The sequence below is a fragment of the Halospina sp. K52047b genome (assembly GCF_008709855.1).
GTDB classification, from domain to species: domain Bacteria; phylum Pseudomonadota; class Gammaproteobacteria; order Pseudomonadales; family Oleiphilaceae; genus Halospina; species Halospina utahensis_B.
This window is the reverse complement of record NZ_VYJH01000014.1, coordinates 1-55519: the sequence shown is the minus strand read 5'-3', so window position 1 is coordinate 55519 and position 55519 is coordinate 1. Positions and strand designations below refer to the sequence as shown.

The window sequence follows — 55519 nt, the reverse complement described above, 5'->3', positions numbered from 1 at the left end:
GTCCATGGCATCCAGGTCATAGGCCCATCCGCCAAGGCAGGTCTCCGCAGTGTTCTGCTGGTTGGAGACGCGCTTTACGGACTCGGCAATCTCCCCGTAAGTGTGGGCCAGCGCAAAACCCGTGTCGGTTCGGTAGAAAACGGCGCGGGGCGCGAGTCTCTCATCGGCCTCCACGAGCGTGGGCACGGTCTGTACCGGGAGTTCGGCGAGCAGGCTGGAGTCGATCTCATCGGAACCGTTGTTGTCCTTAGGGGTAGCAAACAATCCCTTTTCCTGACTGCCTTTGCCCTGGGCCCAGAACCGGGATTCGGTGTAAACCGTCGGGCTGGTCGGGCTCTGGTTGTCCTCGCGTATTGGGGTCTCCGGGATGGGGCTGTCACCAGGAAGGGTAATCTGATCTCCGATACCTGAGCCGCCACTGCTGCCGTCTGAGCAGCCCGTGAGCAGGAGAGACAGAAGACAGAGCGAGAGCGTTGCGGGTAATACGCGTTTGGATGGCATTGTTCTGCCCCCTGGTTTTGTGACGCCGTTCACATTGAGTATACGCCTGAAATTTCAGATATGACCACCGAGCCAGGCCCAGGCAATGCCGAGGTACTCGTGGATCGCGCGTTCGCTCATCTCCAGGGCACCTGCCGAGGGTAACCAGAAAGCGGGATCGGACTTGAGGGCGGTGCCTGCCGCGCGCCGGGCGGTGGGTGCGGGGATGGGGTTCAGGCCCACCTTACGGTTGAGCATCATGGCCCGGGGCATGTGCGAGGCTGAAGTGACCAGCAGGAACGGGGCCTCTCCGACCGCCTCGCGCATGAATTCAGCCTCCTGGCGGGTGTTCAGAGGGTTGGGGTGGATGCGCAGGCGGTCCGGGTCCGCGCCCATCGCGATGGCTGCCCGACTCATGACCGTAGCGCTGGGAGCGTCCCCGAAGACACTGCCACCGGACAGGATCAGGGTGCTTTCCGGCAGGGCATTCTGCAGGCGCAGCCCTTCCGCCAGACGGAGGCTGGCGACACCACTGAGGCGGGTCGTGGGGGGTGCATCCGCATCCTCCGAGGCGCTGGAGCCCAGCACCAGAATCCAGCGGACATTGCTGAAAGCCTGCGGCTGGGTGATGGGCTCGTAGCGGGATTCCAGCGGCAGGATCAGCCAGCGGGCCAGGGGTTCGACGGAGAACACCAGGAACAGTATGCCGGCCATGCAGGCCGCGGTGACGGCCAGCCGGGTCCGTTTGAGGAGTCGCAGGCCCCACGCCACCAGCAGGATGAGACCGACCAGGGGCAGGGGGCTGAGCAGGGCGGCGATGATTTTGGTCAGCAGCATGCAGGAAGGGTACCCGATACGGTCGTGGGCGGGAAATATTTGACAGTGGGTGCGGGCAGATCAGAATTGGGGGCATGTCGCAACGCCCGGAACGCCTGACCAGCCTCGATGTACTGCGTGGATTCGCCATACTGGGCATCCTCGTGATCAACGTCCGGGCCTTTGCTGAAGTATCGACCGCCCAGCTCAACCCCGGGGTCATGGGCAGCTTTGAGGGGGCGGAGTTCTGGGTCTGGTTCGTTTCCCACCTGCTGTTCGAGTACAGCTTCATGCCGCTGCTGGCCGCGCTGTTTGGCGCGGGGGTGGTGATCCAGGGGGAGCGGCTCGCCGCTGAAGGGTTTCAGGTGGACCGGGTTCTGCGGCGGCGCATGGGGGCGCTGGCACTCATTGGGCTGGGGCACCTGGTCCTCATCTGGTACGGCGACATTCTGCTGCTTTACGCCGTGGTGGGGCTGGTTGCGGCGCGTTTCCGGAACCTGCCGCCGGCCCGGCTTCTGGGCTGGGCGTTGGTGTTCTATCTGGTGCCTTTCGGCTTTGCCCTGCTGATGACCGGCATCCTCAACTGGATGCCTGCCGAAGAGTATGAGGCCTTCAGGCAGCAGTTCTGGAGTGCGGATTCCGCACTGGTCGAGCAGGAGATCGAGGCCTACCGGGGCGGCTGGCCAGCCCAGTTCGAGCATCGGCTCATGGTACTGTTCGAGAGCTGGCCGAGCATGCTGCTGACCGAATCGGGCTGGCGTGTGCTGGCGCTCATGCTGGTGGGGATGGCGCTTTACCGGGGTGGTTTCTTTTCCGGTCACTGGCCGGAGTCGCCCTACCGGCGGCTGGGGCTGCTTGGGTTCGGCATCGGCATTCCACTGTGCCAGTGGGGGGTACTCTACAACATGACCCATGAGTGGGGCATGGCGGAATCGCTCTATGCCGGCCGTCAGTTCAATATCTGGGGCGGTCCCCTGGTGGCGCTGGGTTGGGCCTCCGCAGTGATGCTGGCGCTCCAGCGGGGCCTGTTCAGGGGGCTTCTGGAACGCCTGAGGGCACTCGGCAGGCTGGCGCTCAGTGCCTATCTGCTCTGCTCGGTCCTGGGCACAGCGTTTTTCTACACGGGCGGACGCTTTGAGGCCACGCCGCGTCTGGTCCAGTTGCAGTTCATCCTTGCGGTCTGGCTGATGCTGCTGGTGATCGCGCCATTGTGGCTGCGGCGCTGGCGTGCCGGGCCCGCTGAATGGCTGTGGCGGCGTTTTGCCTACCGCGAGGATCGGGGGTAACCGGCGTTACCCGTGGAAGCTCCAGATCTGTGGAATCAGGGTGATGACAGTGGTGGCTACCAGCAGACTCAGCGGAATGCCCATGCGCATGTAGTCCGTAAAGCGGTAGCGGCCCGGCCCGTAGACCATTAGGTTGGTCTGGTAACCCAGCGGCGTGATGAAGCTGGCGCTGGCGGCGAACATCACCGCGATGGCGAAGGGCAGGAAGTTGACCCCGAGCTGCTCGGAGATCGCCAGGGCGATGGGGAACATGAGCACAGCGGCGGCATTGTTGGTGATGACCTCGGTGAACAGGGCGGTCAGCAGGTAGATGATGGCCAGGGCCATCCAGGGGGACATCTCACTGTTGCCCAGAAGGCTGCCCGCCACCCACTGGGCCGCACCGGTCTGGTCCATGGCGTTGCCCAGGGCGAAGGATGAGGCGATGATCACCAGTACCGGCAGGTCCAGGCTGCGCCGCGCTCGCGAGGCACTGGTGCAGCCGAACAGGATCATGGCGCCGCCGGCCAGGAAAGCGGCCTCCATGATGCTGAGCAGGCCACTGGCACTGAGGGCCACCATGCCCGCAAGGATCCCCAGGGCGGCGGGGGCACGGCTGAAGTCTGGTGGCGTGGAGTCATTGAGAGCGCTCACCAGCAGGAAGTCGCGCCGGAAGCGGTACTGCTCCACGAATTCATGGCTGGCTTCGAGCAGCAGGGTGTCGCCCATGCGCAGGCGGATGTCGCCCAGCTTCCCGGAGACCCGCTTGCCCTCGCGCGAGACCGAGAGGATGGCGGCATTGAAGCGCGAGCGGAAACGGCTTTCGCGCACAGTCTGGCCCAGCCCGGCAAATTCCTGGCCGAGGACGACTTCCACCAGGCAGCGCTGATGGTTCGCCAGCTCCAGTTTCTGGACATTGGCGTTGGCCGGTATCAGCCCCTGTATGCGGCGCAGTTCGCTGGCGCACTCCGGGGCTCCCACGAAATAGAGCCGGTCCCCGCCCTGCAGATCCCGGTCCGGCTCCACCGGTGAGATCAGGTGGCCGTCGCGTTCGATCTCTGTGAGATAGCCGTAGTTCAGCGCGCGCAGGCCAGCCTCGGCAACGGTTCTCCCCGTCAGTGGGCCCTTTCTGTCCACTTCGACTTCCACGCCGTATTCGCGCACGGCGTCCAGGTCCTCGGTGACGCCGCCGCGGTCCGGCAGCATGTGGTTGGCGAAGAGGACCAGAAAGGTACCGCCGATCAGCAGCAGGGGCAGCCCTACCCAGGCGAGTTCAAACAGGCCCAGCTGGATGTCGAGGCGGGACTGGAGAAGGCCGTCCACCACCAGGTTGGTGCTGGTGCCGATCAGCGTGCAGGTGCCGCCCAGAATGGCGGCGTAACTCAACGGCAGCAGCAGCCGGGAGGCGGGAATGCCCAGCCGTTGGGCCCAGTCCTGAACGGCCGGGATGAACATGGCCACTACGGCGGTGTTGTTCATGAAGGCGCTCATCAGGCCGGTTGGCGCCACCAGCCGTGCCTGGGCCCGCCATGTGCCCTTCGGGTGGCCGAGCAGGTGGCGGGCCAGCCACTGGATGGCACCAGTCTCCTTGAGCCCGGCGGCGACCACGTAGAGGGTGGCAATGGTGATCACGCCCGGGTTGGAGAAACCGGCCAGCGCCTCTGAGGGGGACAGGATGCCCAGGATCAGCATGACGGCCATCGCCGTCATCAGCACCAGGTCCGCGGAGAGCCGGGTGAAGATCAGGGTCCCCAGAACCGTGACCAGCGTGGCCAGGGTGAACGCCGCTTCCCAGTCCATGGCCGTCAGGCGTCACCCCCGGGCTTGAGCAGGTCGCGCTCCTTCAGGTAGCAGAGCAGATTCTCCACGCAGGCGTCGACGCTCAGGTTGGAGGTGTCCAGCGTGATCTCCGGATGCGCCGGCGCTTCATAGGGGGAGTCGATCCCGGTGAAGTCATGGATCTCGCCACCGCGCGCCTTGCGGTACAGGCCCTTGGGGTCGCGTTCCTCGCAGGTGGCCAGCGGGGTATCCATGAAGACCTCGATGAACTCACCCGCCGGGAACATGTTGCGCACCAGCCGCCGGTCGCTGGCGAAGGGCGAGATGAAGGCGCTGAGCACGATAAGCCCGGCATCCGCAAACAGTTTGCTGACCTCACCGATGCGGCGGATGTTCTCCACCCGGTCCTCATTGGAGAAACCCAGATCCCGGTTCAGGCCATGGCGGACGTTGTCACCGTCCAGCAGGAAGGTGTGGTAGCCCTCATGGTAGAGCGCTACGTCCAGCGCGTTGGCGATGGTGGACTTGCCGGAACCGGAAAGGCCGGTGAACCACAGCAGGCAGGGGTGCTGGTGCTTGATGCTGGCGCGCTCGGTGCGCGAGATCTTGTGGTCGTGCCAGACAATGTGGTCGCTCACGTTGGATCCTTCCTCAAAAGCTGCCGGAAATCGAAAAGTGTTTATTGTCATCCAGCCTCCATGACCGGTGCAATGCCGCATCAGGGTCGAATCGGCCCGCCATCTGGTAGACTGGCTTCCAAAACAGGCAAACAGGAGCATACAACCATGCGTGATGTTGTCATCGCCGCTGCCCGGCGTACCGCCGTGGGCACTTTCGGGGGCGGCCTCGCCGGCCAGAGCGCGGCCCAGCTCGGCGCCACCGTTATCCGCCAGCTGCTGAGTGAGACCGGTATTTCATCGGAGCAGGTGGATGAGGTGATCCTCGGCCAGGTGCTGACCGCCGGTGTCGGCCAGAACCCGGCGCGCCAGGCGGCGATTGGGGGTGGCCTCACCGAGGCCGTGCCGGCCATGACCATCAACAAGGTCTGTGGTTCCGGCCTTAAGTCCCTGCACCTGGCGACCCAGGCGATCCGCTGCGGCGACTCCGACCTGATCATTGCCGGCGGCCAGGAGAGCATGAGCCAGGCACCGCACGTGCTGCCCAACAGCCGTAATGGCCAGAAGATGGGCCACTGGCAGCTGATCGACTCCATGATCCAGGACGGGCTCTGGGATGCCTTCAACGACTACCACATGGGCGTGACCGCCGAGAACATTGCCCGCGAGTACAGTATTACCCGCCAGGCGCAGGACGAGTTCGCCGCCGCCTCCCAGCAGAAGGCGGAGGCTGCCATCAACGCCGGGCGCTTCAGTGATGAGATCGTCCCCGTGAGCATTCCCCAGCGCAAGGGCGATCCCAAGGTGGTGGACACCGACGAGAACCCGCGCCCGGGCGTGACCGCCGAGGGGCTGTCCGGACTCAAGCCGGCCTTCCAGAAGGACGGCGGCGTTACCCCGGGCAATGCCTCGGCGTTGAACGATGGGGCTGCCGCCGTGGTGGTCTGTTCCGCTGAAAAGGCCCAGGAGCTGGGCCTGGAGCCGCTGGCCACCATCCGGGGCTATGCCAATGCCGGCGTGGCGCCGGAAATCATGGGTACCGGGCCCATTCCGGCGACCCGCCGCGCACTGGAGCGTGCGGGCTGGGGCATTGACCAGCTGGAGCTGGTGGAGGCCAATGAGGCGTTCGCCGCCCAAGCCATTGCCGTGAACCGGGATCTTGGCTGGGATACGGACAGGGTGAACGTCAACGGCGGTGCCATTGCGCTGGGCCACCCGATCGGAGCCTCCGGCTGCCGGATCCTGGTGACCCTGCTGCACGAGATGGGCCGGCGTGAGGCCCAGCGTGGCCTGGCGACACTGTGCATCGGTGGCGGCATGGGCGTGGCACTGGCCGTTGAGCGCTGAATGCTCAATATTGCGCTCTATGAGCCGGAGATACCGCCCAATACGGGCAACATCATGCGGCTGGCGGCCAGTACCGGCTGCCGTCTCCACCTGATCCAGCCGCTGGGCTTCCAGCTGGATGATCGGCGCATGAAGCGGGCTGGGCTCGATTACCGGGAGTACGCCAGTGTGTCCGTGCACGAGGACTACAGGGCTTTCCTTGAGGCAGAGCCCATCCGGTCGGGCCGGCTTTTCGGGATCTCCACGAAAGGCACCAATGGTCACCATCAGGCAGCCTACCAGCCTGGGGATACCCTGATGTTCGGTCCAGAGACGCGCGGTCTGCCGGAGGACGTTCTGGCCGGGCTGCCTAAGGGGCAGGTGCTGCGCCTGCCGATGGTGCCGGAACGGCGCAGCCTGAACCTCTCCAACGCGGCGGCCGTAGTGGTCTATGAAGCCTGGCGTCAGCTCGGCTTTGAGGGGGGTGTCTGATGGATGTCTACGAGGTGGGCGGCGCGGTGCGCGACTGGCTTCTTGGCCAGGCGGTGAAGGACCGGGACTGGGTAGTGGTCGGCGCCACGCCCGAGCAGATGCTGGCGGCTGGTTACAAGCAGGTGGGGGCGGACTTTCCCGTCTTCCTCCATCCCGAGACCCGGGAGGAATACGCGCTGGCCCGCACCGAGCGCAAGAGCGGCCACGGCTACCATGGCTTCGAGGTGCACAGTGCCCCGGATGTCACGCTTGAGGAAGACCTGAAGCGCCGGGATCTGACGGTCAACGCCATGGCCCGTGATGCTGAGGGGCATCTGGTGGATCCCTTCGGGGGTGAACAGGATCTTGCTGACCGGGTGCTGCGCCATGTCTCTCCGGCCTTTGCCGAGGACCCGCTGCGCATCCTGCGTACTGCCCGGTTCGCCGCGCGTCTCGCCCCCATGGGGTTCGAGGTGGCGGAGGAGACCATGACCCTGATGCGCTCCATGGTGGTCGAAGGTGAGGTCGACCACCTGGTCCCGGAACGGGTCTGGCAGGAAACACGGCGGGCTCTTCACGAAGCGCGCCCCCGGGTCTTCTTTGAGGTCCTGGAAGCCTGCGGTGCCCTGGCTGTGGTGATGCCGGAGATTGCGTCGCCGCTCGAGGTGCGCGAAGGGGGCCTGTCAGCTCTGGCGCGGGCGGTGGCTATCAGTGATGCCACCGAAGTACGTTTCGGCGCCCTTAGCTCGAAGCTCGAGGCGGATACCGCCGATGCCTTCAGTGAACGGCTGCGGGTTCCCAACAGCTGTCGGGATATTGCCGTGAGTTCGGCGGCACTGCCGCGCTGGCCGAGACCGCTGAGTGCGGACTGGGTGGAGAAACTCATCGAAAAGGCGGATGCCTGGCGGCGCCCGGAGCGCTTCGAGCAGCTGCTGATGGTGATGGAAGCCTGTGGGCTGGATGCTCAGGCGGCGGCCCGGGTGCGTGAAGCCCGCTCCCGGGCCGCGGGCGTGGAACCCCGCGCCCTGATGAAAGAGGGTTACCAGGGGAAGGCGCTGGGCGAGGCTATTGCGGCCCGCCGGCGACAGGCGATTGAACAGGTGGTCGAGGGAGAAGCGGACGATGCATGAGCACGGTGGCGTGGCTCTGGTGACCGGGGCGGCAAGACGGCTGGGCGCGGGCACCGCAAGGGCCCTGCATGCGAGGGGATACCGGGTGGTGGTGCATTACCGCAGCCGGAACCGTGATGCGGAAACGCTGGTGGCCGAGCTGAATGCTGCGCGTGCCGGCTCGGCCGTGGCATTGCAGGCGGATCTGCGGGACCCGGAGGCGGTCCAGACGCTGGCCCGTGAGACACGGGAATACTGGTCCCGGCTGGATGTGCTGGTGAATAATGCGTCCGAGTTTTTCCCCACGCCCGTGGGAGAGCTGAGCATGGAGCAGTGGGGCCGCCTGGTCGACACCAACCTGCGCGCCCCTGTGCTGCTGGTTGAGGCGCTCGCTGGGGAGCTGAAGCTGCAGCGTGGCTGCATCATCAACCTGATTGACGTCCATGCCGAGCGCCCGCTGGCGGATCATCCGGTTTACTGCGCCACGAAAGCCGCCCTGGCGTCGCTGACGCGCTCCTGGGCCAGGGATATGGCGCCGCAGGTGCGGGCCAACGGGGTGGCACCGGGGGCAATCCTGTGGCCGGAAGGCGAGGGCGGTGGCGCCATGCCGGAGGAGGAGCAGCAGGCGATCCTGCATCAGGTGCCGCTGCACCGCACCGGCGAGGTGGATGATATTGCCGGTGCCGTGGCCTGGCTGGCCTGCGATGCGCCCTATGTGACCGGGCAGGTGCTGAATGTGGATGGCGGGCGCAGCGTGACCGGCTAGATAACAGCGGTGTCTAGCCGGGGCGGACCTGATCCAGGTTCATGGACACCCGGTGCTGTTTCTGCAGGAAATCGATCAGCACCATCGCCCGGGTTTCCCCGTCGTATTCCTGGAAGACGGCGTTCAGGCCCCGGAAGGGCCCTTCCAGAATCTCGAGCTTGTCCCCTTTGTGGATGCCCCCGGCCTCGGCTGCGGATTCCAGACCCTCCCGGATCCCCTGGATGACCTCATCGGCAATGGGTGCCGGCCGGTTACCGAAGCTCACAACCCGCACCACGCCGCGGGTGGAGCGGAGCTTGTGCCAGACCGGATCGGTCAGCTCCAGGTTGATGAACAGGTACCCCCGGAACAGGGGCTCCCGCCGCATCCGGCGCTTACCCTGCTGGATGGTTTCCACGTCAATCTCTGGGAAGAAACACTCGATCCCCTGGTTCTCCAGGTTCGCCAGCGCGCGAGCCGCCTGGGCCGGTTTATGCTGTAAGGCGTACCATGCCATGCGCAGAAATCCTTTCCTTTACCACTGTGGGGCCATTCTAGTGCGCAATACCCGGCGAGGTTAAGCAGGACGTTGATAAAAGTCCTTTTACAGGTGCTGGGATGGGCTTATGGTGGTTCGTATCCACCGCAAGGGTGCGGTATACGGATAAAAGGAGGTGACCATCATGAGTGTTCTTCTGTTGCTGCTCGCAGGGCTGGTTCTGCTCTATCTCGGGGCGAACTGGTGGCTCGGTACCGCTGGGCTTGTTATTGCTACGGGCATCGGGTTCTGGCTGGACAGCTGGCACTGGCTGAGCGTGTTCATCGGAACTGTGCTGCTTCTGGGCACACTGGTGGTCATCATCCCATCACCACTGCGGCGCAGCCTCATCAGCAGCCCGCTTCTGGGCATGATCCGGGGTATGCTGCCCACGCTATCCGATACAGAACAGCAGGCTCTCAATGCCGGCAGCGTGGACTGGGACGGCCAGCTGTTCTCCGGCCGGCCGGACTGGAACCACCTTCTGGATCTGCCTCACCCCAAGCTCACCGAAGAAGAACGGGCCTTCATCGACGGCCCGGTGGATGAGCTCTGCGCCATGCTGGACGACTGGTCCATCACCAATGAGCGTTACGACCTGCCGGAGGAGGCCTGGAAGTTCATCCGGGAAAAGGGCTTCTTCGGCCTGGTGATCGACAAGGAGCACGGTGGGCTCGGGTTCTCGAATACCGCGCACTCCGAGGTGGTCATGAAGATCGCCTCCCGGGGCGTCTCGGCCGCGGTTACCGTCATGGTCCCCAACTCCCTGGGCCCGGGTGAGCTGATCACCTATTACGGCACGGACGAGCAGAAGCAGTACTACCTGCCGCGCCTGGCAAAGGGCGACGAGGTGCCCTGCTTTGCCCTGACATCACCAGTGGCCGGTTCGGATGCCGGTGCCATTCCGGACCGGGGCGTGATCTGCCGGGGCTACTGGAACGGCCAGGAAGTGCTCGGCATGAAGGTCACCTGGAACAAGCGTTACATTACCCTGGCGCCGGTGGCCACGCTGATCGGTCTGGCGATCAAGGTCTATGATCCGGACCACCTGCTGGGCGAGGAACACGACCTGGGCGTGACCACGGTGATGGTGCCGGCGGACACGGAGGGCGTGAACCACGGAGCCCGCCATCTGCCCATGAATACCGTCTTCATGAACGGGCCGACCTGGGGCGAGGATGTGTTCATCCCGCTGGATCAGGTCATCGGCGGGCGCGGGATGATCGGCCAGGGCTGGCGCATGCTGCTGGAGTGCCTGTCCATCGGGCGTTCCATCTCACTGCCGGCACTGGGCACCAGCGGCGGCAAGATGGCCTGCCTGACCACCGGCTCCTACGCCTCCGTGCGCGAGCAGTTTGGCCGCTCCATCAGCGACTTCGAGGGGGTTCAGGAAGCGCTGGAGCCCATGGCCGGTTACACCTGGATGATGGACAGCGCCAGGGTTTTCACCTCCGGCATGCTGGATCGCGGCGTGAAGCCCTCTGTGCCGTCCGCGCTGCTCAAGTACCGCAACACGGACCTGATGCGCAAGGTCGTGACCAACGCCATGGATGTCGTGGCCGGGCGTGGCGTCATCAAGGGGCCGCGTAACTTCCTGGCCCGGATCTATCAGGCGATTCCCATTGCCATAACCGTAGAGGGTGCCAACATCCTGACCCGCAGCCTGATGGTCTTCGGCCAGGGCGCCATCCGTTGCCACCCCTATATCGTCCAGGAGATCGAGGCAGCCGGCATGGAGGATGCCGGCAAGGCGGTGCAGACGTTCGACGGCGTCTTCTTCGCCCACATCGCCCATACCAGCCGGAACGTGCTGCGTTCCCTGGTTCTGGGACTGACCGGTGGCCTGGTGCAGCCGACGCCCGGCCAAGGGGGATTGCGGCGTTACTATCAACAGCTGTCGCGGTTCGCATCCGCTTTCTCGGTGCTGACCGACGTGGGCCTGTTGACCCTCGGTGGCAGCCTCAAGGGGCGCCAGCGGTTTACCGGGCGTATGACGGACGCTCTGGTCGGGCTCTATTACGCTTCCGCCTCCATCAAGCAGTGGCATGAGGAAGGCTATAACGAGGAGATGCGTGATGTGGTCGAGTGGAGTCTGCAGCGCTCGCTCTACGATATCCAGACAGCACTCTATGCAGCCGTGACCAACTTCCCGGTCAAGCCCCTGCGCTGGCCGCTGAAGGTGCTGGTGTTCCCGCTGGGCGTGCGCCTGCGCCAGCCGGATGACGAGCTGGGGCAGCGCGTGGCGCTGAGCATTGTGAAGGAGGGCGGCGCCAAGGAGCGGATTCCGCGCGGGGTCTATCACACCGAGAACCCGGAAGACCCGGTCGGTCGCATCCTGCATGCCCTGCGCCTGGCCCGTGAAACCGAGCCGGCCCGCAAGCGCATCAACGATGCCATCCGCAAGTCGGACCCGGACGAACTCCAGGACATTGAGATGCTGCTTGGTCACCAGCGAGAGGAACTGCTTGACTGGGCCCAGGAGCGGGATCTGCTGGACGACTCCGAACGCCAGAAGGTGTCCGAGGCCATGGCCGCAATGTACGACACGATCCGTGTGGATGCGTTCTCCAAGGAGAGCATTGAGGCACTGGCACAGGACTCCATTGGGCGCCTGGAGCTGGTGGAGCGGCCTAAAGCGGAGGATGAACCGACCAACTGATGGTGTTCGGGGCGCCTGCGGGGAGCGTTCCCGCAGGGGCAGCCCCGCGGTGGTCCTGCAATGCGACCATCGTCTAATACTCTCCCGAGTGCGGGATCGTTAGTTTTCCGGCAACAACTGTATCGCTCACCCGGAAAACCCCGAGGACCGCACCATGACATCGATCTTTGATCAATCCCTGCCACAGACCGGAGCCAATCACAGCCCGCTTTCACCCGTCGATTTCATTGCACGCAGTGCGGATGTGTACCCTGACAGCACTGCGGTTATCCACGGCCCCATCCAGCGTGACTGGCAGGAGACCTACAGCCGCTGCCGACGCCTGGCCTCTGCTCTTCAGGGGCGTGGTATTGGTCGTGGTGAGACGGTGGCCGCGATGCTGCCGAATATTCCGGAGATGCTGGAAGCCCACTTCGGGGTGCCCATGATTGGGGCGGTTCTGAACACGCTCAACATCCGCCTCGATGCTGATGCGATTGCCTATATGCTGGAGCATGGTGAGGCGAAGGTGCTCCTGGTGGACAGGGAGTTCACGCCAGTGATCCGGGAGGCGGTTGCTAAGCTTGAAAAACCGCCCCTTCTGGTGGACGTGAATGACCCGGAACTCGGCGGAGGCGACCCGGTTACCGAGCTGAACTATGAGGTGTTGCTTGCCGAGGGCGATCCGGACTTTGAATGGTCACTGCCGGAGGATGAGTGGGATGCGATATCCCTGAACTACACCTCCGGGACCACGGGTAACCCCAAGGGGGTGGTCTACCATCACCGTGGTGCTTTCCAGAATGCGTTGGGTAACCAGGCTGTATGGTCCATGGGCGAGCGCCCGGTCTATCTGTGGACACTGCCGATGTTCCACTGCAACGGCTGGTGTTTTCCATGGACGGTAACCGCATTGGGCGGTACCCATGTGTGCCTGCGCCGTGTGGAGGCTGAAAAGATACTGCAGTTGATCAGCGACCACGGGGTAACGCACATGTGCGGGGCGCCGATCATTCTGAACACGCTCCTCAACCTCCCGGAAGAAGCGCGCGAGAGTCTGAGTCACCGGGTTCAGGCCATGACCGCCGGCGCCGCACCCCCGGCCAGTGTGATTGGTGCTGTCGAGGCAATGGGCATCGACATCACGCATGTTTATGGCCTCACGGAAGTGTACGGCCCGGTCACAGTCTGTGCCTGGAAGCCGGAGTGGGATGATCTGCCGCTGGAAAAGCGCGCCGCACTGAAAGCCCGGCAGGGGGTTCGTTACCCAACGCTTCAGGGGCTGATGGTTGCTGACACCGAGACCATGGAGCCGGTCGCCCGGGACGGTGAGACGGTGGGGGAGATCTGCCTGCGCGGTAACACCGTGATGAAGGGCTATCTGAAAAACCCGAGTGCAACGGAAGAGGCCTTCCGCGGGGGGTGGTATCACACCGGCGACCTTGCCGTATGGCACGAGGACGGCTATATCGAGATCAAGGACCGTCTCAAGGACATCATCATATCGGGAGGCGAGAACATCTCCACCATCGAAGTCGAGGGTGTCATCTACAGCCACCCGGATGTCCTGGAAGCAGCGGTTGTGGCTCGCCCGGACGAGAAGTGGGGCGAAATACCCTGCGCCTTTGTCACTCTCAAGCCGGAGGCCGGTGAAGTGAGCGAGGAGGCCATCATCAGCTACTGCCGCGAGCACCTGGCCCGATTCAAGGCCCCGAAGAAAGTGATCTTTGAGGAGCTTCCCAAGACCTCCACCGGAAAGGTGCAGAAGTTTGTGCTGCGCCAGCAGGCGAAAGAGGCCTGAAGCGGGTATTCGTGAGGATTCCTCTTCAGTCCTAGATAACGTCGGGGTGTGGTTTCTCCATGGCGATGTAGAGCCCGGAGCCGATAATGATCGCAGCGCCGACAAAGGTCAGCGCGTCGGGCCATTCCTGGAAAAGCCACCACCCGAAGAACACTGCCCCCAGTATCTCCAGATACTGGACCGGCGCCAGGATACTGGCGCTGGCATGGGTGAATGCCAGGGCAATAAGCACATGGGCAAACGCGGCCAGCGCACCCAGCAGAATAAGCAGGCCCCATTCATGGGCTGTTGGCCACTGCACCCCGGTCAGGGCCGGGGTCAGCGTCTGCCCGATTCCCATCAGCATGAGCATTAGCACCGACGCGGTTAGGCTGATCATCAGCTGCAGCCGGACCGACTTCTGAAGACCGTTGGCGGCCTCTGCCCAGTGGCTGGGATCGGCACTCTCCCGCAGTGCGCGCGTTGATGTCAGGTAGGCCGCGTAGGCGGTGGCCGCGAGCAGTGGCAGAACCGTGGCCCAGCCGTAGGCCTCGATGTTGGGACGGATTACGACCAGTGCGCCGAGCAACCCGACAGTGACCGCAATCCAGCGCCGAGGAGAAACCCTCTCTTTCAGGAACCACTTTGAGAACAGGACCAGAATCAGTGGCTCGACAAAGAAAATGGCGATATTGTTCGCCAGCGGCAGATAGCTCAACCCCCAGAACAGGAACAGAACAGCGGAAGCAACCAGGCCGCCAAGCCACCAGTCCCTGAGCTTGAGTCCCTGAAGCCGGACATTCCTGTGGCGCCACCACAGCCACAGAGGCAGGAGCAGCAGGCACTGGATCATGAAACGCGTCGTGGTGACCTGACCGATTGAGAGCGTCTGCCCAAGGACTTTGGCGATGGCATCAGAGGCGGGAATGGTCAGGACCGCGACGCTCATCCAGAACAGACCGCGCCATTGGGAAGTATCTGTCGGGTTCATGGATGCGTTCCTACAATTCGCAAGCTCCCTGCTTCATGGAACTAAAAGCGGCGATAGAGGTTCAGATTGGGTCTGAATAAATGGTGGGCCTGGCTGGACTCGAACCAGCGACCAAAGAATTATGAGTTCTCTGCTCTGACCAACTGAGCTACAGGCCCGGAAAGGGGAGGTGAGGGCGCCATTCTAGCCGGAGCAGCTGGCGCCCGCCACCCGGGTCAGCCTTCGTCGATGAAGCTGCGCAGGTGATCGGAGCGGGAGGGGTGACGCAGCTTGCGCAGCGCCTTGGCTTCGATCTGGCGGATGCGCTCGCGGGTCACATCGAACTGCTTACCGACTTCCTCGAGGGTGTGGTCGGTGTTCATCTCGATGCCGAAGCGCATGCGCAGCACCTTGGCCTCGCGCGCGGTCAGCCCGGAGAGCACACCCTTGGTCGCTTCGCTCAGGCCTTCAGCCGTGGCCGAGTCCACCGGCGACAGTGCCAGGATGTCCTCGATGAAGTCGCCCAGGTGTGAGTCCTCATCGTCGCCGATGGGGGTCTCCATGGAGATCGGTTCCTTGGCGATCTTGAGCACCTTGCGGATCTTGTCCTCGGGCATGTCCATGCGCTCACCAAGCTCTTCCGGGGTCGGTTCGCGGCCCATCTCCTGCAGCATCTGGCGGGAAACGCGGTTGAGCTTGTTGATGGTCTCGATCATGTGGACCGGGATACGGATGGTCCGCGCCTGGTCCGCGATGGAGCGGGTGATCGCCTGCCGGATCCACCAGGTGGCGTAAGTCGAGAACTTGTAGCCGCGGCGGTATTCGAACTTGTCCACCGCCTTCATCAGGCCGATGTTACCTTCCTGGATCAGGTCCAGGAACTGCAGGCCGCGGTTGGTGTACTTCTTCGCAATCGAGATCACCAGGCGCAGGTTGGCCTCCACCATTTCCTTCTTGGCACGGCGGGCCTTGGCCTCGCCGATGGAAACGCGGCGGTTGATCTCCTTGATGTCGCTGACATCCAGGCCCACGCCTTCCTCGACGTTGGCGATCTTCTTCTGCAGGCGCACGATGTCGTTGGCGCGCTCACCAATGGCCTTGGCGTACTTGCGATCGCTGCTGCCCAGCTCCTCGGCCCAGTTGAGGTTGGTCTCGTTACCCGGGAACTGCTTGATGAACTCACGGCGCGGCATGCCGCATTCCTGCACGCAGATGGCCATAACGCTGCGTTCGTGCTGGCGCACCATGTCGTTGGTGGAGCGTACGACGTTGACCATCTCGTCAAAATGGCGATTGCTCAGCTTGAAGGGCGCGAAGACCCTGCCGAGCTCTTCCAGTGCCTTCTGGGCTTCCTCGCTGGAGCGGCCATGTTTGGTCACGGCGTCCATAGCGGTGTTCAGGCGGTCCCGCAGCATATCGAAACGCTGGCGGGTTTCCTCCGGATCCGGGCCGCCGTCGGAGCTTTCCTCGGCCTCGTCCTCTTCGTCTTCCTCTGCCTCTCCTTCGGCGCTTGCCGTGGCTTCCGAGGCGGGCTCCGGAGTCTCGGCCGCAGGGAACTGGGGTTCCTCGCCTTCGGGGTCGAGGTAGCCGGAGACCAGGTCGCTGATGCGGCCTTCGTTCTCGACAATATTGTCGTAGTTGTTGATGACGGCGGCGACGGTGCCCGGGAAGTGGGCAACGGCGGCCATCACATCGCGGATGCCTTCCTCGATGCGCTTGGCGATGACGATCTCGCCCTCACGGGTGAGCAGTTCCACGGAGCCCATCTCGCGCATGTACATGCGGACCGGGTCGGTGGTGCGCCCGGCGTCACTCTCCACGGCTGCCAGTGCGGCGGCGGCTTCGGCGGCGGCGGCTTCGTCCGCGGAGGAATCACCATCGGTGATCAGCAGGTCATCGGCGTCCGGGGCTTCTTCGGTCACCTGGATGCCCATGTCATTGATCATCTGGATGATGTCTTCCACCTGATCCGGATCAGCGATATCCTCCGGCAGGTGGTCATTGACTTCGGCGTAGGTCAGGTATCCCTGCTCCTTGCCACGAGCAATGAGATCCTTGAGTCGCGATTTCTGGGAGTTGGCTGACATAGTCACCCTTTGGGCTCGGTATTGTCTGGGGCAAGATGAATCGAGCATTATAGCCACGAGTCATCCATTCTGCCAGTCAGTGGATTCCGCTATCGGCTGTCACTTCGGCCACCAGCTGCCCGGCTAATCTGGGGACGACACCTCTGGATTTCAATGTTCGGTGTCAGTGTGTATCCCGCAGGCGGTTCTCGCGCAGGCGCTGGAGCTCCTGGCGTTCGTCTTCGGTGAGCTCACTGGGCTTGCGTCCGGCCAGTATCTCGCTGGCCTGTCGGGCCTGTTGGCGTGAGCGTGCCCGCCCGAGCATATGCCGGGCATCCGCAAGCAGTGGTTCGTGTTCCGGGAAATGCTCAATACGGTTGAACAGGCCCGCGAAGCGCTCCCGGGCCGGGGCGGAGAAAGCCATTTCCGCCAGCAGGGTACTGCGCGTCTCGATCCCGCTCTCGAGGATCCATTGCGCGAATGACTGGGCGCAAGGGTAGTGACTGGCTGCCTGCGGTACGGCCGTCACCTCGGTGGCCAGCGGTGGCTCGTAATAGAGCGCCAGAGCCAGGAGGGTATCACGGTCCAGCGCCATGGCCGGCTGGCTGGCGTGTTGCGGCTGGCCATGGTGGGGTTGGTCGGAACTGTTGCCACGCCTGTCGCCGCGACCACCGGGTGGGCGGCGGGTGAGGCGCTGGAGTTCTTCCCAGAGCGCATCCCGGATGGCGGACCGGGGCATGCGCCGGAGCATGGGCTCCACGCGGCTGCGCAGCTCGCCCCGGTGTTCGGCCTGGCTCAGGTCCAGGCCTTCACCCTGGCGCTCGAACAGCATGCGCGACAGGGGCGTGGCGGCTTCCATGCGCCGCGTAAACGCCTCTCCCCCTTCAGTACGCACCAGTGAATCCGGGTCCTCGCCTTCCGGCAGCATCAGGAACTGGATGTGCATGCCGTCCTCAAGCATGCCCAGAAGGTTTTCCATGGCCCTGTCCGCAGCGCGATGGCCGGCGGTGTCGCCGTCAAAACAGAAGATCAGATGGTGTGAGGCGCGGAGCAGGGTCTGGAGGCTCTCTTCGTTGGTGGCGGTGCCGGAGGCGGCCACGGCATTGTTGATGCCCATCTGCGCCAGGGCGATGACGTCCATGTAGCCTTCCACAACCAGCAGTGAATCCAGCTGGCGCGAGGCCTGGCGGGCCTCGTAGAGCCCGTAGATCTCACGGCTCTTGTGGTAGACCTCGGATTCCGGCGAATTGATGTACTTGGCCTTGTCATCGCCCAGAGTGCGCCCGCCGAAGGCAACCGTGCGGCCCCTCGTGTTGCGGATGGGGAACATCAGCCGGTTGCGGAATAGATCCCGGACCTGGCCGTTACGCTCGTTCAGGGCCTTGACCGTGAGCAGGGCGCTGCGGGTTTCACCATTCACGCGTTTGGCGAGGGCGTCGCCTTCCGGTGGCGCGAACCCCAGGGCGAAGCGCTCAATCATGTCTTCGCTGACACCGCGATTGGCCAGGTAGTCCCGGGCCAGGCTGCTCCATGGATGCTCCCGGAGTGCATTGCGGTAGAAACGGGTGGCTTCCTCAAGGGCACCGGTCAGGCTCTGGCTGCGCTTCATGGTTTCACGGGTCGCCTGGTCATAGGGCACTTCAAGACCCAGGTGGGCGGCCAGTGCCTCGACGGCTTCAGTGAAGCTCTGGTTCTCGTATTCCTGCAGGAACGCGATGGCGTCGCCATGGGCACCACAGCCGAAACAGTGGTAGAAACCCTTGTCCGGGCGGACGTTGAACGAGGGAGTGCGTTCGTCGTGGAACGGGCAACAGGCTTTGTAGTTGCCGCCGGATTTCTTCAGCGGGATGCGCTGGCCAATGATTTCAGCCAGATCGACCCGGTCGCGCAGGGTCTCAATGAAGGTCTGGGGGATCATGCCGGCCATGGTTCCGGGCCCCAAAGCAGGAACGCCCGCGCGAGGCGGGCGTCCGGGTGATCAGTAATAGCGTTCGAAACGCTTCTGTTCACGCTGCAGTTTCTTGAGATGACGCTTCACCGCTGCGGCTCGCTTGCGCTTGCGCACCTCGGTGGGCTTCTCATAGTGCTCACGACGACGCACTTCCGAAAGAACCCCCGCTTTTTCACAGGAGCGCTTGAAGCGGCGAAGCGCCACGTCAAACGGTTCGTTATCTCTCACTTTCACAGCGGGCATGCGAAATCACCTACCTTAAAATCCGTTGTCAGATTGATGCTCTAAAGGCACTGCCTTTTCAGGATCCGCAAGTCTACGCATTCGATCCGCTACTGTAAAGAGAGGGTGTGGCTTTCCGCTCTGGTACACTATGCCCCGTTCTTCAGGAAGCGGTGATCATGCGCGTACTCGGTATAGAAACCTCCTGCGACGAAACCGGCATTGCCCTCTACGACGGCGACGATGGCCTGATTGCCCACGCCCTGCACAGCCAGGTGGCGGCGCATGCCGCCTACGGTGGCGTGGTGCCGGAATTGGCGTCCCGCGATCACATCCGTCGGTTGCTGTCGCTGTGTGAGCGCGTCCTTGATGAGGCCGGCTGTGGCCGGGAGGGCATTGATGCCATTGCCTACACGGCGGGCCCGGGGCTGATCGGTGCGCTGCTGGTGGGCAGCACTTTTGCGCATGGCCTGGCTCGCGGGCTGGATGTGCCGGTGCTTGGCGTCCATCACATGGAGGGGCACCTGCTGGCCCCCATGCTGGAGGAGCGGGCGCCGGCGTTCCCCTTTATAGCCCTGCTGGTCTCCGGTGGGCATACCCAGCTTGTGAAGGTCGAGGCGCTCGGGCGTTACGAGCTTCTGGGCGAGTCAGTGGACGATGCAGCCGGCGAGGCGTTCGACAAGGCGGCGCGCATGCTGGGGCTGGGCTACCCGGGTGGGCCGGCAGTGGCAAAGATGGCGCTTTCGGGGACGCCGGGGCGCTTCCGCTTTCCGCGGCCGATGACCAGCAAGCCCGGCCTGGATTTCAGTTTCAGTGGCCTCAAGACCTACACCCGCAACACGCTGCGTGACGAAGCGGGCCCGGACGGTGCGGATGAGACCCTGCGTGCGGATGTAGCCCTGGCTTTCGAGCAGGCCGTGGTGGATACGCTGGCGATCAAATGTCGCCGGGCTATGGAGCAGACTGGAGTGCGGCGTCTGGTGGTGGCGGGTGGTGTCGGAGCCAACCGGGCGCTGCGGGAGCGGCTGACAGCGCTTGAGAAAAGCCATCAGGCGGAACTGTTCTTCCCGCGCCTGGACTTCTGCACGGACAACGGTGCGATGATCGCCTACGCCGGCCATGAGCGGCTGGTTGCGGGGCAGCGGGATGGCACTGAGATGCTGGCCGTTCCGCGTTGGCCTCTGACCGAACTGCCCGGGCTGGAGGAGGTCCGCCTCGAGGGGCTGCGCCAGACGGCATGATCCTCAGAGGTGGTGTTCGCTGCCCTGTGCCAGGCGGACCAGGTTGTCCCGGTGACGGACGAACAGCACCAGGGCAATGATGAGGAAGAGCCCGGTATGGGGAGGGTTGAGCAGGAACGCGATAATCGGACCGCTGCCGGCGGCGATGATGGACGCCAGTGAGGCGATGCGCCACTGCCGGAAGACAAGCAGCCAGATGAGCGCCATGGCGAGAATGGTGCCGGCGGCCAGCGCCAGCCCTGTCCCCAGGGTGGTGGCAACGCCCTTGCCGCCCCGGAAGCGCGAAAACGCCGGCAGCATGTGCCCGGCTATAGCGGCCAGGGCAACCGCCGCTTGGGTAGCGGGGCTGACGTCCAGGTACTGGGCCAGGGTAACCGGCGCCCAGCCCTTGAGGGCGTCGCCCAGCAGCGTGAGCCCGGCCGGCCCGGGGCCGGCAATCCGGTACACATTGGTGGCGCCGGGGTTTCGGGAGCCATAGAGGTGGGGCGGCGGTGCATTGAGCAGCTGGCAGACCAGGGGCGCGAACAGGATCGAGCCACTGAGGTAGCCCAGTGCACAGAGCAAGAGTGCGAACAGCAGTTCCATCGAAGGCCCTGAACCGTAATCGGGTCTTCAGGATAATGGATCAACCCGGGAGTTGGAATGGATAGCGTTTTCATTGAGCGGCTGGCCGTTGACGCTGTGATCGGCGTCCTGGACTGGGAGCGGGCGGTGACCCAGCGTCTGCTTGTGGATCTGGACCTCCGCTGGGATAATCGCGCTCCGGCCGCCGGGGACGACCTGACACTGGCACTGGACTATGCAGCGGTGTCTGAAGCCGTGGCGCAGTGCCTCAGGGAAGGGCGGTTCCGCCTGCTTGAAACGGCGGCGGAGCGGCTCGCGGCCATGCTTGCGGATGATTTCGGCGTCGGCTATCGGCGTATTGTGCTGCGCAAGCCCGGCGCCGTTCCCGGGGCTGAGGCCGTGGGCGTGGTGGTGGAACGGGGAGAAGGTGAATGAATCGGGTCTACATCAGTATCGGCTCCAACCAGAACACCGTGGTGAACGTCCGCGCCGCGCTGGATGCCCTTTCAGCCCGCTTCGGCGAGCTGGCCATCTCCTCTGTCTATGAGAGCGAGGCAGTGGGCTTTGAGGGTGAGAACTTCCTGAACCTCGTGGTTGCCCTGAACACCGACGAACCCGTGGGGCCGCTGGCGGAATGGCTCAAGCAGGTCGAGGATGACAATGGCCGGGAGCGCAACCGGCCCCGCTTCAGCTCCCGGACCCTGGATCTGGATGTGCTTACCTATGGCGCTCTGGTGGGTACCATTGATGGCGTGGAGCTTCCCCGCTCCGAAATCCTGAGTAACGCCTTTGTGCTGCAGCCCCTGGCCGAGATTGCGCCGGATGAACGGCATCCGGTCAGCGGGGAGCGCTACGCGGACCTGTGGCAGTCCTACGAGCGAGACCAGCGCCTCTGGCCCATCGAGTTCCACTGGCAGGGCCGGCGGATCTCACCGCGAACCTGAACCGCTGCCCTGTGCGGCCCGGAAACGGGCAATCTGGCCGGCAGTAGCGCTGTCGAACGTCATGTCGGTCTCTGGCTCACCGTTCAGGGCGGGCAGGATCTGCCCACCGATTTCCTTCCCCAGTTCAACCCCCCACTGATCAAACGGATTGATACGCCAGATGGCTGCCTGGACAAAGGTCCGGTGTTCGTACAGTGCAATCAGTGCGCCCAGCGTGGCCGGTTCCAGCCGCTCCATGGTGAGCAGGTTACTGGGGCGGTTGCCGGGGATGGCCCGGTGGGGTGCCAGGCGCTGGGCCTCGTCTTCCGCCATACCTTCCGCGATCATCACTGCGCGCACTTCCTGTTCCGTGCGCCCGAGCATGAGGGCCCGGGCCTGGGCCAGGCAGTTGGCCGCCAGCATGGCGTGATGGCCATCCACGGGGTTGTGGCTGGTCAGTGGCAGGATGAAATCCACCGGCACCAGCCGCGTGCCCTGGTGCAGCAGCTGGTGGTAGGCATGCTGGCCGTTGACCCCGGGGCCGCCCCAGATGACGGGGCCGGTGTGGTGGCTGACCGGGCTGCCGTCCAGGCATACGCTCTTGCCGTTGCTCTCCATGTCCAGCTGCTGGAGGTGCTCCGGAAGGTGGCGCAGGTAGTGGTCGTAGGGGATAACGGCCTGGGATTCCGCGCCGAAGCCGTGCATATACCACAGCCCCATCAGTCCCATGAGCATGGGCATGTTCTGTTCCGGTGGCGCCTGCTGGAAGTGTTGATCCATGGCATGGGCGCCGGCCAGCAGCTCCCGGAATCGCGGCATGCCCACGGCCAGGGCAACCGGCAGGCCAATGGCCGACCACAGGGAATAGCGCCCGCCGACCCAGTCCCACATGGGGAAGATGCTGTCCCCGGCGATGCCGAAATCCCGGGCACGGTCCGCATTGGCGGTAACGGCGGCGAAATGGTGCTGGACGGTGGTTTCGGTGCCACCGCCGTCCAGAAACCATTGGCGTGCCACGCGGGCGTTGGCCAGGGTTTCCTGGGTGGTGAAAGACTTGGACTGGACCAGGAACAGGGTGGTCGCGGGGTTGAGTCCGGCCAGGGCCTCCCGGATGTCGCTGCCGTCCACATTGGCGACGTAGTGGCAGCGTGGATGTTCGGACTGGAAGGGCGTCAGGGCTTCTGTTGCCGTCAGCGGCCCCAGATAGGAGCCGCCGATGCCGATGCTGACCACGTCCGTGATGGTGTCGCCGTTCATGCCTCGCCACTCGCCGCCGCGGACGGCGTTGGTGAAGACCTCCATGCGCTCCAGGGTCGCCTGGATGGCGGGCATGATGTTCTCTCCGTCCACCTGGACCGGCTGGTCCTGTGGTTGACGCAGTGCGGTGTGAAGGGCGGGCCGCTTTTCCGTGGTGTTGAGTTGTTCGCCACGGAACAGCGCGTTCACCCGTTCCGGCAGACCACGCCCCCGGGCCAGGTCTGCCAGCAGACCGAGGGTCTGGTCGGTTACGCGGTTGCGGGAGTAATCCAGGGTGAGGCCGGCGGCCTCGAGCGTCATGCGTGGGTAGCGCTGAGCGTCCTGTTGGAAGAGATCCTTCAGGGGCAGGCCTTCCAGCTGTGCCCGGTGATTCATCAGCGCGGACCACTCGGGCGTTTCCGTGAGTGGTGGCAGGGATTGTTGCTCGGTCACTGGCTCGTCTCCCTGAGCGATTCAGTTGTTATCGAGGGTCAGGCTGAGGTTGTCGATCAGCCGTGTCTGCCCCAGCCAGGCGGCAGCGAGAATGGTGATCCGGGTGTCCTCGTGGTTTGCCGGCTCCAGAGTGTCGGTGTTGACGATGTTGAAGTAGTCCGGATGAAAGCCTTCGCTGTCGAGCGTCCGGATGGCCTCATCCGAGAGGGTGCTGTAATCGCGGCGACCCTCCTGGATGGCGTTCCGCGCCCAGCACAGCATCTGGTACAGGCGCACTGCCCGCTCACGATCACGTTCACTGAGGTAGTTGTTGCGTGAACTCATGGCCAGCCCGTCTGGTTCACGGTAGGTGGGCGCGCCCATAATCTCGATGGGCAGGCACAGGTCGCGCGTGAGCTTGCGGATGACGGCCAGCTGCTGGAAGTCCTTCTCACCGAAAACCGCCAGATCCGGCTGGACCATGTTGAACAGCAGTGTGACCACGGTCGCGACGCCGGTGAAGTGCCCGGGGCGACTGGCCCCGCAGTGCAGCTCCGTGATCACCGGCACGGTGATGTGGGTGTGGTACTCGATGCCGTTGGGGTAGACCTCGCGCACGCTGGGGGCGAACACCAGGTCGTTGCCCCGGGACTCAAGCTTTTCCTGGTCCTCCGCGAGCGTGCGCGGGTAGCTGTCGAGATCCTCGTTGGGCCCGAACTGCAGCGGGTTCACGAAGATGCTGGTGACCACAATGTCCGCCTGCTGGCGGGCTTCCTCGACCAGGGCCAGATGGCCGGGGTGCAGGTTGCCCATGGTGGGCACCAGCGCGATGCGTGCCCCGGCGTCCCGGTGGGCTCTGAGTTCGGATCTGAGATCGGAGACGGTATGGACGGTTTTCATCCGCTGAAACTGTGTTTGCTGTCGGGGAATTCGCCGTTCTTGACGGCCTGATCGTAGGCGCGTACGGCGCCCTCCACGGAGCCGCCCTCCTGCAGGAAGTCTTTCACGAACCGGGGCTTATGGCCACGGCTGATGCCGAGAATGTCCTGCAGGACCAGTACCTGGCCATCGGTATCGGGGCCGGCACCAATGCCGATCACCGGCACGCCCACCTCGCGGGTGATGCGGGTTCCCAGTGAGGACGTGACGCACTCAAGCAGAATCACGTCCGCCCCGGCCTCAACCAGGCGGCGGGCATGGGCGACCATGCGTTCAGCCGCTTCAGCCCCTTTGCCCTGGACGCGGTAACCGCCCAGCTTGTTGATGAACTGGGGCGTCAGGCCGAGGTGGGCACAGACGGGCACGCCGCGCTCGGTCAGCTGCTGCACGCTTTCGGCCATCCAGTCCGTGCCCTCGATCTTCACCATCTGGGCCCCGGCCTGCATAAGGCGGGCGGCGTTGTGCAGGCATTGCCCGGTGGTGGCGTAGCTCATGAAGGGCAGGTCCGTCATAACCAGCGATTCGGGCTGGGCTCTGGCAACGCATTCGGTGTGGTAGACCATGTCCTCCATGCTCACGGGCACAGTACTCTCGCGGCCCTGGAGCACCATGCCCAGCGAATCGCCCACCAGCTGCACGTCAATGCCGCAGTCGCTGAGCAGGCCCGCAAAGGTGGCGTCATAGGCGGTCAGGCAGCTGAACTTCTGCCCTTTCTCGCGGTAGTCCCGCAGCGACTGGATGGTGGTGCTCATGAGCGGCTCCCGATTCCGTTTGGATCCTGCCAAGGGTAAAGCGGGCTCTGTGTTCAGGCAAGCGTGACGGGCGTCAGGCCGTTATCCGGGCATTCGCGGAGCAGGTCGTCGATGCGTCGCCCATCGGGCAGGCTCAGGTCCGGGTCCAGGTCCAGCAGTGGGCGCAGCACGAAATCCCGGTTGGGAATTTCCGGGTGGGGGACGGTGAGCTCGGGCTGCGTGATGATCTCGCGGCCATAGAGCAGCAGGTCGAGGTCCAGCACCCTGGGGCCCCATACGCGGGTGCGGGTCCGGCCCTGCGCGTCCTCGATGCGCAGCAGCTGCTTCAGCAGTGTGGTGGCGTCCAGGTCGGTGTCGAGCCTGGCCGCCATGTTGAGGAAGTCCGGCTGGTCTGATGGGCCAACGGGGCTGCTGCGGTAGATGGGCGACGCATCCGCCAGGGTGGTCTCCGGCAGCTGGTGAAGTGCTTCCAGAGCCAGGTGCAGCTGCTGCAGGGGACTGTCCAGGTTGCTGCCAAGGCCGATCCAGGCGGTCACGCTCATGAGTTGTTCCGTGCGGGCTTGCGGCGCTTACGGCCGCTGCGTTTCTTGCCCCCGCCTCCCAGGGCGCGGAGCATTTCACGGCGCCGGTCGGCATCGGCATCCTGGTATTCCGTCCACCAGGCGCCCAGGCCCTGGGTGTCCTCGCCGGCGGCCTCGCGCACCAGCAGGAAGTCATAGGCAGCCCGGAAGCGGGGGTGCTCCAGCAGTCGGTCCGCGCGCTTGCCGCTGCGCTTGTCCAGCCGCAGCTGCAGCTCCCAGATCTCGCGCATCGGGGTACTGAAGCGCTTGGGGATGGCGGTGGCCTGGGTCTGGTTCTGGATGGTCTCGCCGGCCGCCTGCTGCAGTGCCTGGTAGGGCGGCTGGTCGGTTTCCGCCTCCTCCTGGCGCCAGGCCTGCTGCAGAGCCGGCCAGAGCAGTGCCGCATACAGGAAATAGGGGGTTATGGGCTTGTTCTGGCGTACCCGGCGATCGGTGCTGGCCAGTGCTTCCCGGATCACGCCGTCCGGTTCGCCCTCGGCGATGGCCCTGGCGGATTCCGGGAACAGGGGTGCGAACAGGTCAAAGCGCTTCAGCATGCCGTAGGTGGTCTCACCCTGGCCGGCGGTGAAGAGCTTGAGCACTTCCTCGAACAGCCGGGCCGGCGGGATGTCCTCCAGCAGGTAACTCATCTCACGGATCGGCTGGGCGGTATCCTCGGCGATGGTGAAGTCCAGCTTGGCGGCGAAACGCACCGCCCGGAGCATGCGCACCGGGTCTTCCTGGTAGCGTATGACCGGGTCACCGATCAGCCGCAGCTGGCGGTTGTGCAGGTCCTTCACGCCGCCGGCGTAGTCGTGGACGGTGAAATCCCGGATGTCGTAATAGAGCGCGTTGACCGTGAAGTCGCGCCGGAGCGCGTCCTCTTCGCGGGTGCCGTAGACGTTGTCGCGCAGCAGCCGGCCCTGGTCGTTCACATCCATGTGCGGGTCGTTATCCGCGTCCTTGGGCGAGCCGCGGAAGGTGGTCACTTCAATGACCTCGCGCCCGAAGAGCACATGGACCAGCTTGAAGCGCCGGCCGATCAGGCGCGAGTTGCGGAACAGCTCGTGCACCTGCTCGGGGGTGGCGCTGGTCGCGATGTCGAAGTCCTTGGGGTGACCGTCAAGGAGCAGGTCACGCACACCGCCACCGACCAGATAGGCTTCGTGCCCGGAGCGGTTCAGCCGGTGCAGCACCTTCTTCGCGGACTCGCTGATGTTCTGGCGTGAGATGTTGTGTTCGTCGCGCGAAATGATGCGGGGTTCATGGGGAGCGGTCCCGTTCTGCCCGCCGAGCTGGCTCAGCCAGTTCTGTACCCGTTCCAGAAAACGTCTCGCCATGGAGTCTCTTGCTGATTCTGTCTGACCCGAAAGCGCGAGTGTAACGATTCAAGCGGGCTGGCGCGAGTCCGGAGGGCGGAATCAAAACGGGGCCGCCCGAAGGCAGCCCCGAAACAGGAATCAGTCTGACAGTGTTTTTGTTGTTATTCGGCGTGCATTGTTGTTCTTGTTATCGGCGCTCGACTGTTTTCGACGAACGGAACGTTTTTGCAACAGAGAGCGGAATGGCCGCTAAAAAGCTCGGCTGCCAAAACACTCAGTTCGAAGGGCATTCATTATTGTTTTTGAGCCCTTGGGGCAGCTTGTTCTTGTTGTTGGGCTGCTGCCTTGTGAGTGCGCGTTCTTGTTTTTGTTGGGCGCTTTTTCTTGTTTGAGGCTGAAGTAAGCAGATGCCGTGCCAGAATTTTAACCCCTTTTTAAGACAGGGAGTTACGAAGGGGAAAGGTCTGAACAGGGATTAATGTGAAGGCGTGAACTGTTACTCACATTTTGTGTTCTACGGAGCAGCGTTTCGGACGGTAACAGTGGGTAACAGTGGCGCGCAGTCCGTCAGTGGCTGGCACTGGAACCCGGTGCGCCGGATTTCTTGCGGGGAATGCCCAGGCGCTGACGCCGTTCCCAGAGGGATTTACGGCTGATTCCCAGTTTCTGGGCCAGTTCGGTTTCGCTCATCCGGTCCTGGTTCTCCAACACGAAGTGCTGGAAGTAGTCTTCGAGGGACAGGTCCGAGGGCGCGTCCTCCTCACGGCCATGGGGCTCGGCGGGCTGGTCGGCGCCCACCAGCCCGGTGGAGATGGCGGGTTCCTCGTCTTCCGCATCCAGGTCCAGAAGCTCCGGGGTGATGACTTCGCCATCCGCCAGGATCACGGCGCGCTCGATGGCGTTCTCCATCTCGCGGACGTTTCCGGGCCAGCGGTAACGCTTGATCAGCTGCATGGCTTCCGGCGAGAAGGTGTAACCGCGGTGGGTCATGCGGCCGCCGATCTGCTCCAGGAAGCGTTTCGCCAGCCCCAGGATGTCGTCTTCCCGGTCGCGCAGTGGCGGCAACCGGATCTGCATGACGTTAAGGCGGTAGAACAGGTCTTCCCGGAATTCACCGGTGCGCGTCATGGCCTTGAGGTTGCGGTGGGTGGCGGCCACCATCCGGACGTCCACCTTCCGACTCTGGGTTGAGCCAACGCGCCGGATCTCGCCCTCCTGAAGCACTCTTAGAAGCCTGGCCTGGGCCTCGGCGGGCAATTCACCGATTTCATCGAGGAAGAGGGTGCCGCCGTCCGCGGCCTCGATCAGGCCCGTACGGGCGGAGACGGCACCGGTGAAGGCGCCTTTCTCGTGGCCGAAGAGCTCGGATTCGATCAGGGCCTCGGGAATGGCGGCGCAGTTGACCGAGATGAGCTTCCAGGGCGCCCGGCGGTTAAGGTTGTGCAGGGCCTGGGCGGCGAGCTCCTTACCGGTGCCGGATTCGCCGATGATCAGCACGGTGGTGTCCGTGGGCGCGACCTTGCGGAGCAGGTGGAAAACACGCTGCATGGCCGGGCAGTCGCCATACATGAAGTGCGAGGGATCGGTGTTCGAGCCATTGCCCTTCTCTGGGCCGGGCGTGTTCTCCGGTTCGGAATGCTGTGCCAGGATCCGCCCCACGCATTCGAGCATTTCACCATGATCGAAAGGTTTGGCGATGTAATCCACAGCGCCGAGTTTCATGGCATCCACGGCTGAGCGCAGGCTGGCATAGCTGGTCATGATGAGCACGGGCACGTCCGGTGCCCGGTGGATCAGGTCGGTGCCCGGCTCGCCCGGCAGACGCAGGTCCGTGATGATCAGCTGGAAGTGGTTCAGGTCGAACCGCGCCGTTGCGTCGGCAATGGAGTCCGCCCCCTCGGCCTCATAGCCGTTGTGGGTCAGCAGTTTTTCCAGGGCCGAGCGGATGACCGCTTCGTCCTCAACAATGAGTATGCGACTCATGATGGCTGATCCGTTGTCTCGTTCGTCGGGTGGGCTTCGGGAAAACGCAGCACGAACCGGGTTCCACGTCCCGTCTCCGCACTGGCCGGGCTCTCGACACTGATGGTGCCATGATGTTCCTCCACGATGCTGTAGACAAGGGAAAGCCCGAGTCCGGTGCCGCGATCCGGCCCCTTGGTGGTGTAGAAGGGGTCGAAGATGTGATCCAGATCGCTGCTGGCTATGCCGTCGCCTTCATCGGTGACGCTCACCTCCACGCTGGCTGCCACCCGGCGGGCGTCTATCGGGATCTCCGTGCCTTCGGGCGCCGCGTCGCGGGCGTTGGAGAGCAGATTGACGAAGACCTGGACCAGACGCTGTTCGTCACCGTCGATCATCAGCCCGGTGTCGCAGTGGTTGCGGTAGGGGCTCGGGGATTCGCGGTCCGCCAGTGACAGCAGGTGGATGGCTTCATCCACGCAGCGCCGTATGCGTACCGGTGCATGGGGGTTGCTTACGCCGTCCTGGCCGGCGCGTGCGAAGTTCATCAGCGACTGCTGGATGCTGGATATCCGGTTGGTCTGGCTCAGGATCTCATCGGCGGTCTCCAGTACGCCGGGCGCCTCGGTTTCCAGCTTCAGGTTCTGGGCCAGGCAGGCGATCCCTGTTACCGGATTACCCACTTCATGGGCCACGCCTGCGGCCAGTCGCCCAACGGAGGCCAGGCGTTCGCTGTGGATCAGCTCCTCTTCCAGCCGCCGTGTCTCGGTCTGGTCCTCCACCAGGATCACGGTACCGCCCTCGGGGTGGCCGGGACCGGCAATGTCACTCTGGTGCAGGTTGAACCAGTGCGGCTGGCCACCCAGCTCGACCTGCCGGCGGTTCTGGTGCTGGGCCTCGCTGTGATGGAAGCTGCCGAGCAGTTCCCGCCAGGGGTCCGGCAACGCTCCCAGGGTGGCGCCTACGGTGCGGTCCGCCGCAATACCGGTGAGTGTCTCCATGGCATGGTTCCACATCAGGATCTCATGGTCGCTGCCCAGTGAGCAGGCAGCAATGGGGAGGTTCTGCAGGATCTGGCGGTAATGGCGGCGCAGGCTGTCCAGCTCGGCGGCGAGGCCGGTCAGCCGGCTCTTGTAGTCCTCCAGGGCCACTTCCACGAACTGGATGTCGTGCTGCGGTTCCTGGGAACCGCTCTGGGGCTTGAAGCCGAGATGGCGCTGAACAATGTCCTGGGCGATGGCCGGCCCGAGCAGCCCTGAGAGGTTGACTTCGAGCTGGTCGCGCAGCCGGCGCAGCGGGTAGGGCCTGCTCTCTGAGGCCGGCAGGTCGAGCTGATCCAGGGCCCGCTCCACTTCCCGGGTAGCCACCTCGTTGCCCAGTGGCACCGTGAGCTGGGACTTGAATTCGTCGGAGGAGGTGGCTTCCAGCTCCCGCCGTGGCGGGCGTGCCATGGCCCCGATGCTGCAGGATTCCGCGGCGCGGGCCTCGCCGTTGCTGGTACCGGTGAGCATGGAGGTCAGCGCGAACACCAGGACATTGATGCTCAACGCCATGAAGGTGGGCACGTGCCAGCTGTCGATGTCCGAGGGCTGCATCAGGTGGAGACCCAGCCAGTCTCCGGGGGCAATGCCGGTGGTGAACGGCAGTACCAGCCCCGCGAACCAGACCAGCATGCCCGCGATGATGCCGCTGATCACGCCCTTGCGGTTGCCCTCGGGCCAGTAGATGACGGCCAGCACCCCCGGCAGGAGCTGGAGCACCCCGGTCAGGGCGATCAGGCCCAGGCTGTCCAGCGCGAGATGGCGGCCTATCAGGGCGTGGAAGAGCAGGGCCGCCAGGATGATCGCCAGGATCAGGAGGCGGCGCACGCTCTGGAGCCAAGTGTAGATGCTGCGGTTTTCCGGTGGTGAGCGCAGCGGAAGCACCAGGTGGTTGAGAAGCATGCCGGACAGCGCCAGGGTCAGCACGATCGTCAGCGCGCTGGCGGCGGACAGGCCGGCCAGGTAGGCGAGTGTGGCCAGCAGCGGTGACTCCAGCACCACGCCCAGGCTGACGGCGAACAGGTCCGGGCTGCCAGCGACCTCGAGGGCGCGGGCGCTCCAGAGGACGATGGGAACCGGCAGGGCCAGGAGCAGCAGGTAGAGGGGCAGCCCCCAGCTGGCGCGCGCCAGGGCACGGGGGCTCGGGTTCTGGGTGAAGGTCATGTGGAACATGTGCGGCATGACCAGGGCGGCCGCAAAGGAAATCAGCAGCAGGGCGCGCCAGTTGCCGTCACTGAGGCGGCGCTCCAGGGCGCTGACCTGGTGGCTCTGGCCCTGGAGCCAGGTCTCCAGTCCCGCCGGACCGTTGAAAACGCTGAACAGCAGGATGACCGCGATGCTGCCCAGGGCAAGCAGTTTGACCAGTGCCTCGAAGGCCATGGCCATGACCAGCCCTTCATTGCGCTCCACGCCCTGGCTGCGGCGGGCACCGAAGAGTGCGGTGAACACGGCTGCCAGAACCGCGAAGAGGGTGGCGCTGAACCAGCGGCTGGCATCGGGGGCCAGTGTCTGGATGGCGCCGGCCATGGCCTGCATCTGCAGGCTGAGCAGTGAGAGGATGGCGATGCCGGAGCACAGTGTTACCAGCGTACCCGCCCACTGGGAGCGGTACCGGAAGGTGAACAGGTCCGCCAGCGAGCTGAGCTGGTAGCCGCGCGCCAGCCTGAGGATCGGGTGCAGCAGCACTGGCCCCAACAGAAAGGCGCCGCAGAGCCCCAGGTAGTAGGCCAGGTACCCGTATCCGAAGCTGTAGGCCATGCCCACAGCCCCGAAGACCGCCCAGGCTCCGGCATAAACGCCCAGGCTCAGCACGTACACCAGTGGGTGATGGGTCCAGTGCCGGGGCAGCCAGTTGCGGTCCGTGGCGTGTGCAATGGCGAACAGAATCGCCAGGTAGAGGGCACTGATCAGCAGCAGCGTTGGCACACTAAAGCTCATCGCCGTCCCTCCGGTGATCGAGCCAGAAGGCGAGGGCGATCAGGGCGAGCCAGACCCCGAACGGCTGGTACCACGCGCTGCCGGGATCGACCCACCAGTCCATGATGTCGGGCGAGAAAATGTAGATGGCCAGTACCAGCAGGAAGACCAGACGATAGATGTACATGGTCATGCCCTCCGGAGCCTGTCCGGGTCCCAGTGGCTGATGGCCCACGCCAGCTGGTCTTCCACGGGCCTCTCATTGAGGTTCCCGGGTGGGCGGTGCGCCAGGGCGGTGAGTGCCTGGCTGATGTTCCGCGGTGCCATGGTGTCATCGATGGCGGATGCGCCCGCCTGTTTGCTCAGCTTCTGACCCCGCTCGTTACAGACCACCGGAAAGTGCAGGTAGGTTGGCGGTGTCTCTTCCAGAGCTTCGTAAAGGCAGAGGTGGGCTGGGGTGAGCTCGGCCAGGTCCTGCCCCCGGACCACCTGGTTGATGCCTTGGGCAATGTCATCCACCACCACGGCAAGGTGATAGGCGTAGAAGCCTTCCTTGCGCCGCAGTACCGCATCGTCCTTTTCCCGCACCAGCCTCAGGGGCTGGTCGCCCAGCACACGGTCATACCAGTGCCCGTCATGCGCCTCTACCGGAAAGCGCAGAGCAAAGGGCTCCGGCTGGTTCCAGTCCGGCCGCTCGCGGCACCGCCTGGGGTGCTGGCCCCCATGGGCATTGAGTTCACTGCGGGAGCAGGGGCAGGGGTAGAGTTTGCCGGCCTCCCGGAGCCGGATCAGGGCAGCGTCATAGGCCTCGCTGCGCTGGGACTGGTACCAGGGGGACTCATCAGGGACCAGCTGGTGGGCCGTGAGGGTATCCAGAATGCGCTGTGCGGCGCCGGGGGCCTCGCGCAGCGGGTCAATGTCCTCAATGCGGACCAGCCAGGTGCCATCATGCGCACGCGCGTCCAGCCAGCTCGCCAGTGCCGCGACCAGCGAGCCGAAGTGGAGTGGCCCTGTGGGCGATGGGGCAAAACGGCCGCGGTAGGCCATGACAGCGCCTGGGATGGATCAGACGCCAGTCTGTTTTTCCCGGATCTCGGCCAGGGTCTTGCAGTCGATGCACAGGGTTGCGGTCGGGCGCGCCTCCAGCCGCCGGATGCCGATCTCCACGCCACACTGGTCGCAGAAGCCGTAATCGTCCTTGTCGATCCGGTCGATGGTCTTGTCGATCTTGCGGATCAGCTTGCGTTCGCGGTCACGGGTGCGCAGCTCCAGGCTGAATTCTTCTTCCTGGGTGGCACGGTCGCTCGGGTCCGCGTAGTTCTCGGCGTCCTCCTGGAGGTGGTGTACCGTGCGGTCCACTTCCTCCATCAGCTCCTGTTTCCAGCCGAGCAGGATCTTCCGGAAATGCTCCAGCTGCTCCTGGTTCATGTACTCTTCATCATCGCCCGGCTGGTAGGGCTTGAAGTCGGCAAAGTCGTTCTGAACAGCGGGTTCATTCTTCGACATAATGGTTACCCCTTTCGAGTCGCAGCCGGCCTGGCGCCGGCGACTGACCTTCGGCATCATTGCCGCAATTCCGGATTGGCCACGCCATCCGCTCTTTATAGAAGATGCGGGGCATGGCAGGCAAGATTGCGAAACGTAGCAGATAACATCTGGGGGAGCTACCCATGGAATTCGATCCACCACTGACGCCCGGAATCCTGGTGCGTCGCTATAAGCGCTTTCTGGCGGATGTGACGCTGGATTCCGGGGAAACGGTGGTGGCGCACTGCCCGAACACAGGGTCCATGATGGGCTGCGATGCGCCGGGAAGCCGGGTCTGGCTGAGTCATTCCGATAACCCGAAGCGCAAGCTGTCCTGGACCTGGGAGCTGGTGGAGACAGGGTCTGGCGGTGAGGTTGCCTGTATCAATACCGCACGCGCCAATACCGTGATGGGGGAGCTGTTGAATGGGGCGCGACCCGGGGGGTTGACCGGCTATGACCGTGTGCGCCCGGAAGTCCGGTATGGCAGTGAGAAGAGCCGGATCGACTGGCTTCTGGAGGACAGCACCGGACAGCGTAGACCGGTCTGGATCGAGGTGAAGAACGTGACCCTGGCGGAGGGGAGTGTTGCGTACTTTCCGGATGCGGTTACGGCGCGGGGGCAGAAGCATCTCCGCGAGTTGCAGGGGCGGGTGGAAGCCGGGGACCGGGCCATGCTGCTGTTCTGTGTCAGCCATTCCGGTGCCCGGGAAGTGCGGCCGGCCGAGGGTATCGATCCGGTGTATGCGCAGCTGTTGCGCGAGGTGGTTGATAAGGGCGTGGCGTGTCGGGCCTGGCGGATGACCATGACCCCCGAGGCCCTGGAGCCGGGCGGGGAGGTGAGTGTTGTTCTATAGGGGTTGCCGCGCGCAGGAGCCACTCCTGCGCGCGGCTGGGCCTGTCAGGAAACACTTTCCGGTTCCGGGGCGTTCTGCTGGGCCTGCTGTGCGTAAGTGAGGTAGTCGGTGTAGCCGTGGGCGCTGCCTCCGTACATCGTCGCCGGATCCACTTTATTCCAGGGCAGTTCATGCCAGATGCGATGGGGCAGGTCCGGGTTGGCGATAAAGGGCTTGCCGAACGCGAACAGATCACCATAGCCCGCCTCAAACATGCGCAGGGCCTTTTCCGGCGTATAGCGCCCGGCAAAAATCAGAGCGCCGCTGAACGCATCCCTCAGAGCCTGGCAGAAGCTGTCTGGCAGTTCGGGGGCATTATCCCAGTCCGCCTCGGCAATCGAGATGTAGGCGATGCCCTGACGGTCCAGCATCCGTGCCGCTTCCACATAGGTTTCATGGGGGTCGGATTCAACCAGCCCGAGATAGACGCGCTCTTCGTCCGTGCTTTCGAACAGCGGTGAGAACCGGACGCCGAGGCGGTTGGCGCCCACTTCCCTGGAGACCGCACTGACCACTTCTTCCAGGAAGCGCAACCGGTTGCGCAGGCTGCCGCCATACTGGTCGCTGCGCTGGTTGCTGTGTTCCGAGATGAACTGGTTGACCAGGTAGCCATTGGCACTGTGGATCTCCACGCCGTCAAAGCCGGCTTCCATGGCATTGCGCGCCGCCCGGGCGTATAACTCAACCATTTCGCCAACCTCATCCGTGCTCAGGGCACGGGGGTCGTCGGAATCAGTGATCTTGCCTTCACCGGGCCCTGTTTCAACAAACACCTTAACGGTTTCGTTGCGGATGGCGGACGGCGCCACCGGAGCTGCCCTTTCCGGTTGCAGCGAACGGTGCGATATCCGGCCCACATGCCAGAGCTGGCAGAAGATCGTACCTCCTTCGGCGTGAACGGCCTCGGTGACCTTTTTCCAGCCCTCAACCTGCTCCGGGGTGGAGATGCCAGGCGTCCAGGCATACCCCTGGCCACGCGGCTCGACCTGGGTGCCTTCCGAGACCATAAAGCCGGCGGAAGCCCGCTGAGCGTAGTAGGTCGCCATCATGTCATTGGGGATGTTGCCCGGCTGGGTGCTTCTGGAGCGCGTCAACGGTGGCAGCACGATGCGGCTTTTCAGTGTCAGATCACCGAGGCGCACTGATTCAAAAAGCGATTCAGTATTCATGGTTCTGGGCCTTTTCAGTGGAAAGTACATTGACGCAGCAGCATCTCGACCCTGCCGATGTCCTGTTTGTTCAGGACCTGGCGCGGAACGCCGAGTCGTCGTTGGATGGCTGCGATGACGGGCACAAGACTAAGGGCGTATGATCACAAACAGAAACAGTAATTTTTGGTGAGAAATACAAACATGAGTGGTATTGGCAATATCGACCTGAAGCAGTTGCGTGTGCTGAGGGCGTTGCTTAAAGAGAGAAGCCTGACGCGGGCCGCCAGTCAGATGGGGATGACGCAGCAGGCGGTGAGTGCGCAATTGAACAAGTTGCGGGAGGTTTTCCAGGATCGCCTTTTCCTGCGCTCACGCCAGGGTGTTGTACCAACGCCATTGGCGCAGGAGCTCGAACCGAGGGTGAAGGCTGTCTTTGACAGTATTGAGCAGTTGATTCCCCCAGAGCGGTTTGATCCGGCAAGTGTGCAGGGGACCTATGTCATATCCGCGACTGACTATGCGGTGGAGGTGGTGTTGCCTGAGCTGGTCGCCAGGGTCAGACAGCAGGCGCCGGGCCTGAAGCTGATCGTTCGTCAGTTCGAGAGCGACCGCCTGCACGCCATGCTGGCCTCCGGTGAGCTGGACCTGGCCCTGACGTTCCCTGCCTTCGCGCCGGAAAGCTGCCAGAGCAAGCTGCTCTTCTCGGAGTATCACATCTGCGTGGCAGGGAATGACTCGCCATTGCATGAGCGCAAGCTGACCATCGGAGATGTGGCTGAGTTGCCACAGCTCATTGTCTCGCCGACGCGGGCCAACCTGATTGGTTCCGCTGACAGCTGGTTTGCCAGCAAAGGGTACGGACGGAATATCGTTATGTCCGTCCCGAGTTTCTCTGCGGCCCCAACCTGCGTTGCATCCAGCGACTGTGTCGCCTTCCTGCCCTCAAGGATTCTTCCCCATCCGCTGGTAACCCCCATCGATCTGGAGGAATCACCGCCCTGTTTCGATGTTATTGCCGCCTGGCATCCGCGTACCGACCAGGATCCCCTGCAGCAGTGGGTGCTCTCCCTTCTGCAGGAGGCGTTTCCAGGCCAGGCTTGAAGGTAATGGCCGCCTCCGGGCTAGCCCCTGGTGTTGTAGCGCATGCGGGTGCCGTGGTTGAGCGACATCACGATCTCATCGGCGGCTATGGCTCGGGGGAAGAAGCAGCCTGAGATCTTGGTGTGGGCAATGCTGGCCCCTTCCATGGCGGTCTCGCTGAAATCAATGCCGCGCAGATCCGCTCCCCGGAAATAGGCGTGGCGTAGATCCAGATCCTTCGCATTGAGGCCGCGCAGGTCGAGACCGCGGAAATCGCCATAGGCGAAGCTCGGAAGCTTTTCCAGCTTGTCCCGGGCCTCATTGAAAGCTTGGATGTTTTCGTCGCGCAGCGCCTGATAGAGCGGGTCGTCGATACTGCGGGCCAGATCTTCTTCCATTGTTGTCCGTCCAGTGTTATCCGGGCTTCTGGCCCCAGTATAGTTGTTTGCCCGCTGGCTGCCACGTGCGTGGTGATCAGTGGCCGCGTGGTCCGGGGTCCAGGGCACGGATCAGTGCCTCCAGCGCACCCGGGGTGTGGGTGTGGACATGGATGGTGTGGCTGCGTTCGCTTTCACCGATGGGGTCCGCACTGCCCAGCTGCTGATCGAGGACCGCTTCGTCCGCTTCGGAAACCTCACCGCTGCGGCGGGCCCGTTCGCGGATGCGTTCACGCAGAACGGATTCCGGTGCCTCGCAGGCGATCAGTACGAAGGGAACACCCAGCGATTCCGCTACCTCCGCCAGGCCATCCCGCTCTTCCTGGTAAAGCGCCGCGGAGTCCACGATGACCGGGTAGCCGGTCGCCAGCGCGCGATGGGCCAACGCCTGGAGCCGCTGGTAGGTCTGGCGTGTGGCGTCCTGGGTGTAGATGCCGGCATCCTGCGCGGAGTTGCTGGATTCGGTTGGCCCGAGCCCGAAAAGGCGTTTGCGCTCCACATCGGAGCGCAGCCGGATCATGCTGAACTGTTCCGCCAGCGCGGAACTGAAACGCGACTTGCCGCTGGCGGAAAAGCCGGTGGTGGCTGCCAGCCAGGGCTGGGGGATCATGGAGTAGCGCTCGGCCAGCTCCGCGTAACGCCGGTACCGGTCCAGGTTCTGCTGTTCGGCCTCGCTGGAATCCGCGGGGCTGAGCAGTGCGATCTTGGCACGCACCATGGCCCGGTAGGCGCTGAACAGGCGCAGCAGTGGCAGGGCCTCATAGTCGCCGCTGTGTTCCAGGTAATGGTTGAGCACCCGGGCCGACCATGCGGGATGGCCGCGGCTTTCCAGGTCCATGAGCAGGAAGGCGAGGTCGTTGGCGGTGTCAATCCAGCGGAATTCGGGATTGAACTCAATGCAGTCGAAAACAGTGATCCGGCCCTGGAAGAGGGCGATGTTGCCCAGGTGCAGGTCGCCATGGCACTCACGGATCCGTCCGTCGGCCAGCCGCTGCTGCAGGCGTTCGCGCTGTTGCTCAAAGGTGTCACGGATCCATTCCAGCAGGGCCTGTGCCTGCTGGCGGTCGCCGGCCTCCTGCAGGTGCTCCAGGGCGGTGGTGACGTTGTCCACCATCGCGTCCCTGAGGTCATCGGTGTTGGCCATGGGGCTGTCCGGTGGCAGCGACGGGACTGAGTCGTGGAAGCTGGCGACGCGTTCAGCCAGCTCATCCAGCTGCCCCGGTGTCAGCTCGTTCCGCTCGCTCAGCCGGTCCAGGGTCTGTTCCGGGTCGAACTGGCGCATGCGCACCGCATAGTCGATGGGCGTGCCATCACCGTTGATCGCCGGTGACTCCGGGCTGCCCGTGATGGGGACGACCGCCTCGTAGACCGGTTCCGCCAGCCGCCGGTTGAGGCGCAGTTCCTCCTCGCAGTAATGCCGGCGGGCGCTGAGCTCGCGGAAGTCCAGGAACCCCAGATCAAGAGGCTTCTTGATCTTGTACACATAATCGCCGGTCAGCAGCACCCAGGAGATGTGCGTTTCGATCAGGCGGATATCACTGACCGGGTGGGGGTAGCACTCCGGGGTCTGTAAGGCACTGATCAGCCCTGATTCCATTCCACAGCTCCTGCACAGGTATTCAGAAACATCATAACGGGGACGTCATGTTTTGAACATGAAACCGCCCATGACGTGGCGTGTGAGAGCGCTATAATCGGCAGCCATGAGTAGAAAAGCAGGAAGAAAGCAGGAAAAGCGCCGCAGCAGAGGTTTTATCGGGCTGATCTGGCGACTGGGGCTGGTTGGGATTCTGATGCTGGTAGTCTGGACCATCTATCTGGATGTCCAGGTGACCTCCCGGTTCGAGGATCATCGCTGGGAAATTCCCTCTCGGGTCTATGCGCAGCCTCTTGAGCTCTACGCAGGGGCGCCGGTGGGGGCTGCAGCGCTGGCACAGGAGCTGGAGGCCCTGGGGTATCAGCCGGTTTCAGGTGCGCCGCGGGATGCCGGGCAGTTCCAGCGTCAGGGCGGACGCTTCCGGATCCGGACGCGCGGGTTCCACTTTCCGGATGGCAGGGAACCCGCCCGCAATCTGCGGGTGACGGCGGACAGCGGCACGATTACCGGGTTCGAGGCTCCCGGGGAGACGGCGCTTGCACGGCTGGAACCCCGCCGTATTGCCAGCATCTACCCCGGCCATGGTGAGGATCGTGTCCTGGTGCAGCTCGACGACCAGCCGGAGCTCTTCCGCGAGACCCTGCTGACGGTTGAGGATCGGGGCTTCCCGTCCCATTACGGGGTGGAGCCCACGGCCATCGCCCGTGCCTTCATCGCCAATCTGCAGGCCGGGCGGGTGGTGCAGGGTGGCAGTACCCTGACCCAGCAGCTGGTCAAGAACTTCTGGCTCTCCAGTGAGCAGACCTACTGGCGCAAGTTCAACGAAGCCATCATGGCGATTCTGCTGGAAGCCCGTTACTCCAAGGAGGCGATCCTGGAGGCCTACATGAATGAGGCCTACCTGGGGCAGTCCGGAACACGCGCCATTCACGGGTTTGGGTTGGCCAGCCGCTTTTACTTCGCGAAACCATTCAGTGAGCTGGAACTCCATGAGACGGCGCTGCTGGTGGGTATGGTGCGCGGTCCCGGCTACTACAATCCACGGACCCGGCCCGAGCAGGCCCGGGCCAGGCGTGACCTGGTGCTGGAGCTGCTGGCTGATCGGGGGCTGATCACCGAATCACGCGCGACCTCCCTCAAGAGGCGGACTCTGGATGTGGCGGCAGCGCCGGACGAGGATACCCACCGCTACCCCGCCTTCATGGACCTGGTGCGTGAACACCTTTCCCGGGATTACCGGGACGAGGATCTGGAAACCGCTGGCCTGCGCATTTTCACCACGCTGGATCCGCGGTTGCAGGCAACGGCTGAATCGAGAGCCAGCGGCATGATGGCTGCCCTGGAACAGGGGCAGGAAGCAGGGACCCTGGAGGGGGCCGTTGTGATCACCGGGCGTGAAAGCGGTGAAGTAGAGGCGCTGGTGGGCGGGCGCGACACGCGGTTCCCTGGCTTCAATCGGGCCATGAACGCCAGCCGGCCGATCGGCTCCCTGGTCAAGCCGGCAACCTATCTTACTGCCCTGGAAAAGCCGGCCCGCTATACTCTGATCTCGCCCCTGAAGGATGAGCGCTTCCGCCTGGAGTTTGATAACGGTGATACCTGGTCGCCAGCCAATTTCAGTGGTGAATCCCACGGTCAGGTACCACTGCACAGGGCCCTTTCCCACTCCTACAACCAGGCCAGTGTCCGGCTCGGGCTGAATCTCGGGGTGCCGGCCGTGACCGAAACCCTCCAGCGGCTGGGTATGGAGGATGAGCCGCCACAGTACCCCTCCCTGCTCCTGGGCAGCGTTGAGATGACACCGCTGGAAGTGGCGCGGATGTACCAGACCATCGCCTCCGGCGGGTTCCGGGTGCCACTGCGCAGCATCCGCAGTGTCACCACGCCGGAGGGCGAGGTGCTGTCCCGTTACGACCTGCGGATGGAGCAGGTGGTTGAACCAGGGCCGATGCACCTTCTGCACTACGCCATGCAGGAGGTGATGCGCGAGGGTACGGGCAGCTCGGTGTACAATCTCATCCCGGAACGGCTGCACACGGCCGGTAAAACGGGGACCACCAATGAAGGCCGGGACAGCTGGTTTGCTGGGTTCACCGGGGATCATCTCGGGGTGGTCTGGGTGGGTGGTGACGATTACGATGCCACCACGCTCACGGGCGGCTCGGGCGCGCTGCAGATCTGGGGCCGGATTATGGACGACAGCTCCACCAGGGCGTTTTCGCCGGTGGTGCCCGGCTCCGTGGACTACCACTGGGTGGACTCAAAGACCGGGGGGATTACGGCGAAGGGCTGTGACGGCGCAAGGCGGATTCCCTTCATACAGGGCTCGGAACCCCAGGAAGAGGTGCCCTGCAGCGACGGTATGGGCAATCGGATCCAGCGGTGGTTCCAGCAGATTTTCTGACGGAGGTAGACAGGATGACCATTCAACCCTGGATCCGGTGGGGCAGCATGGCTCTTGCGGTCCTGCTTCTGGCGGGCTGCAGCGTGCGGTTCCAGCCGCCGGAAGAAGACACCGGAACCGAGGTCGAGCCCATCGGTAAGCGGACGGAGGAGTCTGCTGAGGTGGAGGAACCGTCCGAGGATGAGCCGCCCAGTGTTGACCGCCAGCGTGAAAGTGGAGGCAGGGTTCCGGATGCGGCGCGCGGGCTGCTGGCCTCAGCGGATTCGGCTCTGGAGGCTGGTAATGATGGGCGGGCTCTGGACCTGATCCAGCGGGCGCAGCGTATCGCGCCGGATGCGGCGGCGGTCTATTACGCGCTGGGTCGGGTCTACCGGGAAAAAGGAAACCCGGCGCGTGCCGAACAGTTCGTGCTCAAGGGCATCAGCAAGGCGGGCAATGACCGGGCGCTCCGGCAGGAGGGCTGGTCGGAACTGGCAGCCATCCGCGCCCGCATGGGCGACCAGGCGGGCGCGGCGGATGCCAGGGAACGGGCCGGGCAGATGTAGCCCGGTCCGGTGCGGGTTACTGGCTGCCGTCGAAGTCTTCGGTCTGAGTTTCGTTGGCTGAGACCGTCACGTTGCGGGTGCCGGTGAAGGTCAGGTCGTTATCGGCATCTGGGTCGTCGGCGTCACAGGTGTAGCCGATGGTGTAATCGCCTTCGGTCAGGAACGCTGCCCGATAGCTCAGTTCGCCGCCACTTTCCGGCTGTTCCACGGCTGCCGTCATCAGCGGTTCTTTGTCGGTTTTGCTGTTGTAGTCGATAGGCTCCGCGTTCTGGCCTTCATAGACATAAACAGCCCCATTGAAGCTTGTGTTCTCGTTACATTGGTTGCTGATGACATTGCTGAATACAGTGCCTTCGATGGCGCCGACCTCGCTGTTGTCCACCAGCCGCAATGAGGGCCTCAGGAAGTATCCGTCCTGCCCCTGCGGGTCTGTAATGGCGGAACGCAGGTCAAAGTCGACTGTAAAATCCGCCGAGCCGCCCTGGGGGACAGTGAAACCGCTGGACAGCTGAAGCCCTCTTGCTGATTGCACGGCCAGGTCAGCGGTGCCTCCGTTGTCTTCTCTGACCACATACATGTCTGGAAATGTCTGGTTGTCCACAACATTGAGTCGGATCCACTCATACTCACCCGCAGGCACTTCCTCGTCGGCAATAAGGCTTGCCGCGTTGCCGCGCTGGAGGGTTAGCAGATCAATTGGTTGCTCGGCCAGCTGCTCCTCATTCAGTTCGATCTCGATCCGTTCGCCATTGCTGTGATTGAGGGTGATGCTGGTAAAGGAAATGTTCACTTCTTCCAGTGAGTCTACCGGCGCATCTGTAATGCCGAGTGAGAGAGAGCCGCTGTCGCCCCCCGAGGAGAACTGCTGAAACAGCCGGTGAGCCCTGTCGTGGAGGCTGCGAGAACGGCAATTGCCAGTGGTTTGAGTGCATTGGATGTCATGTTCTTCTCCCTTGTCGTGTGTGGCTGATCGCCAATGCCGTTATCGGCACCTGTACTCACCACGAATGGCATCCAGGGAAGGTTCCGGATATTGCGATTACAGAATGTTCAGAGGACGGGCGTCGTTTTCCATGGAGTCTGCTATAACTGACGTCACCGCTATCCAGGCAGGTTGTATCCGTTGTTTTTCAGTCGTTCCCAGGCACGAACCTTTGATCAGCTTGTAAAGCCACATCTGCGGGGTCTTTACCGGTTTGCCCATCGTCTTACCGGGAATCCTGCGGACGCCGAGGACCTGGTTCAGGATGTGATGCTCAAGCTGTATCCCCGGACGCGGGAGCTGGAAACGGTCCAGGATCTGAGGCCCTGGCTCAACCGGGTACTCTATCGTCAGTTCGTGGATCGGGACCGCAAGGGTAAGCGCCGCCAGGAACAGTCAGTGACGGATACCGGGGATATCGAGAACCATCAGGCCTTTCTGGACCGCTATCCCGGTGAGGGCCTGGGGCCACTGGCCGACATGGAGCGTGGGCGGGCGGGCCGTATGGTGCAGGAGGCACTGGCGGAACTGCCGCCGGACCAGCGCGCCCTTCTGATCATGTACGATGTCGAGGGGTGGGAGCAGCAGGCGATCGCGGAGGTTCTGGAGGTGGCTCCCGGCACCATCAAGTCACGGCTGCACCGGTGTCGCCAGAAACTGCGTGAACAACTGGCACGACGGATGGAACCTTAGGAGCACGCCCAGCGTGGTACTCCGTGGAGGATAGGATGATGGACTGTGAACAGTTGATTCCGCACATTGAGGGTTACTGCGACGGTCGTCTCGACGAGGCCGACCGGCGTGCTGTTGCCGCGCATCTTGCGGAGTGCAGCGACTGTGCGCGGAAAGTGAAGGCGGAACAGCGCTGGCGTGAGCTTCTGCGGGAGTCCCCGGTAAGTGAGCCGGGATCAGGGTTTGAAACCCGCATTCTGGAAGCCGTGCACGGAGGGGGTGACGCCCGGCGGCGCTGGAGCACACCGGTGGCGGGTGCGGCCATGGCGGCCTGCCTGGTGGTCGGACTTTTCCTGGGGACGTGGTTCATTCCCCGGGGTGGGGACTCCGGGCCGGAAACCGTCGTGGGGCCGGTTTCGGAGAATAATGTCCAGACCATGCGTCTGGCGTTTGACTCCGGTGAGGCGCTTGAGAACGTCAATCTGACCATAGAACTGCCACCCCACGCTGAGCTGGCCTCGTTCCCCGGTGAGCGCCGTATCAGCTGGGAGGTGGACCTGGACAAGGGCGAGAACCTGCTGGCGCTGCCGGTCAGGACCCTGTTTCCGGGGGAAGGCGAACTGGTGGCACGGATCCGTCATGGAGACCGTGAACGGGTCTTCCGCGCGCCGGTTACGAGTGGTGGTGAGGGTGGATGAGGTGATGGTATGAGAATCTGGCTGAGCCCATTGTTGCTGGTGGCACTGCTTGCGGCGCCCCAGGCCTGGGGGGAGACGGATCTGGACGTGACCATACGGATGGTACCCGAGGACGAACCGGTCTCCGAGGGCGTGGTGCGCCGGATCGAGTTGCCCGAGGGGGCAGCGGAGCGTGCGAAGGAACGGGCGCGTCAGGGGCGTGAGCGCGCCGGGGAGGCCGCCAGTAAGGGCCGTGACGCGCTGGAGCGTGCGCGAGAGCGGGCTCGCCAGGGACTGGAGCGGCGCCCCGGCGGGGGCGACCTCCCGGTTCCTGGGGGGGTGAAGGGCCCCGAAGTGAGTGGCCCGGGTGGGGGTGGTGCGCCCTCGTCTCCGGACCGGCCCGGCTCTGCCCCCTCTGAACGGGGTGGTCAACGCTGAAGAATCCCGCCGCAGCTGCTAGAGTTCCGGGGTCACTGGAGGAAGCCCGACCCCATGCAGCGCAAACTCGCCCATAATCCATCCGCCCTGTCGGTCCGACCCAGCGCTGTGTTGGCACTGGTGGTGCTGTTGGCTCTGATGCCCCTGCCGGTGGCGGCACAGGACACAGCCGCCCTGGTGGAGCAGGGGAAGACCGCGTTTGAAGACGGGGATTATGCCGGTGCGGCTTCCCTGTTCGAGCGGGCGCTGGCTGCGGGCGAGACCACCGAATCCCGGCTCTACAACCTCGCTGTGGCCCTGTTCCGGGCCGGCCGGCTGGATGAGGCCCGGGCGCGTTTTGAGCAGCTCCTGCCGATGACGGACAGCCCCGCACTGGTGCACTACAACCTGGGGCTTGTCGCCCTGGAGCAGGGTAGACCCGCTGGAGCCCGGGGCCACTTCTCGGACGCTCTGGTTCTGGATCGTGACGGGCGCATTGCCGCCCTGGCGGTGCAGCAGCTGGACCGCTTGGGCGTCGCCCCGCGGGCGGGCTCACGTGATGCGTGGCGCGCGCTCGTCCAGGCCGGGGGCGGCTATGAGGACAACCTCAATCTCGCCGGTGACCAACTCGTGGCATCCACCTCGGTATTCCAGGAGGCGTTTGCCTGGGGGCGGGCGCCACTCTGGCGCCGGGGCGCGCTCAGCCTGGCGGCGTCCGGTGTGGCCAGCGCCCGGCACTATTCCGGCTATGATGGGGCCGATCAGACGCTTGCAAGACCTGGGCTGGTGCTGGACTACCGTGGAACACCGGCTCTCAGTGTGGGTGCCGAGGCCGCCTCGGAATGGCAGTGGCTGGAGGCGGAGCGGGTCAGCCGGCGTGCGGACATTGCCCTTTATCTGGACTGGTCGCCCGGGCGTGGCCTGATGCAGCTGGAGGTGGGCGCCGCCTCGGTCGATGCTGGGGAAGACTTCCCGGAGCTGTCAGGCTCGGATCGCTTTTTCGAACTGGCGTACCGTCATCCGGTGGCGGACGGACTGGTTGTGGCAGCTGGCTATAGTTGGACGGAGGAAAACCGTGACGGGCTGGTTGCAGGTGACGATTTCTTCAGCGCCTCGCCCGTGCGGCACCGCCTCCGTGGCTCGATGGATTATGCGCTGTCGGCCCGCTGGTCGGTGTCAGCGGAGGCCGTTTGGCGCCTGTCCCGTTACCAGGAGGATGAGGTCCGTGGCGGCACCCGGACACTCCGGCGCCGGGAAGAGCGCTGGCGCCTGAGGCTGGGCTCCGAGTGGGAGGTCAGTCACAACTGGCACCTGACCCTGTCCGGCGAATGGGAGAGCAACCATGCGCGCCTGGAATCCCGGGATTACCGACGGACCGAGGTCCGGGTCGGGATCCGGCGCGCGTTCGGGCGCTGAAGCTCAGAGCTGCGCCATGGCGTTATCCGCCGCCTGCAGCGTGGCCTCAATGTCCGCCTCGGTGTGGGCGCCGGATACAAAGCCGGCTTCGAATGCCGCCGGGGCCAGGTAGACGCCCTGTTCCAGCATGGCGTGGAAGAAGCGGCCGAAGCGCTCGGTGTCGCAGTTGACCACGTGCTCGAAGCGGGTTACTTCCGGCTGGTCCGTGAAGAAGAGCCCGAACATGCCCCCGGCGCCCTGAACCTTCAGCGGAATGCCGTGCTTATCGGCAATTGCGGCAAAACCGTCCATCAGCTTCCGGGTACGCTGTTCCAGCTGATCGTGGAAGCCTGGCTGGGAGAGCCCTTCCAGAGTTGCGAGGCCCGCGCGCATGGCCAGCGGGTTACCGGAAAGCGTGCCTGCCTGGTAGACCGGCCCCAGCGGTGCCAGGTGACTCATGATGTCACGGCGCCCGCCGAGTGCGCCCACCGGCAGGCCACCGCCGATGATCTTGCCCAGCGCGGTCAGATCCGGAGTCACGCCGTAACGCTCCTGGGCACCGCCTGGCGCGACCCGGAAGCCGGACATCACCTCGTCGAAGATCAGCACGCTGCCGTGACGGTCGCAGATCTCGCGCAACCCTTCCAGGAAGCCAGCGACCGGCGGCACGCAGTTCATATTGCCGGCCACGGGTTCGACGATGATGCCTGCGATCTCGCTGCCGTACTCCTGGAAGATGGTCTCGACGCTTTCCAGATCGTTGAAGGTGGCAGTGAGGGTCTGTTCCGCGAGGGCCTTGGGGATGCCCGGCGAGTTGGGCTGGCCCAGAGTCAGCGCGCCTGAGCCGGCCTTCACCAGCAGCGAGTCCACATGGCCGTGGTAGTTGCCCTCGAATTTCAGGATGCGGTCACGGCCGGTATAGCCGCGCGCCAGCCGCACGGCGCTCATGGTGGCTTCGGTGCCGGAATTGGTCATGCGCACCATGTCCACTGAAGGCACCATCTCGCAGATCTTGCGGGCCATGGCGGTTTCCGTTGAGCTGGGTGCGCCATAGCCGGTGCCGTGGGTCAGCTGGTCCCGGATCGCCTCGATCACGGCGGGGGCGGCATGGCCGAGGATCATGGGACCCCAGCTGCCCACATAGTCGATGTAGCGCTTGTCATCCTCATCCCAGAGGTAGGCACCTTCTGCCTGTTTGAAGAAGATGGGCGTGCCGCCCACGCCCTTGAAGGCGCGCACCGGCGAGTTGACGCCGCCGGGGATGTATTGGCTCGCCTGCTCGAAAAGCGTATCCGACTGGCTCATGAAGAGGCTCCTGTTGCAAAAAGTTGGGTGAACTCACGGGCCGTTGCTTCGATGTCCTGCGTCGAGAACAGCCCGTGGATGACCGCGATCAGGTCCGCGCCTGCCCGGATCAGGCTGGGCGCATTATCCGTGGTTATGCCGCCGATGGCGACCCTGGGCAAGCCGAGGGCGCCTGCCTGACCGAGTACATCGGCGGAGGCGGACGGTGCCGAGCCCTTGGTGGCGGATGGGAAGAAACGCCCGAACGCGAGGTAGTCCGCGGATCCGGACGCCTGCTCCCGGGCCCGCTCCAGGTCGTCGTGACAGGTGACGCCGATGATGGCGCCAGGGCCCAGCTGCTCACGGGCTTCTTCCGGCGTTGAGTCCTCAAGGCCGAGATGGACGCCGTCGGCACCGATCTGCCGGGCCAGGGCGACGTCATCGTTCACGATCAGGGGACGCCCCCAACGCTGACAGGCCGCCAGAAGCTGCTCCGCGATGCTCCGGCGCAGCTCATCATCGGGGCGTTTGTCCCGGTACTGGACCATGACGGCGCCACCGGCCAGGGCCTGTTCAACAGCATCCACGATGCGGTCGTCCGGCAGCAGCTGGCTGTCGGTGATGGCGTAGAGTCCCTGCCCTGGCATCCGTTCAGTCATTGATCAGGCTCCTGTCCGGGACCGGCTGGCCCCGGCCGACACGCAGCGCACCCCGTATGGCACGCTCGGTGAAAATCTGGGCATGCTCAATGGCCTCGGGTAACGGCAATCCCTCGGCCAGGCCCGCGCTGATGGCCGCGGCGAGTGTGCAGCCGCTGCCATGGTATTCACCGCCCACCCGTTGCAGTTGCCATGACGAGGCGACCTGCTCCCTGCGGAAAAGCCGGTTCTCGATGGTTGGCCCGGTGCCGTGCCCGCCAGTGGCGAGAACGGCGCCGGCACCGTCATCAAGCAGTGCCTGGGCACTGGTGGTGACGTCGTCGCTGCCGCCCAGCTCCGCCAGTTCCGGGCCATTCGGGGTGATGACGGACGCCATGGGGAAGAGCTCCGAGCGCATGGCTGCCACCAGCTTCCCGTCCGCCAGCTCACCGCCACCGGCGGCTTTGATCACCGGGTCCACCACCAGAGGTAATGACCCCAGCTCGTCCAGGACCGTACGCAGCATGCTGACGATGCGGTGATCTCCCATGGCACCGGTCTTGATGGCGTGGATGGGGGAGTCAGCGGCCACTGAGCGGATCTGGCGTGCAATCAGGTCAGGGTCAACCGCTTCCGCACCGTGCACATTACAGGTGTCCTGCACGGTCAGGCAGCTCAGCACCGGCAGCGGGTGCGCTCCCATGGCGGTGATGGCCTGGATGTCGGCCTGGATGCCGGCTCCGCCGGACGGGTCCAGGCCCGAGATAACGAGTACCTGGGGGCGTGTATTGGGCATCAGAAGGGCCTCAGAACGGCGAGCAGAATAATGGCGACCAGAAGGAGGACCGGCGCCTCGTTGATCCAGCGGAAGAAGATGTGGCCCCTGGTGTTGCGGTCATCCCGGAAGAGCCGGACGAAATGCCCGCACCACAGGTGGTAGGCCACCAGCACCGCGATCAGCAGCAGCTTGATGTGCAGCCACCCCTGCTGCAGGTAGTACTCCGGGTTCAGGGCGATAAGCCAGGTGCCGAAGATCAGTGTGGCGATCATGGACGGGTTCATGATGCCGCGGTACAGCTTGCGCTCCATGGTCCGGAACCGTTCCCGGCCGGGTTCATCCTCGGTCATGGCGTGGTAAACGAAAAGGCGGGGCAGGTAGAAGATACCCGCGAACCAGGTGACCATGGCCATGAGATGGAACGCTTTGATCCAGAGCACAGGAACTCCTTAACCGACTGAATGATTCAGGCATGGTACAATGCTCTGTTACGGGCGCCAACGAGCGGAACCAGTACAGAGGAGGCAGAACGTGATCACAGTGGGCATTGTCGGGGGTACCGGCTATACAGGCGTGGAGCTGCTGAGGCTGCTGGCGCTGCATCCGGGTGTGGAGGTGGCGCTGATCACCTCGCGCTCGGAGGCCGGGCGTCCGGTGGCGGAACTCTTTCCGAGCCTGCGTGGCCACTGTGATCTGGCCTTTGAGGATCCGGATGATGAGCGTCTGGCTGAGTGCGACCTGGTGTTCTTCGCCACGCCCAATGCGGTAGCGATGGACAGTGTGGGGCACCTGCTGGAGCAGGGCGTGAAGGTTGTGGACCTGTCCGCCGATTTCCGGCTGCAGGAGCGCGAGGTCTGGGAACACTGGTATGGCACTACCCATACCGCGCCGGATCTCATCCGCGAAGCGGTGTATGGCCTGCCGGAGATCAACCGGGAGCAGATCCGGGGGGCGCGCCTCGTGGCCAATCCCGGCTGTTATGCCACGACCATCCAGCTGGGCTTCCTGCCGATGATCGAGGCGGGCGTGGTGGATCCGTCACGGCTGATCGCGGATGGCAAGTCCGGTGCCAGCGGTGGTGGCCGGCAGGCCCGCATGGGCATGCTGCTGGGCGAGGCCGGGGAGAGCTTCCGGGCCTATGCGGCCTCGGGCCACCGGCACGGACCGGAGATTGAGCAGGGGCTGCGAATGATGCAGGCGCGCTCGGCGCCTCAGGTTACCTTTGTACCCCATCTGGTGCCCATGGTCCGTGGCATTGAGGCTACGCTCTATGCGGAGATCACAGATGAGGCGGCGGACTTTCAGGCCATCTACGAGAACCGCTTCCGCGATGAGCCCTTTGTGGACGTGATGCCCTGGGGTTCGTTGCCCGAGACGCGCTCAGTGCGTGGTGAGAATACCTGCCGGATGGCTTTGCACCGCCAACCGGGCCAGAACCGGATCATTGTCAGCTCGGTCACGGACAACCTGGTCAAGGGTGCTGCCGGGCAGGCGATCCAGAACATGAACCTGATGTGTGGTTTTGATGAACGCGAAGGGCTGAAGGCGCCCGCGCTTCTGCCCTGAGGACCAATCCCATGGCACGCTCCGATTCTTCGGAAGAACTGGTACTGGTTCGCCAGCGGCGCGGTGAGCGCCTGCGGCGGCTGACGATTCTGCTGGTGTTTTCGGTCACCTCAGGGGTCGCGGGCTTTATGCTTGGGAGTCACCAGTACTGGGCTCGCTTCCAGGCAGCGGAGGAGGGCTTTGAAACGGTGCGCGAGGAGCGTGCCCGGCTTCAGGAAAAGGTTACCGAGTACCGTCGGGAGCTGTTGCGGGTGGAGCGAGATCAGGAAGTGGACCGCCACAGTCTGCGTGAAGCCCAGGACACGATCCGCGAACTGGAGCAGGCTCTTCAGGAGCACAAGTCCGAGATCAGTTTCTATAAGAGCATCATGGCGCCTGAGGATCTTGAAACCGGACTCCAGGTGTTCCGCATGGATCTGGATCCCACCAGCAATCCAGACCGTTGGCGCTACAATCTTGTGCTCAGCCAGATCGGCGACAATAACCGGTTTGTGTCAGGCCATGTGAAAGTCCATCTTGTGGGCTATGTTGGAGAGGAACGGCAGCGGCTTCCGCTGCACAGGATTTCGGACTCACGCGAGGATAACGACATCGAGTTCCGGTTCCGCTATTTCCAGTCAGTGGATGGGGATATGACGATTCCCGAAGGGTTTGAACCCCATTCCATCCAGGTTGCAGCGGTTACGGACAACGGTCGTGAAACATCCGAGCGTGAATTTTTCTGGAAGGACAAAACAGGGGGCGAGGCGGATGTTTCGCAAGTCCAGGACGATCAATAAAGGTTCGGGTCAGTACGACACACTGGTTTCGAACAAGATGTCCATAACCGGGGATGTGCATTTCTCCGGCGGTCTGCATATCGATGGGCGTGTTGAGGGTACGGTCTACGCCGAGGAAGGTTCGGATGCGGTGCTTCGCATCAGTGACGTTGGCGAGGTGGTCGGCGATGTCTATGCACCGCACATCATCATCAACGGTACGGTGCATGGCAATGTCTATTCCTCGGAGGATCTTGAACTGGCTTCCAAGGCCTCCATCCATGGCAACGTGTATTACCATCTGATTGAGATGGCCATGGGGGCGGCGGTTAATGGCAGCCTGCTGCATCAGCGTGAGGGTGGCCTTCCGGGTGGCTCCAGGACGCTGCCCTCGGGGCATCGCGAGCAGCAGCAGGAGAGCGGTGCCAGGGCGGCGAGCCCCGCTGCGGGAGATGATGAGGCCCGGAATGAAGAGCCGGGGGAAGGCAGCTCAACGAGCTCCCTGGAGAGGGCGTCGAGCGTCTGACCCGGGGTGGCGCAATCAGGCTTGTCAGGCCGGTACTCTGGTTCACATAATGGTCTGACTTGAATGGAACAGCAGTTGGGAGTGATCGCATGGGCGTGGTTCAGGAACAGGCGGCAATACCGGTGTTTTTCACCGAATCAGCCGTTGCACGTGTGCGTGAGCTGATTACCGAGGAAGGTAATCCCGATCTCAAGCTGCGCGTGTTCATTACGGGCGGTGGTTGCTCCGGCTTCCAGTACGGCTTCACCTTCGATGAGAATCAGGCGGACGATGATGCGGCAGTTGAGCGCGATGGCGTGACCCTGCTTGTGGATCCGTTGAGCTACCAGTATCTGGTGGGTGCTACCGTTGATTATGAAGAGGATCTGATGGGCGCCCAGTTCCGGGTTCAGAACCCGAATGCCACCAGTACCTGCGGCTGCGGGTCTTCATTCAGCATCTGAGGTTCCGGCCCCGCCGGGCCAAACCCCACCAAGTACTCTTGGCCCCGACGCACCGGTAACCGAAGGCAGGTTGCCGGGGGCGTTATTGAGTCTCTGGCGTGCCAGCCACGCGAAAGCCGCTCCCTCCACACTCTGTGGATCCAGCCCCAGGGCGGTCGTGGAATCCACCGACGCCTCCGGAAGCAGGCTGGCAATACGCTCCGCCAGAAGCGGGTTGAAAGCGCCGCCTCCCGCCAGGAAGACCTCTTCCGCGCCCATGGCGTTGATGTCCCGGGTGACCGTCACAGCGGTCAGTTCCAAAAGCGTTCTCTGAACATCCTCTGGCTTTGGTGTATCGGGCAGAGCTCTCAGGTGAGCCTCCAGCCAGTCTTCATTGAAATGTTCCCGGCCGGTGCTTTTGGGCGGTTGTCTGGAGAAATAGGTGTCGCTCAGGAATGTTCTAAGAAGCGGCTCGCAGACGGTTCCGGAGGCCGCCCATTCGCCGTTGTGATCGAAAGAGTGCCCCTGGTGGCGTTTGCACCACAGGTCCATCAAGCGGTTGGCCGGGCCTGTATCGTGGCCCTGGGGTGGCCTGTGGTCGCCCGGGATCAGGGTGATATTGGCGATTCCTCCCAGGTTGATCAGGCAACGCATCCGACCGGGGGCGCTGAACAGCCAGGTGTGGAATGCGGGTGCAAGCGGGGCTCCCTGGCCGCCAGCGGCAATGTCGCGCCTGCGGAAGTCGCCTATGGTGGTGATGCCGGTGCCTTCGGCAATGCGGTTGGGATCCGCGATCTGCAGGCTGAAGGGAGAGGGCGGTTCTGCGCAGTGCTGGACTGTCTGGCCATGGCTGCCGATGGCCGTGACGTGTTCCGGCCTCAGGCCGGCTTTTTCAGTGACGGCAAGGGCCGCGTGGGCAAAAGCATCCCCCAGCCGGGTATCCGCTTCACCCAGAAGTGATGGCGTCCCCTGATTGGCGGCGAGTTCTTCCAGCTGGGCCTGAAGATTGTCCGGATAGCTGTGGCTGGTGTGCCAGCTGGTTTCAATGCCCTCGGGGCCAAACCCGACCAGAACCGCATCGATCCCGTCCATGCTGGTGCCGGACATGAGACCGATGTACCAGTCAGGCTGGCCTGCCATTCACTCCTCGGCCAGGGCGATCTGGAAGGAGTTGTCCTCCTCGGAGAGGCGGGCAAGGCGCGGGTTGGTCTGGGCCCGGAACTGGGCCATCTGGTCCTCCGGAATAGGCTCTGCGTCCGGCAGGCTGACATGCAGCGGGTTCCGGGGGCGGCCACTGACCCTGTATTCATAGTGCAGGTGCGGCCCGGTCGCCAGTCCGCTCATGCCGACGTAGGCGATCACGTCGCCCTGCTGGACGGTTTCACCCCGACGAAGTCCTCTCCTGTAGCTGCGCAGGTGGCTGTAGACGGTGGAAACCTCATTGCCGTGATCAATACGGACGGTTTTGCCATAGCCGCCATCCCGCCCCACATAGGTGATCCGACCGTCGCCGGAGGCTTTAACGGGGGTGCCCGGTGAGGCCGCGAAATCCGTGCCTTCGTGAGGCCGGACCCGGTTGAGGATGGGGTGGCGGCGGTTCATGTCGAAGTGGGAGGAGACCCGCTGGTATTGAAGCGGGGTGCGCAGGAAAGCCTTGCGCAGGCTTTCACCTTCCGGTGTGTAGTAGTCGCTGTTGCCGTTCGCATCCGTGTAGAGGGCTGCGGAATAGGTCTTTCCCTTGTTGGTGAAGGTGGCGGCCAGAATTCGCCCGTGGCCGATCATTTCTCCATCGAGATACTGTTTTTCATACAGAACTCCAAAGCGATCACCCTTGCGAAGGTCCCGGGAGAAATCGATGCGCCACCCGAAGATGCGCGAGAGCTTGTTGCGGACCTTGGTGCCCAGCCCGGCGCGATTCGCAGCAAGGATATAGGAAGTCTGGATATCGCCGGTGGCATAGGCCAGCTCCACTCTGGGTTCACGCATTTCCTCGTGAGTGTGGAAGCTCTCGTCCTGGCGCACCGCCTTGAGCTTGGTGGTGCGGCTGTTGTGCAGGACCACCATGGAGAGTTTGCCGTCATCATCAAAGCCGAATTCGATTTCCCGGCCGGCACGCAGGCGCGACAATTCATCCGGCTTCCCTTCACCATTCAGGATGCGGTACATCTCCTGGTGACTCACGTCAGCATCGGTGAAAAGGGATGACAGAGAGTCGCCCCTCTCGATGGTGAAGCGCCGCCACTCCAGCTCGTTCTCATGGATGTTCTCGTCGCGGGGTTCCGGTTGGGTGGCGGACGTCTGGGCTTGAGGGACGGCTGCCAGATTGATGCCGAGAAGGCTCTGGAGATCCGGTGCGTCGGCGTATGCCAGTGTCCGCGCGGGCGATACCATGCCGGCCTGTGAATACTGTTGTGTTGAGGTCTGGCTGTCCTGTGGAACGGGAGAGACAGGCGCCACGTTAAAAGCCTTTGTGGTCTGGCTCTGGTTGCTGCCCGGACTTACCAGCAGGGTGACACCAACCAGTGCGGTAATACCGGCAAGCGCGGCGATATGGGTTCCCGGGAATTGTCTGAGCACGGTTATACCCTGTTGTTTCAGTGTTGGAGCAAACTTTTCGGGCAAGTTCGCAGAATTACTCGAAGTATAATGAAAACAGCAGTGGGCGCAAAAAAACGATTGCCTTTATTGTGCGGTGCAACGCGCTCTGTGGTTTCCTGTTACAATTGCTTCCTTTGCAAGTGCCTGCGACACAAAGTGAATTTGGCGGGATTACCGCCGTGTTAATGGCTTATGAAAATTGTCAGTGTGTGTAGCGGGCAGCCCTGCTGGAACAGATCGGAGTAGACAAGTATCCATGACGAACATTGATGACGCCATCGCCCAGATCCACCGGGGTGTGGATGAGCTGATCCCCGAGGAAGACCTGGCTGCCAAGCTGCGCAGTGGACGTAGACTGCGGATCAAGGCCGGGTTTGATCCCACGGCGCCCGATTTGCACCTGGGCCACACTGTGCTCCTGAACAAGCTGCGCCAGTTCCAGGAGCTGGGCCATGAGGTCATCTTTCTGATCGGGGACTTCACCGGCATGATCGGCGATCCCAGCGGGAAGAGTGCCACGCGCCCGCCTCTCTCAGAAGAAGAGGTGGCTGCAAACGCGGAGACCTATAAGGAGCAGGTTTTCCGGGTACTTGACGCAGAAAAGACGCGGGTTGTGTTCAACTCCACCTGGATGAATGAGATGGGCGCGGCGGACATGATCCGGCTGGCAAGCCAGTACACAGTGGCCCGCATGCTTGAGCGTGATGATTTCCACAAGCGCTACCAGGCCAATGAGTCCATTGCCATCCATGAGTTCCTCTATCCGCTGGTCCAGGGGTATGACTCTGTGGCGCTGGAGGCGGACGTGGAGCTTGGCGGCACCGACCAGAAGTTCAACCTGCTCATGGGGCGGCATCTACAGCGCCACTACGACCAGGAGCCTCAGGTGGTGCTGACCATGCCGATCCTTGAAGGGCTGGACGGGGTTCAGAAGATGTCCAAGTCCCTGGGGAACTACGTGGGGATCACGGATGCCCCGGGGCAGATGTACAGCCGGCTGCTTTCGGTTCCTGATGAGCTTGTATGGCGCTACTTCGAACTGCTGACGCTCAAGCCCATGGATGAGGTTGAGGCACTGCGCCGACAGGTGGAAGAGGAAGGGCTCAATCCACAGGAGGCCAAGAAGGCGCTGGCGCACTGGCTGATCAGTCGCTATCACGGCCAAGAGGCGGCTGAGAATGCCCATCGCTCCGCGGGGAACAGAGTGGAGCTCGGTGAGATTCCCGAAAATGTTCCCGAGGTGACCGTGGATGCAGGTGGGGAGGCTGAACTCTTTGTGGTCAGTCTGCTTAAGCAGGCGGGGCTGGCCCAGGGAGGTGCTGCCAAGGATGTGGTGAAGCAGGGGGCTGTCTATGTGGACGGCGAGCCCCTTGGCGATCGACAGTCGCTGCCGGCGGGGCAGTCATACGTGATCCAGGCGGGTCGGAAGAAGATTGCGCGGGTCCATGTCCAGTGAGTGGATGCCCGATGACATCATTCTGAAATCTCCTGTTGACGACACCCTGTGC

General features: G+C 63.6%; 53 protein-coding genes and 1 tRNA gene (1 of these 54 cut by a window edge). 23 read left to right on the top strand and 31 right to left on the bottom strand.

All coding sequences use genetic code 11. The features are described 5' to 3' along the window. Window positions 1-501 carry the beginning of a hypothetical protein gene (locus F3089_RS14385; RefSeq protein ID WP_151441478.1) on the bottom strand. Its footprint begins 1308 nt before the window's first position, so only the first 501 of its 1809 coding nucleotides appear in the window; it begins with the start codon at window positions 499-501; its stop codon lies off the left edge, out of view. A 54-nt stretch (window positions 502-555) separates the two neighbouring features. Next, a complete protein-coding gene (locus F3089_RS14380; RefSeq protein WP_151441477.1) occupies window positions 556-1317 on the bottom strand; it encodes an ElyC/SanA/YdcF family protein in 762 nt (253 codons plus the stop codon). Between the two features lie 74 nt (window positions 1318-1391). Between F3089_RS14380 and F3089_RS14375 the strand changes: the two genes are divergently transcribed. Beyond that, window positions 1392-2582, top strand: coding sequence for a DUF418 domain-containing protein (locus F3089_RS14375; RefSeq protein ID WP_151441476.1), 1191 nt, complete (start codon window positions 1392-1394; stop codon window positions 2580-2582). A gap of 6 nt (window positions 2583-2588) precedes the next feature. On the opposite strand, the gene F3089_RS14370 is transcribed toward F3089_RS14375, so the two are convergent. Further along, window positions 2589-4361, bottom strand: a complete 1773-nt coding sequence (locus F3089_RS14370) for an SLC13 family permease (protein WP_151441475.1) — start codon at window positions 4359-4361, stop codon at window positions 2589-2591. A 5-nt stretch (window positions 4362-4366) separates the two neighbouring features. Then, a complete protein-coding gene (gene cysC, locus F3089_RS14365; protein WP_151441474.1) occupies window positions 4367-4978 on the bottom strand; it encodes an adenylyl-sulfate kinase in 612 nt (203 codons plus the stop codon). Window positions 4979-5125: 147 nt separating this feature from the next. Between cysC and F3089_RS14360 the strand changes: the two genes are divergently transcribed. From F3089_RS14360 to F3089_RS14345, 4 genes are read left to right on the top strand one after another with little or no spacing between them, the layout of a single operon-like run. Beyond that, window positions 5126-6304, top strand: coding sequence for an acetyl-CoA C-acetyltransferase (locus F3089_RS14360; RefSeq protein ID WP_151441473.1), 1179 nt, complete (start codon window positions 5126-5128; stop codon window positions 6302-6304). Continuing rightward, window positions 6305-6775 (top strand): tRNA (uridine(34)/cytosine(34)/5-carboxymethylaminomethyluridine(34)-2'-O)-methyltransferase TrmL, encoded by a 471-nt coding sequence (gene trmL / locus F3089_RS14355; RefSeq protein WP_151441472.1) that lies wholly within the window; start codon window positions 6305-6307, stop codon window positions 6773-6775. It begins immediately after the preceding gene. Beyond that, complete coding sequence (locus F3089_RS14350; protein WP_151441471.1) at window positions 6775-7884, top strand: tRNA nucleotidyltransferase/poly(A) polymerase-related protein; 1110 nt, start codon at window positions 6775-6777, stop codon at window positions 7882-7884. The genes trmL and F3089_RS14350 overlap by 1 nt, the downstream gene beginning before the upstream one ends. Further along, window positions 7877-8629 carry a pteridine reductase gene (locus F3089_RS14345; protein ID WP_151441470.1) on the top strand — a complete coding sequence of 251 codons (753 nt, stop codon included), beginning with the start codon at window positions 7877-7879 and terminating at the stop codon, window positions 8627-8629. Before F3089_RS14350 ends, F3089_RS14345 begins: the two co-directional genes overlap by 8 nt. A gap of 13 nt (window positions 8630-8642) precedes the next feature. Here F3089_RS14345 and rfaH read toward each other — a convergent pair whose 3' ends face one another. Then, window positions 8643-9125: a transcription/translation regulatory transformer protein RfaH gene (gene rfaH, locus F3089_RS14340; protein ID WP_151441469.1), complete on the bottom strand. Its 483-nt coding sequence runs from the start codon at window positions 9123-9125 to the stop codon at window positions 8643-8645. A gap of 166 nt (window positions 9126-9291) precedes the next feature. Between rfaH and F3089_RS14335 the strand changes: the two genes are divergently transcribed. Both F3089_RS14335 and F3089_RS14330 read left to right on the top strand, forming a co-directional pair. Beyond that, entirely contained in the window at window positions 9292-11805 is a 2514-nt protein-coding gene (locus F3089_RS14335; protein WP_151441468.1) for an acyl-CoA dehydrogenase, read from the top strand. A gap of 154 nt (window positions 11806-11959) precedes the next feature. Continuing rightward, entirely contained in the window at window positions 11960-13585 is a 1626-nt protein-coding gene (locus F3089_RS14330; RefSeq protein WP_151441467.1) for an acyl-CoA synthetase, read from the top strand. 31 nt (window positions 13586-13616) lie between these two features. Here the strand turns inward: F3089_RS14330 and F3089_RS14325 are convergent, their stop codons facing one another. The 5 genes from F3089_RS14325 to rpsU form a co-directional block, all read right to left on the bottom strand. Beyond that, a complete protein-coding gene (locus F3089_RS14325) occupies window positions 13617-14555 on the bottom strand; it encodes a DMT family transporter (protein ID WP_151441466.1) in 939 nt (312 codons plus the stop codon). A gap of 81 nt (window positions 14556-14636) precedes the next feature. Continuing rightward, window positions 14637-14713: transfer RNA gene (locus tag F3089_RS14320), tRNA-Ile, on the bottom strand. A gap of 57 nt (window positions 14714-14770) precedes the next feature. Beyond that, complete coding sequence (gene rpoD / locus F3089_RS14315; RefSeq protein WP_151441465.1) at window positions 14771-16621, bottom strand: RNA polymerase sigma factor RpoD; 1851 nt, start codon at window positions 16619-16621, stop codon at window positions 14771-14773. A gap of 163 nt (window positions 16622-16784) precedes the next feature. Then, complete coding sequence (dnaG, locus tag F3089_RS14310; RefSeq protein ID WP_151441464.1) at window positions 16785-18527, bottom strand: DNA primase; 1743 nt, start codon at window positions 18525-18527, stop codon at window positions 16785-16787. 51 nt (window positions 18528-18578) lie between these two features. Beyond that, window positions 18579-18794, bottom strand: a complete 216-nt coding sequence (gene rpsU / locus F3089_RS14305; RefSeq protein ID WP_077529332.1) for a 30S ribosomal protein S21 — start codon at window positions 18792-18794, stop codon at window positions 18579-18581. Window positions 18795-18952: 158 nt separating this feature from the next. On the opposite strand from rpsU, the gene tsaD reads away from it, so the two are divergent. Beyond that, window positions 18953-20014 (top strand): tRNA (adenosine(37)-N6)-threonylcarbamoyltransferase complex transferase subunit TsaD, encoded by a 1062-nt coding sequence (tsaD, locus tag F3089_RS14300; protein WP_151441463.1) that lies wholly within the window; start codon window positions 18953-18955, stop codon window positions 20012-20014. Window positions 20015-20017: 3 nt separating this feature from the next. Here the strand turns inward: tsaD and plsY are convergent, their stop codons facing one another. Further along, window positions 20018-20599, bottom strand: coding sequence for a glycerol-3-phosphate 1-O-acyltransferase PlsY (gene plsY, locus F3089_RS14295; RefSeq protein ID WP_151441462.1), 582 nt, complete (start codon window positions 20597-20599; stop codon window positions 20018-20020). A gap of 57 nt (window positions 20600-20656) precedes the next feature. Here plsY and folB point away from each other — a divergent pair, with 57 nt between their 5' ends. Continuing rightward, window positions 20657-21013: a dihydroneopterin aldolase gene (folB, locus tag F3089_RS14290; protein ID WP_151441461.1), complete on the top strand. Its 357-nt coding sequence runs from the start codon at window positions 20657-20659 to the stop codon at window positions 21011-21013. Next, on the top strand, window positions 21010-21522 hold the full coding sequence (folK, locus tag F3089_RS14285) for a 2-amino-4-hydroxy-6-hydroxymethyldihydropteridine diphosphokinase (protein WP_151441460.1): 513 nt from the start codon (window positions 21010-21012) through the stop codon (window positions 21520-21522). Before folB ends, folK (F3089_RS14285) begins: the two co-directional genes overlap by 4 nt. On the opposite strand, the gene pgi is transcribed toward folK (F3089_RS14285), so the two are convergent. The 10 genes from pgi to dksA form a co-directional block, all read right to left on the bottom strand. Beyond that, window positions 21508-23190, bottom strand: coding sequence for a glucose-6-phosphate isomerase (pgi, locus tag F3089_RS14280; RefSeq protein WP_225741776.1), 1683 nt, complete (start codon window positions 23188-23190; stop codon window positions 21508-21510). The two genes, folK (F3089_RS14285) and pgi, sit on opposite strands and share 15 nt — an antisense overlap. A gap of 21 nt (window positions 23191-23211) precedes the next feature. After that, a complete protein-coding gene (gene panC, locus F3089_RS14275; protein WP_151441459.1) occupies window positions 23212-24069 on the bottom strand; it encodes a pantoate--beta-alanine ligase in 858 nt (285 codons plus the stop codon). Next, the gene (gene panB, locus F3089_RS14270; protein WP_151441458.1) at window positions 24066-24860 is read right to left on the bottom strand and encodes a 3-methyl-2-oxobutanoate hydroxymethyltransferase; all 795 of its coding nucleotides are present in this window, start codon (window positions 24858-24860) and stop codon (window positions 24066-24068) included. Before panB ends, panC begins: the two co-directional genes overlap by 4 nt. A gap of 53 nt (window positions 24861-24913) precedes the next feature. Then, window positions 24914-25402, bottom strand: coding sequence for a 2-amino-4-hydroxy-6-hydroxymethyldihydropteridine diphosphokinase (gene folK / locus F3089_RS14265; protein ID WP_151441457.1), 489 nt, complete (start codon window positions 25400-25402; stop codon window positions 24914-24916). After that, complete coding sequence (gene pcnB, locus F3089_RS14260) at window positions 25399-26760, bottom strand: polynucleotide adenylyltransferase PcnB (RefSeq protein WP_151441456.1); 1362 nt, start codon at window positions 26758-26760, stop codon at window positions 25399-25401. The genes folK (F3089_RS14265) and pcnB overlap by 4 nt, the downstream gene beginning before the upstream one ends. A gap of 549 nt (window positions 26761-27309) precedes the next feature. Beyond that, window positions 27310-28725, bottom strand: a complete 1416-nt coding sequence (locus F3089_RS14255) for a sigma-54-dependent transcriptional regulator (protein ID WP_151441455.1) — start codon at window positions 28723-28725, stop codon at window positions 27310-27312. Then, window positions 28722-31682: an ATP-binding protein gene (locus F3089_RS14250; RefSeq protein WP_151441454.1), complete on the bottom strand. Its 2961-nt coding sequence runs from the start codon at window positions 31680-31682 to the stop codon at window positions 28722-28724. Before F3089_RS14250 ends, F3089_RS14255 begins: the two co-directional genes overlap by 4 nt. Continuing rightward, on the bottom strand, window positions 31672-31848 hold the full coding sequence (locus F3089_RS15935) for a hypothetical protein (protein WP_192497396.1): 177 nt from the start codon (window positions 31846-31848) through the stop codon (window positions 31672-31674). The genes F3089_RS14250 and F3089_RS15935 overlap by 11 nt, the downstream gene beginning before the upstream one ends. Before the next feature lie 2 nt (window positions 31849-31850). Further along, a complete protein-coding gene (gluQRS, locus tag F3089_RS14245; protein WP_151441453.1) occupies window positions 31851-32708 on the bottom strand; it encodes a tRNA glutamyl-Q(34) synthetase GluQRS in 858 nt (285 codons plus the stop codon). A gap of 18 nt (window positions 32709-32726) precedes the next feature. Next, the gene (gene dksA, locus F3089_RS14240) at window positions 32727-33167 is read right to left on the bottom strand and encodes an RNA polymerase-binding protein DksA (RefSeq protein ID WP_077529412.1); all 441 of its coding nucleotides are present in this window, start codon (window positions 33165-33167) and stop codon (window positions 32727-32729) included. Window positions 33168-33331: 164 nt separating this feature from the next. Between dksA and sfsA the strand changes: the two genes are divergently transcribed. Further along, window positions 33332-34045, top strand: coding sequence for a DNA/RNA nuclease SfsA (sfsA, locus tag F3089_RS14235; RefSeq protein WP_151441452.1), 714 nt, complete (start codon window positions 33332-33334; stop codon window positions 34043-34045). 44 nt (window positions 34046-34089) lie between these two features. Here sfsA and F3089_RS14230 read toward each other — a convergent pair whose 3' ends face one another. Continuing rightward, entirely contained in the window at window positions 34090-35253 is a 1164-nt protein-coding gene (locus tag F3089_RS14230; RefSeq protein ID WP_151441451.1) for an alkene reductase, read from the bottom strand. Between the two features lie 183 nt (window positions 35254-35436). Between F3089_RS14230 and F3089_RS14225 the strand changes: the two genes are divergently transcribed. After that, window positions 35437-36336 carry a LysR family transcriptional regulator gene (locus F3089_RS14225; RefSeq protein WP_151441450.1) on the top strand — a complete coding sequence of 300 codons (900 nt, stop codon included), beginning with the start codon at window positions 35437-35439 and terminating at the stop codon, window positions 36334-36336. Between the two features lie 20 nt (window positions 36337-36356). On the opposite strand, the gene F3089_RS14220 is transcribed toward F3089_RS14225, so the two are convergent. Then, the gene (locus F3089_RS14220; RefSeq protein WP_151441449.1) at window positions 36357-36713 is read right to left on the bottom strand and encodes a pentapeptide repeat-containing protein; all 357 of its coding nucleotides are present in this window, start codon (window positions 36711-36713) and stop codon (window positions 36357-36359) included. 76 nt (window positions 36714-36789) lie between these two features. Continuing rightward, window positions 36790-38349, bottom strand: a complete 1560-nt coding sequence (locus tag F3089_RS14215; RefSeq protein WP_151441448.1) for a bifunctional aminoglycoside phosphotransferase/ATP-binding protein — start codon at window positions 38347-38349, stop codon at window positions 36790-36792. A gap of 106 nt (window positions 38350-38455) precedes the next feature. Here F3089_RS14215 and mrcB point away from each other — a divergent pair, with 106 nt between their 5' ends. After that, window positions 38456-40753: a penicillin-binding protein 1B gene (gene mrcB, locus F3089_RS14210; RefSeq protein ID WP_151441447.1), complete on the top strand. Its 2298-nt coding sequence runs from the start codon at window positions 38456-38458 to the stop codon at window positions 40751-40753. A 14-nt stretch (window positions 40754-40767) separates the two neighbouring features. After that, entirely contained in the window at window positions 40768-41298 is a 531-nt protein-coding gene (locus F3089_RS14205) for a tetratricopeptide repeat protein (RefSeq protein WP_095618618.1), read from the top strand. 16 nt (window positions 41299-41314) lie between these two features. Here F3089_RS14205 and F3089_RS14200 read toward each other — a convergent pair whose 3' ends face one another. After that, window positions 41315-42172, bottom strand: a complete 858-nt coding sequence (locus F3089_RS14200) for a DUF4382 domain-containing protein (protein ID WP_225741778.1) — start codon at window positions 42170-42172, stop codon at window positions 41315-41317. A 249-nt stretch (window positions 42173-42421) separates the two neighbouring features. On the opposite strand from F3089_RS14200, the gene F3089_RS14195 reads away from it, so the two are divergent. The 4 genes from F3089_RS14195 to F3089_RS14180 are packed head-to-tail and all read left to right on the top strand — an operon-like array spanning window position 42422 to window position 45462. After that, on the top strand, window positions 42422-42973 hold the full coding sequence (locus tag F3089_RS14195) for an RNA polymerase sigma factor (RefSeq protein ID WP_225741775.1): 552 nt from the start codon (window positions 42422-42424) through the stop codon (window positions 42971-42973). A 35-nt stretch (window positions 42974-43008) separates the two neighbouring features. Further along, window positions 43009-43650 (top strand): anti-sigma factor family protein, encoded by a 642-nt coding sequence (locus F3089_RS14190; RefSeq protein ID WP_151441444.1) that lies wholly within the window; start codon window positions 43009-43011, stop codon window positions 43648-43650. Window positions 43651-43659: 9 nt separating this feature from the next. Then, window positions 43660-44067, top strand: coding sequence for a DUF1631 domain-containing protein (locus tag F3089_RS14185; protein ID WP_151441443.1), 408 nt, complete (start codon window positions 43660-43662; stop codon window positions 44065-44067). A 54-nt stretch (window positions 44068-44121) separates the two neighbouring features. Continuing rightward, the gene (locus F3089_RS14180) at window positions 44122-45462 is read left to right on the top strand and encodes a tetratricopeptide repeat protein (protein WP_151441442.1); all 1341 of its coding nucleotides are present in this window, start codon (window positions 44122-44124) and stop codon (window positions 45460-45462) included. A gap of 3 nt (window positions 45463-45465) precedes the next feature. Here F3089_RS14180 and hemL read toward each other — a convergent pair whose 3' ends face one another. The 4 genes from hemL to hemJ are packed head-to-tail and all read right to left on the bottom strand — an operon-like array spanning window position 45466 to window position 48581. Then, the gene (gene hemL / locus F3089_RS14175) at window positions 45466-46746 is read right to left on the bottom strand and encodes a glutamate-1-semialdehyde 2,1-aminomutase (RefSeq protein WP_151441441.1); all 1281 of its coding nucleotides are present in this window, start codon (window positions 46744-46746) and stop codon (window positions 45466-45468) included. Further along, window positions 46743-47384, bottom strand: coding sequence for a thiamine phosphate synthase (thiE, locus tag F3089_RS14170; protein WP_151441440.1), 642 nt, complete (start codon window positions 47382-47384; stop codon window positions 46743-46745). Before thiE ends, hemL begins: the two co-directional genes overlap by 4 nt. Next, complete coding sequence (gene thiD / locus F3089_RS14165; RefSeq protein WP_151441439.1) at window positions 47377-48159, bottom strand: bifunctional hydroxymethylpyrimidine kinase/phosphomethylpyrimidine kinase; 783 nt, start codon at window positions 48157-48159, stop codon at window positions 47377-47379. The genes thiE and thiD overlap by 8 nt, the downstream gene beginning before the upstream one ends. Continuing rightward, the gene (hemJ, locus tag F3089_RS14160) at window positions 48159-48581 is read right to left on the bottom strand and encodes a protoporphyrinogen oxidase HemJ (RefSeq protein WP_151441438.1); all 423 of its coding nucleotides are present in this window, start codon (window positions 48579-48581) and stop codon (window positions 48159-48161) included. The genes thiD and hemJ overlap by 1 nt, the downstream gene beginning before the upstream one ends. Window positions 48582-48672: 91 nt before the next feature. Here hemJ and argC point away from each other — a divergent pair, with 91 nt between their 5' ends. The 4 genes from argC to erpA all read left to right on the top strand — a co-directional run bounded on the left by argC (window position 48673) and on the right by erpA (window position 51434). Next, entirely contained in the window at window positions 48673-49707 is a 1035-nt protein-coding gene (gene argC / locus F3089_RS14155) for an N-acetyl-gamma-glutamyl-phosphate reductase (protein WP_151441437.1), read from the top strand. Between the two features lie 11 nt (window positions 49708-49718). Beyond that, window positions 49719-50486 carry a DUF6776 family protein gene (locus tag F3089_RS14150; RefSeq protein WP_151441436.1) on the top strand — a complete coding sequence of 256 codons (768 nt, stop codon included), beginning with the start codon at window positions 49719-49721 and terminating at the stop codon, window positions 50484-50486. After that, on the top strand, window positions 50458-50991 hold the full coding sequence (locus F3089_RS14145) for a bactofilin family protein (RefSeq protein WP_151441435.1): 534 nt from the start codon (window positions 50458-50460) through the stop codon (window positions 50989-50991). Before F3089_RS14150 ends, F3089_RS14145 begins: the two co-directional genes overlap by 29 nt. Before the next feature lie 89 nt (window positions 50992-51080). Next, on the top strand, window positions 51081-51434 hold the full coding sequence (gene erpA / locus F3089_RS14140; protein ID WP_095618630.1) for an iron-sulfur cluster insertion protein ErpA: 354 nt from the start codon (window positions 51081-51083) through the stop codon (window positions 51432-51434). Here erpA and F3089_RS14135 read toward each other — a convergent pair. Further along, window positions 51420-52553, bottom strand: coding sequence for an anhydro-N-acetylmuramic acid kinase (locus F3089_RS14135; protein ID WP_151441434.1), 1134 nt, complete (start codon window positions 52551-52553; stop codon window positions 51420-51422). The two genes, erpA and F3089_RS14135, sit on opposite strands and share 15 nt — an antisense overlap. Next, window positions 52554-53990 carry a peptidoglycan DD-metalloendopeptidase family protein gene (locus tag F3089_RS14130; RefSeq protein ID WP_151441433.1) on the bottom strand — a complete coding sequence of 479 codons (1437 nt, stop codon included), beginning with the start codon at window positions 53988-53990 and terminating at the stop codon, window positions 52554-52556. It abuts the gene before it with no gap. Window positions 53991-54267: 277 nt separating this feature from the next. Between F3089_RS14130 and tyrS the strand changes: the two genes are divergently transcribed. Beyond that, on the top strand, window positions 54268-55467 hold the full coding sequence (gene tyrS / locus F3089_RS14125) for a tyrosine--tRNA ligase (protein ID WP_151441432.1): 1200 nt from the start codon (window positions 54268-54270) through the stop codon (window positions 55465-55467). Window positions 55468-55519: the final 52 nt, after the last annotated feature.

What these genes read in the sequence shown, in the direction of transcription:
- F3089_RS14230 (WP_151441451.1), bottom strand. Translation starts at nt 35,253, where the DNA reads ATGAATACTGAATCGCTTTTTGAATCAGTGCGCCTCGGTGATCTGACA.
- F3089_RS14250 (WP_151441454.1), bottom strand. Translation starts at nt 31,682, where the DNA reads ATGAGCTTTAGTGTGCCAACGCTGCTGCTGATCAGTGCCCTCTACCTG.
- dksA (WP_077529412.1), bottom strand. Translation starts at nt 33,167, where the DNA reads ATGTCGAAGAATGAACCCGCTGTTCAGAACGACTTTGCCGACTTCAAG.
- dnaG (WP_151441464.1), bottom strand. Translation starts at nt 18,527, where the DNA reads ATGGCCGGCATGATCCCCCAGACCTTCATTGAGACCCTGCGCGACCGG.
- F3089_RS14345 (WP_151441470.1), top strand. Translation starts at nt 7,877, where the DNA reads ATGCATGAGCACGGTGGCGTGGCTCTGGTGACCGGGGCGGCAAGACGG.
- panB (WP_151441458.1), bottom strand. Translation starts at nt 24,860, where the DNA reads ATGAGCACCACCATCCAGTCGCTGCGGGACTACCGCGAGAAAGGGCAG.
- F3089_RS14350 (WP_151441471.1), top strand. Translation starts at nt 6,775, where the DNA reads ATGGATGTCTACGAGGTGGGCGGCGCGGTGCGCGACTGGCTTCTTGGC.
- thiE (WP_151441440.1), bottom strand. Translation starts at nt 47,384, where the DNA reads ATGACTGAACGGATGCCAGGGCAGGGACTCTACGCCATCACCGACAGC.
- F3089_RS14180 (WP_151441442.1), top strand. Translation starts at nt 44,122, where the DNA reads ATGCAGCGCAAACTCGCCCATAATCCATCCGCCCTGTCGGTCCGACCC.
- F3089_RS14220 (WP_151441449.1), bottom strand. Translation starts at nt 36,713, where the DNA reads ATGGAAGAAGATCTGGCCCGCAGTATCGACGACCCGCTCTATCAGGCG.
- F3089_RS14150 (WP_151441436.1), top strand. Translation starts at nt 49,719, where the DNA reads ATGGCACGCTCCGATTCTTCGGAAGAACTGGTACTGGTTCGCCAGCGG.
- F3089_RS14185 (WP_151441443.1), top strand. Translation starts at nt 43,660, where the DNA reads ATGAGAATCTGGCTGAGCCCATTGTTGCTGGTGGCACTGCTTGCGGCG.
- F3089_RS14145 (WP_151441435.1), top strand. Translation starts at nt 50,458, where the DNA reads ATGTTTCGCAAGTCCAGGACGATCAATAAAGGTTCGGGTCAGTACGAC.
- tsaD (WP_151441463.1), top strand. Translation starts at nt 18,953, where the DNA reads ATGCGCGTACTCGGTATAGAAACCTCCTGCGACGAAACCGGCATTGCC.
- F3089_RS14190 (WP_151441444.1), top strand. Translation starts at nt 43,009, where the DNA reads ATGATGGACTGTGAACAGTTGATTCCGCACATTGAGGGTTACTGCGAC.
- F3089_RS14135 (WP_151441434.1), bottom strand. Translation starts at nt 52,553, where the DNA reads ATGGCAGGCCAGCCTGACTGGTACATCGGTCTCATGTCCGGCACCAGC.
- F3089_RS14370 (WP_151441475.1), bottom strand. Translation starts at nt 4,361, where the DNA reads ATGGACTGGGAAGCGGCGTTCACCCTGGCCACGCTGGTCACGGTTCTG.
- rpoD (WP_151441465.1), bottom strand. Translation starts at nt 16,621, where the DNA reads ATGTCAGCCAACTCCCAGAAATCGCGACTCAAGGATCTCATTGCTCGT.
- folK (WP_151441457.1), bottom strand. Translation starts at nt 25,402, where the DNA reads ATGAGCGTGACCGCCTGGATCGGCCTTGGCAGCAACCTGGACAGTCCC.
- F3089_RS14335 (WP_151441468.1), top strand. Translation starts at nt 9,292, where the DNA reads ATGAGTGTTCTTCTGTTGCTGCTCGCAGGGCTGGTTCTGCTCTATCTC.
- hemL (WP_151441441.1), bottom strand. Translation starts at nt 46,746, where the DNA reads ATGAGCCAGTCGGATACGCTTTTCGAGCAGGCGAGCCAATACATCCCC.
- F3089_RS14325 (WP_151441466.1), bottom strand. Translation starts at nt 14,555, where the DNA reads ATGAACCCGACAGATACTTCCCAATGGCGCGGTCTGTTCTGGATGAGC.
- rfaH (WP_151441469.1), bottom strand. Translation starts at nt 9,125, where the DNA reads ATGGCATGGTACGCCTTACAGCATAAACCGGCCCAGGCGGCTCGCGCG.
- F3089_RS14380 (WP_151441477.1), bottom strand. Translation starts at nt 1,317, where the DNA reads ATGCTGCTGACCAAAATCATCGCCGCCCTGCTCAGCCCCCTGCCCCTG.
- rpsU (WP_077529332.1), bottom strand. Translation starts at nt 18,794, where the DNA reads ATGCCCGCTGTGAAAGTGAGAGATAACGAACCGTTTGACGTGGCGCTT.
- pcnB (WP_151441456.1), bottom strand. Translation starts at nt 26,760, where the DNA reads ATGGCGAGACGTTTTCTGGAACGGGTACAGAACTGGCTGAGCCAGCTC.
- F3089_RS15935 (WP_192497396.1), bottom strand. Translation starts at nt 31,848, where the DNA reads ATGTACATCTATCGTCTGGTCTTCCTGCTGGTACTGGCCATCTACATT.
- F3089_RS14225 (WP_151441450.1), top strand. Translation starts at nt 35,437, where the DNA reads ATGAGTGGTATTGGCAATATCGACCTGAAGCAGTTGCGTGTGCTGAGG.
- panC (WP_151441459.1), bottom strand. Translation starts at nt 24,069, where the DNA reads ATGAAAACCGTCCATACCGTCTCCGATCTCAGATCCGAACTCAGAGCC.
- tyrS (WP_151441432.1), top strand. Translation starts at nt 54,268, where the DNA reads ATGACGAACATTGATGACGCCATCGCCCAGATCCACCGGGGTGTGGAT.
- F3089_RS14255 (WP_151441455.1), bottom strand. Translation starts at nt 28,725, where the DNA reads ATGAGTCGCATACTCATTGTTGAGGACGAAGCGGTCATCCGCTCGGCC.
- sfsA (WP_151441452.1), top strand. Translation starts at nt 33,332, where the DNA reads ATGGAATTCGATCCACCACTGACGCCCGGAATCCTGGTGCGTCGCTAT.
- thiD (WP_151441439.1), bottom strand. Translation starts at nt 48,159, where the DNA reads ATGCCCAATACACGCCCCCAGGTACTCGTTATCTCGGGCCTGGACCCG.
- folK (WP_151441460.1), top strand. Translation starts at nt 21,010, where the DNA reads ATGAATCGGGTCTACATCAGTATCGGCTCCAACCAGAACACCGTGGTG.
- folB (WP_151441461.1), top strand. Translation starts at nt 20,657, where the DNA reads ATGGATAGCGTTTTCATTGAGCGGCTGGCCGTTGACGCTGTGATCGGC.
- gluQRS (WP_151441453.1), bottom strand. Translation starts at nt 32,708, where the DNA reads ATGGCCTACCGCGGCCGTTTTGCCCCATCGCCCACAGGGCCACTCCAC.
- mrcB (WP_151441447.1), top strand. Translation starts at nt 38,456, where the DNA reads ATGAGTAGAAAAGCAGGAAGAAAGCAGGAAAAGCGCCGCAGCAGAGGT.
- F3089_RS14330 (WP_151441467.1), top strand. Translation starts at nt 11,960, where the DNA reads ATGACATCGATCTTTGATCAATCCCTGCCACAGACCGGAGCCAATCAC.
- plsY (WP_151441462.1), bottom strand. Translation starts at nt 20,599, where the DNA reads ATGGAACTGCTGTTCGCACTCTTGCTCTGTGCACTGGGCTACCTCAGT.
- F3089_RS14375 (WP_151441476.1), top strand. Translation starts at nt 1,392, where the DNA reads ATGTCGCAACGCCCGGAACGCCTGACCAGCCTCGATGTACTGCGTGGA.
- F3089_RS14205 (WP_095618618.1), top strand. Translation starts at nt 40,768, where the DNA reads ATGACCATTCAACCCTGGATCCGGTGGGGCAGCATGGCTCTTGCGGTC.
- erpA (WP_095618630.1), top strand. Translation starts at nt 51,081, where the DNA reads ATGGGCGTGGTTCAGGAACAGGCGGCAATACCGGTGTTTTTCACCGAA.
- F3089_RS14215 (WP_151441448.1), bottom strand. Translation starts at nt 38,349, where the DNA reads ATGGAATCAGGGCTGATCAGTGCCTTACAGACCCCGGAGTGCTACCCC.
- trmL (WP_151441472.1), top strand. Translation starts at nt 6,305, where the DNA reads ATGCTCAATATTGCGCTCTATGAGCCGGAGATACCGCCCAATACGGGC.
- F3089_RS14360 (WP_151441473.1), top strand. Translation starts at nt 5,126, where the DNA reads ATGCGTGATGTTGTCATCGCCGCTGCCCGGCGTACCGCCGTGGGCACT.